Source organism: Mesorhizobium sp. M1217, assembly GCF_040318275.1.
GTDB lineage: Bacteria > Pseudomonadota > Alphaproteobacteria > Rhizobiales > Rhizobiaceae > Mesorhizobium.
This window is the reverse complement of record NZ_JAMYMA010000006.1, coordinates 280,065-333,903: the sequence shown is the minus strand read 5'-3', so window position 1 is coordinate 333,903 and position 53,839 is coordinate 280,065. Positions and strand designations below refer to the sequence as shown.

Sequence of the window (53,839 nt, the reverse complement as noted above, 5' to 3'; positions counted from 1 at the left end):
TGCCCGCCAGCGCTCGCCCCGGGCGAGCACGTGGCCCTCGCTGCCCTGCCAGTCGAGAATCTCCGCCGGCAGCCCCTGCATGGCCTGTGCGCCAACACGCGGAACGTTCTTGCGGGCCGCCCACAGATAGCTGCCGGTCAACAGCGCCAGGCCGAGCGTCAGGACGGCGGCGGTGCCGATAACGGCCCACGACATCTCGAAGCCGGGCCCCTCGATCTTGAGCAGCATGGCAGCGCCCAGCAGAAACGCAGCCACGCCTCCCAGCCCAAGGACCACTGTCGGGTTCAAGGCTTCGACGACGAGAAAGATGATGCCAAGCAGCATCAAGGCAAGGCCGGCATAGCTGATCGGCAGGAGATTGAGCGCATAGAGGCCGAGCAGAAGGCAAATCGTGCCGATCACGCCAGGCGCGACCGCGCCCGGGCTCGTGAATTCGAAGACGAGGCCATAGACGCCGACCAGCATCAGGATGACGGCGATGTTTGGGTCCGTGATGACGGCGAGAAGCCGGATGAGCCAGCCTGGTTCGAGCGTTTCAACCGGCAGCCCTTTCGTCGCCAATGCCTCTTTCTTGCCGGCGATCTCGACGGTCCGGCCGTCGGCCAGTTGAAGCAACTCGGTGGTGTCGCGGGCGACGAAGTCGATGACATGCTCCTGCAGCGCCGCGCCGGCCGACAGGCTGGCCGCCTCGCGCACGGCCTTTTCACCCCATTCGGCATTGCGCCCGCGCAATTCAGCCAGGCTGCGGATCAGGGCAACGGCGTCGTTCGTCGCCTTGGCGATCATCGCATCGCCCGCGGGTGCGTTCTTCTTGTCCTTGTCCGCCTCCGGGCCATCGTTCTTGCCGCCGGGAAACGATGGCAGCGGCCCGCCCATCTCGATCGGCGTTGCCGCGCCCAGATTGGTGCCGGGCGCCATCGCCGCTACATGGGTGGCGTAGAGGATGTAGGTTCCGGCGCTCGCCGCGTGCCCGCCGGCGGGCGCGACATAGCCGATGACGGGAACCGGCGAGGCGAGGATGGCGGCGATCATCTCGCGCATGCTGGTGACCAGCCCGCCGGGCGTGTCCATCTGCAGGATGAGAGCCTGGGCATTTCGGTCCGCGGCCACCGCCAGCGCTTCCTCGAGCTGCCTGGCACTCGCCGGACCGATGGCGCCGTCGATCTCGACGCGCAACACAATTTTCTCCCGGCCGTTCGCCTCTCCGGTTGCGGAAGGGGGACAAACGGCCGCAGCAGCCACGAAAGCCGCGGCAAGCAGGACCGCACGCGCGAGTTTCACGCTCAAAGCTCCATATCTAGGATATGGGCTGGATTTTGCCGAAATCCATGAGAACGCTCATCAAACCGGCCCGGGCAGGGGTGATGCTTCGCTCTGTCCTTCAGGCCTGAAGCAGTGCCAGCTCTTCGGCGGTCAGATGGCGGGCCTTGCCTTTGGCAAGCTCGCCGAGCTGCAATGGGCCGATCGCGATCCGTACCAGGCGCAGCACCTCGATCTCATGGGCGCCGAGCAGCCGGCGGATATGGCGGTTGCGGCCCTCGTCGAGCACGATTTCCAGCCAGGCGGTGCTGGTGCCGCCGCGCAACAGCTCGATCGAGCGGGCCGTCAGCAAGTCGCCGTCGACTGTCGCGCCGGCGCGCAACCGCGCCAGCATGGCCTCGTCGGGCAGGGCGCCGATCTGCACGTGATAGGTCTTGGCGACATGCGAGGCGGGGTCGAGCAGGCGCTGCGCGAAGCGCGTGTCGTTGGTCATCAACAGCAGGCCTTCGCTGGCCTTGTCGAGGCGGCCGACCGGCGAGACGAAGGGCAGGTCGAGGCCTGCCAGGCAATCATAGACGGTGCCGCGGTCCTGCGGGTCGTCGCGGGTGGTAACCAGGCCGCGCGGCTTGTTGAGCATCAGATAGACCTTGCGCTCGGCGGCGACGCGGCGGCCGTCGACCTCGATGCGGTCGCGGCCGGGATCGACGCGCATCGCGCCGTTGCGCACGATCTTGCCGGCGACCCGCACGCGCCCCTCGGCAACCAGAAGCTCGGCCTGCTTGCGCGAGCACAGGCCAAGCTTCGACAGGGCGCGGCACAGGCTGACGCCGGGAGGCTGGGTCCCGGGGGCAGGGCGTTGCCGGGCAATGTTCGGTCGCGGCGACATGGCGTTGCCTGTGGATTCTTGTATACGAGCATCCCACTATAGCCGGCCGCAGGCTATGTCCACGGAAGGGAACTGCATGTCTTTTGCATCGTGCGCAGCGGCTGCGAGGACTTGCATGAAAACAGCCATTCGCCTTTGCCTGCTGCTCGCCTCTCTGCCGGCATCGCCGGCGCATGCCGGCTGGCAGGCAGTCGAGAAGGTCGAGACCTATGCCGTCTCAGGGCAATCCGGGCCGGAGCTCTATGCCTCGATCGGCGGGCGCGGGCCGCTGCTCGGCGAGCGCCGCGTCATCGCGCATACCAATTTCAAGCTGACCTGGGTGAGGGACTACCAGCCGCAAGGCGACGCCTGCGTGCTGGTGTCGGCGCGGCCGAAGCTGATCATCACCTACACCTTGCCGAAGCCGGCCGCGCGGCTGCCGGGCGCCATCCAGAAGAACTGGGAGGTTTTCGCAACCGGCCTCGCCGCCCACGAGAAGGTGCACGGCGCCAGCATCATCGACATGGTGCACAAGATCGAGGCGGCCACCATCGGCCTGACCGTCCCCGACGACCGCGGCTGCAGCAAGATCAGGACCGAAGTGACGAGACGGCTCGCCGGAATTTCGCAGGCACAGCGGCAGGCGAGCCGCGATTTCGACCGGGTCGAATTCGGCCCGGGCGGCAAGCTGCGGCAGCTTGTGTTCACGCTGATGACCGGGGGATGATGCTGCGGGGCGGCGCAGGGCACCATATCTGTCGGCCAAGCTCATGCCTGCTCGGTCGGATAGAGCGTCAGGATGTTGACGTTGACCCGTGGCGGCTGCGTCACCGCATACTGGATGGCGGCGGCGATGTCCTCGCTTTCCAGCTGCTCCATGTCGCCAAGCCTTAGCTCGACCGCCTGGCGCACATCGGCGCGCATATTCTGGGTGAACTCGGTCTTGACGGCGCCAGGCTCGATGCAGGTCACGCGGATGCCGTCCTTGCCGATCTCGCGGCGAAGCGATTCCGCCATCGCGCTTACCGCGTGCTTGGTGCCGGAATAGACCACCGAAGGGTGGATATAACGGCCGGTGCCGGAAGAAACGACGACGATGTGGCCGGCGCCTTGCCGTTGCATCGACGGCAGCGCCGCATGGATCGGATAAAGCAGGCCCAGAATGTTGACGTCGACCATCCGGCGGTATTCTTCCGGCGTCGTATTGCGGAACGGCGCGGCGACGCCGACGCCGGCAACCGCAAGCAGAATGTCGAGCCGGCCGTACTCCTGCAGGACCCGTTCGACCATCGCCGTGGCTGCGCTTCGTCGGTGACGTCGACGGCAATCGGCAGCGCGGTGCTGCCGGTCTCACGGATCCGCCTCGCCAGATCGTCCAGGCGCTCGGCGCGCCGCGCGGCAATCGCCAGCGTGGCGCCCTCGGCCGCCAGCGCCAAGGCGGTGGCCTCGCCGATGCCGGAGGAGGCGCCCGTCACCAAGGCGATCTTGCCGCTCAGTTTTCCTGTCTGCATCGTTTTCTCCTGACGCTTTGAACACGCCCTGAAGCTAGGGCGCAGACATTCTGGGAACAATGCTGGGAGTTCTTGGGCATGATACGCCGCAGCGCCGCATCCCGCGGAGTACCTCAAGGCATGCGGGACAGCGCCCTCCAGCAAGCCCATGTCTGCGCAATTTTCCTTGAGCGAACGAGCGGGGCTTGACGCGACTGGAGGTGTTGCGTCTTGATATGGGGCTGCGGGGCTTCGCATGAAAACAGCTGATCGACTATGTCTGCGGGTGGCTTGTTTGCATGCGACGCGCTTGCATGCAGCACCGCGATCCTCTGGCGACCGACCGGGCTGAGCGCAAGATGAAGGTCCTCGTCGTCTATTGCCATCCCTGCACCGACAGCTTCAACGGCGCCGTGCGCGATACGGTGCTGGAGACGCTTGCCGAAAGGGGGCATCAGGTCCACCTGCTCGATCTCCATGCGACCGGCTTCGATCCAGTCATGCGCACGCAGGAATGGCGCGGTTACCACGACAAGGCGGCGAACCTGCAACCGGTCCACGAACATGCGCAGGAGCTGCTCTGGGCCGAGGCGGTCGTCTTCATTTACCCGACCTGGTGGTATGGCGTGCCGGCGATGCTGAAAGGCTGGCTGGAGCGTGTGCTGGTGCCGGGCTTCGCTTTCGAGATGCCGACCGCACGACGCGGTCCGCGGCCCAAATTGCGGCACATACGCCGGGTGATGGCGATGACCACATGCGGTGCCACGCCGCTGATGTCGTGGATCATGGGACAGCCCGGCCGGCGAACCCTGCTGCGCGGCTTCCGCTCCGTCTGCCATCCGCTGTGCCGGACCAAATTCCTGGCGCTCTACCGGATGGACAGCGTCTCGGCCGCCGGACGCCAGGCGCATCTGCAGCGGGTCAGGAAAGCGGTTGCCGGTCTTGGCCGCGCTGATGCCATTGCCGCCACGGTGCCTGGCTGATTTGGTCGAGCGAGCCGCCGAGGGCAGCGGGCATCGCTTCGATGTGTCGGATACGATCAGTTGTACAAGTCGGCGCCGCCCCTCATCGCCCTGCCGGGCACTTCTCCCCGTATAGTGACGGGAGAAGGGGCTGGCCGCAGCGTTGGCGTCGTTTCTGCACCGCCGATGTTTGGCGAAATCACCGATGACGAGGCCCCTCTCCCCGTCACTATACGGGGAGAGGATGCCGGCAGGCAGGTGAGGGGCAACGCAAACGCTTAGAGGGCGAATTCAAAACTGAGAGATTGCCTTGGGTCGCTGGCAGAGGCGCGTTGACTCTCTTCGCCATTTCTGGAATCCTGGAATTATGGACAAGACACTCGCCCTTTCGGCGCTTGCCGCGCTCGGCCAGGAAACCCGGCTGGACGTTTTTCGCCTTTTGGTGCGGGCTGGAGCCGACGGCGTGCCGGCGGGCGAGATCGCTTCGCGGCTCGCCGCGTTCCCGAATACGATGTCGGCCCATCTCAAGATCCTGTCGCATGCCGGCCTGGTGCGGACCGAACGGGAGGGCCGCAGCGTGCGCTATTTCGCCGATATGGCCGGCTTTCGCGATCTGCTGGCCTACCTGATGGAGGACTGCTGCAATGGCGCGCCGGAACTTTGCCAGCCTGTGATCCAGGCTGTGACCTGCAACTGCTAGAAGGGAGGTGCGCGATGAGCGAGCCATACAATGTTCTTTTTCTCTGCACCGGCAATTCGGCAAGGTCGATTCTCGCCGAGGCGATCCTGAACCGCGTCGGCGCAGGCAAGTTCAAGGCCTATTCGGCTGGATCGCATCCGAAGGGAGAGGTTCATCCTTACGCCCTTCAGCTTTTGAAAAGCCTCAACTACGACACGTCGTTCGCCCGTTCGAAAGACTGGCAAGAGTTTGCGGAGCGGGGTGCCCCAGAGATGAATTTCGTCTTCACGGTCTGCGACAATGCCGCCAACGAATCATGTCCGGTCTGGCCCGGGCAACCGATGACGGCGCATTGGGGCGTACCTGATCCTGCAGCCGTCGAAGGCACCGAGGCGGAAAAGCATCTCGCCTTCGCCGAAGCCTACCGCATGCTCAACAACCGAATTTCGATCTTTGTCAGCCTGCCGATCAATGCGGTCGACAGACTTGCGCTGCAGAAGCGCCTCGACGAGATCGGCCGCAATCTGCCGAAGGCCGGCTGAGGTGGTTCAGCTTTCCCGGCGCCTTGTTGCCGAGGCCCTCGGCACGGCTCTGCTGGTCGCCACCGTGGTCGGTTCCGGCATCATGGCTGACAGGCTGAGCAACGATGTCGCCGTCTCGCTGCTCGGCAACACCTTGCCGACCGGGGCGATCCTGGTCGTGCTCATCGCCATATTCGGGCCGATCTCCGGAGCGCACTTCAACCCGGCGGTGACGCTGGTGTTCGCGCTTCGGCGTGAAATCGAAACGAACGCAGCGCTGGCCTACGTCGCCGCCCAGATTGCCGGCGGCATCGCTGGAACGTTCCTGGCGCATGCAATGTTCGAATTGCCGATCCTGGAAGTGTCGGCGACGGTGCGGACCGGAGGCGGCCAATGGATTGCGGAGCTGGTCGCCGCCTTCGGGCTGGTCTTCACCATCCTTGCCGGCCTGCGTTCCCGCCCGGATTCTATCCCTTGGCTGGTTGGGCTCTATATCACCGCCGCCTATTGGTTCACCGCGTCGACATCCTTTGCCAATCCGGCCGTCGCCATCGCCCGAGCGTTCTCCAACACTTTTGCCGGCATCCGCCCCGCCGATCTGCCGGGCTTCATCGCCGCCGAACTTTTGGGCGCGTTGCTCGCCATGGGATTGGCAGGGTGGCTGCTCGCCCAACCGAAACCAGTCGGACAGATGAAAGCTGCGCAATGACCGTCACCATCTACCACAACCCCGATTGCGGCACCTCGCGCAACACGCTGGCCATCGTCAGGCAGTCCGGCGAGGAGCCGGAGGTGATCGAATATCTGAAAACCCCGCCGTCGCGCGAAAAGCTCGTCGAGCTGATCGCAGCGATGGGCATGACGCCGCGCCAATTGCTGCGCCAGAAGGGCACGCCCTATGCCGAGCTTGGCCTGGGCGACCCGAAGTGGAGCGACGACGAGATCCTCGATTTCATGCTGGCGCATCCGATCCTGATCAACCGGCCGATCGTGGTGACGCCGCTCGGCACCATGCTCGCCCGACCCTCCGAAGCGGTGCTCGATATCCTGCCCAATCCGGATATCGGCCCCTTCACCAAGGAGGACGGCGAGGTCGTCGTCGACGCCAGCGGCAAGCGCGTCGCCTAGAGTATTTCGACATTTCTCGAAATTTGCTTTGACGCCACGACGGATCGCGCCTACCTATTTCGATGAAACTCGAAATAAGAAAGTTTTGAAGCCATGAAACCAGTCGATCACGCAGGGTCCCTGCCAAACATAGATATGGAGCAACTCCCGGCAATCGATGCATCTGCGCTGTTCGATGTGGCCGCGTCGGTCCATAAGCCTCGGATCTTGATGCTCTACGGCTCCTTGCGGGAGCGTTCCTATTCCCGCATGGCCACTGAGGAAGCCGCACGTATCTTGACCTGGCTTGGCGCTGAAGTCCGCATCTTCAACCCTGCCGGTTTGCCGCTGCCGGATTCGACGCCCGCCGATCACCCCAAGGTGAAAGAGCTGCGTGAGCTGTCGCTTTGGTCCGAAGGCCAGGTCTGGTGTTCGCCCGAACGTCACGGTTCAATGACCGGTATCATGAAATCGCAGATCGACTGGCTGCCATTGTCGTTGGGCTCGGTGCGTCCCACCCAGGGCCGGACGCTTGCCGTCATGCAGGTTTCCGGCGGCTCACAAAGCTTCAATGCTATCAACCAACTGCGTATCCTGGGCCGCTGGATGCGCATGTTTACGATCCCCAACCAATCGTCGGTGGCAAAGGCATTCAACGAATTCGATGCGGCCGGGCGCATGAAGCCCTCGCCCTACTACAACCGCATCGTCGACGTGATGGAGGAGCTGATGAAATTCACGCTTCTTCTGCGCGACCGGTCGGCCTATCTCACCAACCGATATTCCGAACGCGTCGAAAGCGCGGAAGAGCTTGCCAGACGGGTAAATCAGCGGTCGATTTGAGGCGGGCGGTTGGCGCAAACGAGACGGCGATTGTCCGGTTATTCGAGAATGTTCGAAATAAGCTTTGACGTCGTGGGCTCTCGGAGCTAACGTGTTTCCATGAAACTCGAAAAAGCAGCCTCGCAACTGGAAGCCCTCGGCAGCCCGACGCGGTTGCAGCTCTATCGGACGCTTGTGCGGGCGGGCGATGAAGGCCTGCCGGTCGGGCGCATCCAGGACAGGCTCGGCATCGCTGCCTCGACGCTGTCGCATCACCTCAAGCGGCTGGTCGACACCGGCCTGGTGACACAGGAGCGGCAGGCGACGACGCTGATCTGCCGGGCCAACTATCCCGCCATGAACGGGCTCATCGGATACCTCGCGGACGAATGTTGCGCCGACGCAACCTGTGCGCCGGCTTCGGTGGAAGCGACGGCCAAGACGGCGGCGTAATTTTTTGGCATTTGTAATTCGAAACTACCGGAAGGATGGAAGATATGGAGATGATCGAAAGGCTTCCCGTCGCTGTGATCGGCGCTGGGCCGGTCGGCCTGGCGGCAGCGGTCCACCTCATCGCGCAAGGTATTCCTGTCAAAGTCTACGAAGCCGGCAATAGGGTTGCATCCAACCTCAGGGATTGGGGCCATGTCCGGGTGTTCACGCCTTGGCGCTATTGCGTCGATCAGGCGTCTAGAAGCCTGCTCGAGGCGCGTGGCTGGCGGATGCCGGAGCCTGAGGCATTCCCGACCGCGAACGACCTCGTCGCGGATTACCTCGAGCCGCTTGCAAAGCTTCCGCAATTGTCGCCGTCGATCGAAACCGGTGCCCGGGTCGTCGGCATCTCGCGCTGGGGCGCCGACAAGGTGCTGAGCAAGGAGCGCGAAAACCGGCCGTTCATGCTGGTGATCGAAACCGCCAGTGGCACGCGGCGCGACAGCGCCCGCGCCGTCATCGATGCTTCGGGAACCTGGCAGATGCCGAACCCGCTCGGCGCCGGCGGAATTCATGCCGTAGGCGAAGCGCAATTTGCCGATCGCATCGCCTACGGCATCCCCGACATCCTCGGCCGCGACCGCCGCCTTTATGCCGGCAAGACGACGCTGGTCGCCGGCTCCGGCCATTCAGCCGCTAATGCCTTGCTAGATCTCGCCAGGCTGGCGGATATGGAGCCCGGCACGGCCTTCATCTGGACAACGCGCGGCACCGACCTGGTGCGCATCTATGGCGGCGGCGATGCCGACCAATTGCCGGCACGCGGCGAACTCGGCGCCGAAGTGCGCGAACTCGCCGAGAGCGGCGGCGTCAGACTGGTGACGGGCTTTGCAGCCGTTTCGATCCGCGATGCCGACGGCCGGCTGGTCGTCGAAGGCCAGACCAAGGACGGCTTGCAGCGGATTGGCCCGGTCGACCGCATCATCGCCGCGACCGGACAGCGCCCCGATCTGTCGCTGACGCGCGAGCTTCGGCTCGAGCTCGATCCGTGGCTGGAAAGTGTCAGGGCACTGGGACCGCTGATCGATCCCAACGAACATTCCTGCGGCGACGTGCCGCCGCACGGTCACCGCGAGATCAGCCATCCCGAGCATGGGTTCTATACGGTCGGCATCAAGAGCTATGGCCGTGCGCCGACCTTCCTGCTGCTGACCGGGTATGAGCAGGTCCGCTCCGTCGCCGCGGCGATCGCCGGCGACATGGTGGCCGCCGACAATGTCCAGCTCGTGTTGCCGGAGACCGGCGTCTGCACCGTGCCGCGGATCGGCATTGCCGACACGGGCTGCTGCGGCGGTCCGGCGCCGGTAGCGGTGGATGCCTGCTGTGTCGCCGATGCCGAAGCAAAGGCGATCGGCAAAAGCGGCTGTGGCTGCGGCGTCGCGGCATGAGCCTTCTGGCGCCTTCGCCCACCATCCTGCGCAGCCGCGGCGCAATCATCACCGCGCTTGGCCTGACGCAGATCATGGCGTGGGGATCTTCCTACTATCTTCCAGCGGTCATTGCGCCGGCGGTGTCCTCCGATACCGGCTGGCCGCTGGCATGGGTTGTCGGCGGCCTGTCTCTCGGCTTGCTCACGGCAGGATTGATCTCGCCGCGCGTCGGGTCGTCGATCGAGCGGCATGGCGGCCGCAGCGTTCTGGCGTTCAGCGCCGCATGCATCGGGCTCGGCCAGATCGGGCTGGCTCTCGCCCCTAATCTTGCGGCCTATATCGCAGCCTGGCTGGGCATCGGACTGGGCATGGGGGCTGGGCTCTACGATGCCGCTTTCGCGACGCTTGGGCGCCACTACGGCCACGGCGCGCGCTCCGCCATTACCACGCTGACGCTGTTCGGCGGTTTTGCCAGTACGATCTGCTGGCCGATTTCGGCCTGGCTTCTTGGGGAGGTCGGCTGGCGCGGCACCTGCCTGGCCTACGCTGTCTTTCAGCTGGTGATTGCGCTTCCGCTCTATCTCGTGATCCTGCCTCGTGAGGCGCCGCAAACGGCAGCCGGGCCAGGATTGCCGGTCGGGCCAGGATTGAACCAGGCGACGCCGGCCGGCGAAGGCAATCCCGATCCGTCGATCATGATCGTGTTGGCCGCCACCCTTACGCTTGCGGCGGTGATCTCCTCGACGCTGTCGGTGCATCTGCTCACCATCCTGCAAGGCAGCGGCATGGCGCTGGCCGCGGCCGTCGGGCTCGGCGCGCTGGTCGGCCCGTCCCAGGTGGCGGCGCGCGCGATCGAGATGACCATCGCGCGCTACCACCATCCGATCCTGACCAAGTTCGCCTCGGTTACGTTTGTGGCGATCGGCGTTTCGGCGCTCTGGGCCGGCATGCCAATCATCCCGCTGGCGCTCGGCTTCTATGGCGCGGGCATCGGCCTGGAATCCATCGCGCGAGGGGCGTTGCCGCTCGCGTTGTTCGGCTCGAACGGCTACGCGAAGCTGATGGGCCGCCTCGCCATGCCGAGCCTGATCGCCCAGGCGGCGGCACCCTCGGCCGGCGCATTGCTGCTGGAGCGCTTCGGCCCGCATGGGACGTTGGCCGCGCTTTCTGGTCTGGCGCTGGCCAACGTCATCCTCGCATGCGGCCTCGGCTGGCGGATGCTCCGCTGGCGGCAATCGCAGGTAGTTCAAACCCGATAGGATTTCGACCCGCGTTCAGCGCCTCAACTGGAGAGCGGGAGATCTTCCAAGGGATCGACGAGGAAAGACGCGGCGATCAGATCGTCCGAGTCGAGGCGCAATGAGCCTTCGGCGCCGCCCATGATGGCGGCAACCTTTTGAAACGTCTTGATCTCGTGCTCGGTAATCTGGGCAGTTTGCATTCTGGATTTGAGGTCAGCAACGCGCAGCCCCAAACTGTGGGACATTCCGATTTTACGGTTCGACATGGTAAGATGCTCCTCCCCGGCCCATGTTTGTTTTGCCACCCGCCCTTGTTCGCATTTCCTCCGCCTGCCTAAATATGAGGCATCGCGAATACAGCGCCCGAACGCCCGATGCAAGGGAAGGTTCCGGCGCGCAGAGGTCACGAAATAATAATACGAAGGAAGCACGGCCGATGGTCCGGCCGGAGGTAGGACTTAGGTAGGACGCCCGCCGGACAGAGGGCTCCGGTGGCTTATCGGCTGGCGAGGACCATGCGGTTGCCTTCGCTGTCGCGAAACTCCGCCACCGTGCGCCCCGGCTGCCACGGCGCATCATGCGGTTCGGTGATGATTTCGACGCCGCCCGCCTTCAACGCCGCGCTCATTGCTCCGACATTTTCGTCGACCAGCACCAATACGGGCTCCGCGCCGGGGGCGTCGTCGGCGCGCCTGATGAAATGCAGGTTCGTCACGGCATGCGGAAATGCCAGCTCGATCCAGCGCCAGCCGCCGTCGCCCATCTTCTGGTCGGCCAGCACCTGACAGGCGAGATGCCTGGTGTAGAACGCCTTGGCGCGGTCCTGGTCGAATACCGGAAGCTCGGCAAACTGGATATGCATGATCGTCGCTCCTGCTTGATGGCTGCCGCGCAGCCGCCCACGCGGGAAAGACGATGCGGGCAACCGAAAAGATTCTTCAGCAATGAGAATCTTTTCAGCGCAGCCGGTCGTCCTTCGTTCATACCAACCAGTCAGGAGACGACGATGAACTACGCACTCATTCGATACGGTGTGAACCAAGCCGACCTGGAAGATAACCGCGCGCTGGTCGAAAAAGTGTTCGAAGCGCTGGGCGAGGCGGCACCGCCGACGGTGCGCTATCTCGTGCTCGAGCTGGACGACGGCTCGTTCGTCCACATCGTCGGCCAGAACGGCGTTTCGTCGGCGCTGACCGAGCTTGCCGCCTTCAAGGCATTTGCGGAAAACCACGCCGAACGCCGTTCGACCCCGGCAATGCGATCGCCTGTCAAAGTCATCGGCAATTACCGTATGCTGGCGGATCAGAAGGCGGGATAGCGCCTGCCATGCCGCTCGCGCAGAAACGGGATGCTATGCCGAAAATGAACAGGGCGACGTTGGAGGCGATGCTCGTCGGGTTGCGGCCAAGGCTGCATCGCTACTGCGCGCGCATGGCCGGCTCGGTGATCGACGGCGAGGACATCGTTCAGGAGGTGCTGATCAACGCGCTGCAGGCGATCGACGGCGGTGCGATGGTCGAACGGCCGGAGCAATGGCTGTTTCGCATCGCCCACAATGCCGCGCAGGATCATCTGCGGCGGCGCAATCGGGAAAGGTCGCGCATGACCGAGGCCGACATGAGCGTCATCGAGGATCCCTCCGGCAGCGCCGACAGCCGGCTCGCCGCCCAGACCGGCCTGCGCGCCTTCATGCAGCTTTCGGTGCCGCAGCGCAGCGCCGTGATCCTGGTCGACGTGCTCGGCCTCAGCCTGCATGAGACCTGCGAAGTGACCGGCGCGACGCTCGCCGCCACCAAGGCCGCGCTGCATCGCGGGCGGGCGCAGCTCAAGCTGCTGGCGCTGCAGCCCGAGCAGGCGCTCGCGCCGAAGCTCGACGCCGATGACGAGCGCCGGCTGCGGCGCTATGTCGACCTGTTCAACGCGCGCGACTTCGACGCGGTCAAGGCACTGATCGCAGAGGACGTCCGGCTCGAAGTCGTCAACCGCGTCCGCCTGCGCGGCAAGGCCCAGGCGTCGACCTATTTCGGCAATTACGACCGTATCAGCGACTGGGCATTGTCACTCGGCTTCGTCGACGGCAGGCCGGCGATCCTTATCCGCGACCCGCAGGCGGCCGACGGCACCGTGCGCGGCTTCGTGCTGGTTGAATGGGCGGGCGATGAAATCATCCAGATCCGCGACTTCCGCTATGCACCGTGGTGCCTGGTCGATGCGGAAATCAGGGCCGTGGAGAGGTGAGGCGAGCGCTGGAAATGGTGCGGAAATGGCGCGCGGAGGCGACAGGGCCAAGGTTGCGCCACCGGACAAGTCTGCCATCGCCTCGATCACTAAGCTGAAGGGCTCCGCCCCCGATTTCGGGGACCGGTATCGTCGCGAAGAGGATCTACGGCCTACACCCGTCATGCTCGATACAGAGCGGCGCCAGCTTTCGGATCAGGCAGCCTCCTCCTGGGTGACCCAAACGCAATGCCACATGGCAGCAAGTTCTTAGAGCGGTTCCGGTTCTCTTGGAACCGGTAACTCGCTCTAACTATCTGTTTTGCCGCATCTATTTGGCTGCAAAATTCGCTAGCCGATACGCACGCGGCGCGTCACCTGGCCATTGCTTTCCCAGTATGTGTGTTTCTTGGCAATCAAGGGATCGTCCATCGCCGGTTGAATTTGTCCCGTGGTGCTGACCGCGCGCGAGGTCACCGTGTGTTCTCCAGGAGAGGGATTTGCCCAATCCAGGGACCAAATTTTCCAGGCGTGTTCTGCCTCCTCACTGTGGTCAATGGTCGCTGGTGCCCAAGGCCCCTGATCGATTTGCACTTCGACCCGTTCGATCGGCGCCCCCCAGCCTGCTCCAATGATGGAGTAATCTGAATCTTTCCGGGTAACCTTCGCGGGCGCGGACTTTATCAGCGCTCGCCCGACCGAAGTCTCGGCCCATACGGTCTCGCCGTTGTGGTCCTCCTCCCGGATGGTGACATAGTCACGGGCCATCAGAAGGCTCATGAACCGCGTATCGCGAACCTCGATGCGCTTTAGCCACTTGACGTTGGCGATCCCGTACCAGCCTGGAGCAATGAGCCGTACCGGGAAGCCGTTGGCCGCCGGCAAGGCGGCTCCATTCATTTCATAGCAGAGGAGATTGTCGGGGTTCATCGCGTCGGCGAGCGACATGCTACGAGCGAAGTTCTGCTGCATCTTGACGTCGCGTATCGGGACCTCGCCTGTGTCGGTACCGAAAAAGACGACCTCGATGCCCTTCTCCAGAACACCGGCTTCCTCGAGGATCGGGGCGAGCGGCGTCCCTGCCCAACGGGCATTGCCGATGCCGCCGGTGAAAAAGGGAAATCCGTGGTTGCCCGAGCATTCCACTGTGAAAACGACCTCCTGCCGCGGTCGCGCCCTGATGTCGGCGAGCGTTAACTCCAAGGGCTTCTTGACCAAGCCTCCGATCTCCATCGACCATGTCTTCTCGTCGATCGTTGGTCGGTTGAAATGCGAGATGCTGAAGAACTTGTCGTTTGGCGTTATCCAGCTATCCAAATCCTCCCAGACAAGCTGCTTCTGGATACCCACCGGATCGGGATTTTTGGTCGGCTGATCCAGCCACGGAATAACTTCCTCGCTCGGCCGTGTTGGAAAAGCGTAAGCCCGACGCGAGGTATAGAGAGCAGCAATTGCGGCAAGAGCCGCGCTTCCTTGAACAAGAAGTTCTCTGCGCTGAAAATCAGGCATGTTGTTTACCTCCCAGTTGATCCGGAACGGGCTGCAACGTGCCTTAGGCCGTAGCCTGATCACGGATAGGCGACACAATGTGAGGTCTGCCCATCCGGAAGTATCCGGATAGGTCAGACAATCACCGACGCAAGTCAGGCATGTGAAGCGTTGGACGAAACTCTGGCTCGCGTTTCGCATGCCAAGAGTGCGCCTTTGAGAAGGAAGTGTCCACAACTTGGACGGGACATGATGATGATTGCGGCATTCCATGCCGATTTCCGGTCCTGCCAAATCCTTGCTGCTCGGATCGCTGCCGAACGCCCCTTCTGGGGTCATTTCCGGACCTTGGCGGGTTGCGCTCGGAAACGCTTGTTTCGACCCACGTCTGCCGTTCCGATATCGCCCCGCCATCTCCGGGGGGTATGTTCACCCAAATTCGACAAGAAACCGCATTGGCCTGCCGCCTCTTGTCGCGATCACTCTTGGCGCCACAGGATGGCGGCACGGCCGGCGCAGGTGTATGATGATGGTCTAATACTTCGCATCAGGGAGGACAGCATGACGTCTTGGGAAATCAAGGGACGGGAACTCGTCAATTGCACCTGCGAATATGGCTGCAACTGTCAATTCAATGCGCTGCCCGACAAAGGCCATTGCCATGCGGTGGCGGGCATCCAGATTGACGAAGGTCATCATGGCGAAACCGCTCTCGACGGCCTGCGGATCGCCGCGATCTTCAAATGGCCTGGCGCGATCCACGAAGGCAATGGCGAAGCCATCGCTTTCGTCGACGAGAATGCAACCGACCGGCAGCGTCAAGCGCTGCTGCGCATCATGACCGGCCAGGACACCGACCCGTTCGCGACGATGTTCGCCGTCTACGCCTCAACCGTGACAAAAATGAATGAGCCGGTTTTCACCAAGATCGATCTCGACCTCGATATCGACGGCCGCAGGGGCCGCATCTTCGTCAAGGACTACATCGAAACGGTCGGCGAACCAATTCGCAACAAGGTGACGGGCGCGGACTCGCGCGCTCAGATCGTGTTGCCGAACGGCTTCGAATATGCGGTCGCCGAGATCGGCAGCGCTTCAAGCACAACCAGCGGGCCGGTTCAGGTGAATATGAAGGACAGTTACGGCCAGTTCGCCCGGCTGCATCTCAACAATCACGGGGTGGTGCGGGCCTGACGCGCCGCATGGACGGTGGGTCGCCACTGGAACGGCTGCTCAGACGCGACCGCGTCATCACGATTGCGGGCGTGGCGGCGCTGTGCCTGCTGGGCTGGCTTTATATCGTCGCCGGTGCAGGGCTCGGCATGAATGCGTGGGAGATGACGAGGGTCGCGCTATTCCCCCACCAGCAAACCGCCGACATGACCTCCGATATGTCTGGCATGGATATGTCTGGCATGGACATGAGCGGGATGGACATGAGCGCGATGGCCATGGCGAACGAACCGCGGGTTTGGGGGGCCGCGATCTGGGCGCTGATGATTGCGATGTGGTGGGTCATGATGGTTGCGATGATGTCCCCGAGTGCGGCGCCGACTATCCTGCTCTATGCGCGCGTGCATCGCCATGCGCTCGCACAGGGCCAGATCCAGGACAAGCTCGCGCCCACCGGCGTATTCATGGCAGGCTATCTCCTGGTCTGGCTGGGGTTCTCCGTCGCGGCAGCTGCGTTGCATTGGCTGCTCGAACGCGAGGCGGTCGTTACCGCGGCGATGATGAGTTCGCAGAGCCGCTGGCTTTCAGGCATCGTCCTGATCGCCGCGGGCCTGTATCAGCTCTCGCCGCTCAAGAACGCCTGCCTGTCGCATTGCAGGAAGCCGACGGCGTTCCTTTCCCGCCACTGGCGTCCCCACACACTTGGCGCGCTGCGTTTGGGCGCGCTGCACGGGGCGTTCTGTGTCGGATGCTGCTGGATGCTGATGGCGTTATTGTTCGTGGGTGGCATCATGAACCTGGTGTGGGTTGCCGGGCTCGCCATTCTGGTGCTGGTTGAAAAGGCGTTTCCTGCCGGCCAGTGGGTCGGCCGGGCAGCCGGCATCGCCCTGATCGCCTGGGGCAGCGCAACGCTTTTGGTGTGACGGCCACGTAAAGTGCATCGCACCGCCCCAGCCAGGCCGGCTCACAACGCGTCGGGGCGGACCGGCGGTGACGTCAAGCTTACGCAGGCATTCAGGCGTCAAGGAACTTTGAATCCTGGCGTCCGTTTATCCGAATGTCGGGTATGAAGGGCTCCGCCATGAATGTCGGCGACGAAAGGACTGTATCCGTTTGGGCGAGAACCGAAGTCGCGCCTGATGCGGTTCCGCTCGAGCGGAGTGAACAGGTCGATGTCGTGGTCGTCGGATCTGGCATTGTCGGACTGTCGGTCGCCTACGAACTGGCCATCGCCGGGCAAAAGGTGGCGGTGCTCGATCGCGGCCGGATCGGAAGCGGCATGACGGCCCGCACCACCGCGCACCTGTCATCGATCTGCGATGACTATTTTTCGGAACTGATCAAATTGCGCGGCGAGGAACTGGCGCGGATTTACTATCAAAGCCAGTCGGCCGCTATTGACCGTATCCAATCGATCCTGGAGGCGGAGGGTATGGCGTGTGATTTCCGCCGCCTCGACGGTTTTCTGTTTCCGGCGTCGGGCAGGAAGGAATCCGTCATCGAGCGCGAACTGGACGCCGCTCTGAAGATCGGGGTCGACGTCGAGAAAACCGCAGGCGTGCCGTTTGCAGGCTTTTCGGATGCACCGATCCTTCGCTACGCCAATCAGGCGACATTCCACCCGCTCAAATATCTCCGCGGGCTGGCTGCCGGCATCCGCGCGCACGGCGGCGCGCTTTATGCGGAGACCATCGTCGATAAGGTCGAGGAGACCGACGGCGGCGTGCGCGTAAGCACGGTCTCGGGCTTTGCCGTGTCTGCCAGGTCGGCCGTTGTCGCCACCAACTCGCCGATCAACGATCGGGTCGCGCTCCATACCAAGCAGGCGCCGTATCGGACCTACGCCATGTCGTTCGAGATCGCGCGCGACGTTTTGCCGGATGCACTCTATTGGGACACGCTGGACCCCTATCACTACGTCCGTCTGCAGCCTGGCGAAGGCAAGACCGACTTTCTGATCGTCGGTGGTGAAGACCATAAGACAGGGCAGGCCGACGACGCCGACCACCGCTTCACGGCCCTGGCGGCCTGGATCAAAAAATTGGTGCCCGATGTCGGCGCGGAAGCCAATCGATGGTCCGGGCAGGTGATGGAGACGGTCGACTATGCCGGGTTCATCGGCCGCAATCCCGGTGATCGGCGAGTCTTCGTTGCTACCGGCGATTCCGGCCAGGGCATCACCCATGGGGTCGTGGCAGGCCTGTTGATTTCGGACCTGATTCTGAAGGGGGAAAGCCCCTGGCGGGAACTTTACGAACCCTCTCGCAAGACGGTACGGGCGATCGCCGATTATCTAGCGGAGAATGCGACAGCGATCAGGAGTTTTGCCGAGTATGTCGCGCCTGGTGAAATCGATTCCGCCGACAAGCTGCGGCCGGGACAGGGCGCCATCGTCCGCGAAGGTCTTACCAAAGTCGCGGCCTTTCGCGACGAGGACGGCACGCTCTACAAACGCTCGGCCGCATGTACCCATGTCGGCTGCCATGTCCATTGGAACTCGCTGGAACGCTGCTGGGACTGCCCCTGCCACGGCTCGCATTTTGCCGTCGATGGCACGGCTTTGAACGGGCCGGCCGTATCGCCCCTGGCTCCTGCCGGATAATCTTTTTTCGCCCCGGCCGCGCAGCTCACAATTCCTTTTCGGCGAGCTCGCGAAACGCGTCGGGAACGGACCGCGACAGTCCGAGCGCGACCGAGGCGTAGCCGACCGCCTCCCAGCCGAAGCGGTCGCGGATCTTGTCGACGGCGCGATCTGCGGTCCAGCGCGCCGCGCCCTTCCTGGTGCCGGGGCGGCGGCGGTCGTCGGCGAGCCCGAGCGGCAGTTCCAGTTGCAGGCCGGCATGCTGCTCCAGATGCGAGACAGCGATCGCCAGCAGCGAGATTGTCTTTTCGTGCGGATGGTCGATGAGCACCTTGCGCACCAGCGCCTCGGCGATCTCGGCCAGCATGGCGGTTGCCGATATCGGCTGGTCGAGCGTGATCGAGCGCGTCACCGAGCGCAGGTCGGCAAAGCGGACGCGAACCGTCACCGTGCGGCCGGGGCGGGATTTCGCCCGCAATCTTGTGGCGACCCTATCGGCCAGATGCAGCAGCGCAGGCACGAAGACCTGCTCCTCGGCCGGTTTTCGGCCGAGCGCCGATTGCGCGCCGGCCGAGCGCGCCCGGCGCTGCGTCTCCAGCTTGCGCGGATCGCGGTTCCACGCCAGCGCGTTGAGTTTTTCTCCCGCCGCCGGCCCGAGCAGGCGCTCCAGCGCGCCATCGTTGGTCTTCGCCAGCTCGCCGATGGTGTTGACGCCGATGCCGGCCAGCCGCTCCCTGGTGACCGGGCCGACACCCCACATCAGCTCGACCGGCAGGTGGTGCAGGAACTCCAGCTCGTGGCGCGGATCGACCACCACCAGCCCGTCGGGTTTTGCGACCTGTGAGGCGATCTTGGCCAGATGCTTGGTGCGGGCTACGCCGACCGAGATCGGCAGGCCGAGCTCTGCCCGCACGCGGTGGCGGATCTTGCCGGCGATCTCGGCCGGCGAGCCGAACAGGTGGGTGCAGCCGGCGACGTCGGCAAAGGCCTCGTCGATGGAAATTCGCTCGACCACCGGCGTGAAATCGCCCAGCACCTTGATTGCCGCATCGCCCAGCCGCTGATAGTCCTTGAAATGGCCGCCGACGAAAATGAGTTGCGGGCAGAGTTCCCGCGCCCGCCGTCCCGGCATGCCGCCGCGCACGCCGAACGCCTTGGCTTCATAGGATGCGGCGAGCACTACCCCGCCGCCGACGGCAATCGGCTTGCCGCGCAAGGCCGGGTCGAGCAGTTGTTCGACCGAGGCATAGAAGGCATCCAGATCCGCGTGGAGGATGTTGGCTTCCATCCGGCCCGTTCGCCCGCGGCGGTTCAAACGCCGCCTTGTCTAGAGTTTTGATGAGAACATAAAGAGAACATTGTGGGCGGATTGTCAAGCGGCGCGGAGGGCAGGTGGAGGGCAATTGTTTCAGTTTGGCGCCCTCTGTCTGCCTGCGTTCCAGCGTTGGTGGTTGGCGAAAGTCGAAGCAACATCCAATCTCCCCCCTTGCGGGGGAGATGTCCGGCAGGACAGAGGGGGGTGGGACGGATCGCCAACTTCGACTTCAGTTGTTGCCAACTCGAATCAGCCTGAGGGTTTGGCTCCGATTGGTTGACAGGTCGGAGGGACAGCACCCCCCTCTGCCCTGCCGGGCATCTCCCCCGCAAGGGGGGAGATCGGCAGCTTCGCCGACGGCGCCTGCTGCAGCGACCTACAGCGCCATCTTGTAGCCGAGATGGCTGGCGGTGAAACCGAGGCGCTCGTAGAAGGTGTGCGCTTCCCGTCGACTGTTGTCCGTGGTGAGCTGAATGAGGCTGCAGCCGCGCGAACGGCACGCTTCAATCGCCCATTCGATCATCAGCTTGCCGACGCCGCGAGAGCGCCATTGCCGGGCGACGCGAACGCCTTCGATCTGGCCGCGCCAGGCGCCTTTCCTCGAAATGCCTGGAAGGAAGCTGAGTTGCAGCGTTCCGACCAATTGCCCGGCCTCGACGGCCACGGCCAGCAACTGGTTGGGATAGGCATCGATCGCGCTGAAGGCATCGAGATAGGATGGCGCGAGCGGCGTGGACGGGTCTTCCCGGTCTGCGCCGAGCGCATCGTCGGCAAGCATTGCAACGATCGCCGGCAGGTCGGGCGCCTGGGCACGACGGAATTCGATCTCGCTCATCGCGCGGAGACATACGGCGCAGTGTTGGCGATCGCAATATCCGTTTTGACTGCAAGGGGGGCGCGCGTCTTCAGGCGGCCTCCAACGCCCAGAGGCGATAGCCGTAGCGGCGGAAGAAGCGGGCGAAGAGGCGCTGCTGCCTGGCGCGGGCGAGGTCGGCGCTGCGCCTTTCCTGTCGCCAGTGCGGCATGTTGCGGAACATCGACAGGAAGCGGGCGGCGTCCTCGATCGCCTCCTCGGCCGACTGCGCCGGGCGGATCGCCGCCAGGAACAAAGCGCGGCTCGGCTTCATCCGGTCGATCGCCGCCTTGCGCTGGCGATGGCCCTGGCGCGCCGTGCGGATGCCGTCCTGGCGGATGGCCGCGAAGGCGGCAAGCATGGCCGGGCTGTCGCCGGCATAACCGCAGGCCTGGGCGAACTGGGCGAGGTCCATCGTCACTCCCTTACATTCGGTGGACGGAGCGGCCGCGGCTGCGCCGATTCCAGCTTGCATGGTATAGAAGCATAACTCAAATAAATGAACAAGTGAAACTTTCACGTTGGTGTAAGCGGAACCGACTCGACTCCGCCTCGAAAACCGATAATGTGAACAAAGCAGGAACAACGATGGGGATGGCCATGGCATTAGCGGGCAAGGAAGCGACGATCGCCGATGTCGTCTCGATTGCCGTCGAGTGCATCGATTGCGGCCGCAACAGGTGGTGGAAGCCGGCCGAGCTCAAGCGGCATGGGGTGAGGCCGGAGACACCGCTATCAGCACTTTCCGGGCGCCTGATCTGCAAGGCCTGCCGGGCCGACGGCCTGCCGGGCGCCGCCGTTTCGATCCAGGCTGCCTTCATCGACGACCGGCAGCGAGCCCGCGCCGAGGCGCGCCTGCTCAACGGTCGAGAGCTGGAGCAATCGAGGCGGGCTTGAGGGGGAGGGCGTGCTGCTCTTCCCTTCTCCCCTTGTGGGAGAAGGTGGCCGAGCGAAGATCGGTCGGATGAGGGGTGTTGGACGGATCGCTACCTTGATGGCGTAAGTGCTTAAAATCGCGTCTACATTTCCTCCGCCGCGTTCCTTCCAGCACCCTCATCCGGCTCGGCGCTGTGCGCCGATCCACCTTCTCCCACAAGGGGAGAAGGCAACAAGCGCCCGTCAATACCCCAGCAGTTCCTTGAGCGGGATGACGCGGAAGACGTTCTTGATGGCGTAGCGGTTGAAGGTCAGCGTCTTGGGCGGATTGTATTGCTCGACGATCAGCTCGGCGGCGGTGCGCTTGACCAGCTTCTTGATGAAGGCCTTGCCGTTTTGCTCGTTCTCCTCGGGCAGCGTCTCGATCACCACATGGTCGCCGGGCACGGCCTCGCGGCCGCCGCAATAGATCATCTCGCCGGGCTCGTAGCGCGGCACCATCGAATCGCTCAGCACGTGCAGCGCAAACACGTTGCGCAGATGCCGGATCCCCGGCGGCCGCTGGACATAGCCGGCCGGCTGGCCGTTGAAGGTGAAGTCGCCATCGTCGCCGCCGACGGCGGTGCCGAGAAGCTGGATGTCCATCGGCCCGGCGGGCAGGGGGCCGGGATCGGTGACGATCTCGGCATCGGCGACCGGCCCGGCATCTTCGAGGAAGACGACCTCGCCCTTGCCGAGCGCCACCGGGTCGACGCGCAGGAAGGCGGCGGTCTTCAAAAGGTTCTCGGTCTTGGGCAGGTTGCGCCCGGTTTCCCAATTGCCGACGGCAGCGACGTCGGTGTCGTTGTGCTCGGCAATGTGGCGCATCACCAGGCCGCGCTGCTTGCGCGCCCGGCGGATCGCCGCCCCGACCTTGATCGACAGTGCAGTTTTCACCATGGCTCCATCTGAGGCACAAGATTCGGTTTCGTCTATGCAAGAATCGCTTGCATTATTTCTTAAGTTATGCTCTTATGTGGCCATGCACAAGTCGCTCCGCCAGCTTTCGGTCCTCGAATCCGCCCCCCAGCGCCAAGGAGGCGGCCGCGGTAGTCATGTGCCAACCTTTTCCCCTTCGTCCTGGCTGTCCTCCTCCCCGGCCGGGACGATGCCCGAGGCTCGCGCCTCGGATCCGGCAGCGCAAGCGGCCGGAACGGCCGGAGCCGTTCCCCTCACGGCTCCGGCCACGAATTGCCTGCCGGCCGGCAATGCGGATGCCGCGGTTTCCTGCATCCGCACCGAAGACGGCACGGTCATCGCCTTCGACAAGCGGACGGGCAAGGCAGTCTCCGGCGCAACAAGGCAGGCGGCCGGGATGAAGCTCGATCGCAGCAAGCCATGCGAGGGCTGACCGCCTTTCGAGCCTGAGGCCGGCGAAGCCGGCGCCGCACACAACCACCTTTGCAGGGAATAAAACGTCATGGCCGCCCGCTATTCCCCCTCCGAATTGGAACAAATCGAGAACTGGCTGATGAGTGGGCTGTCGGCCGCGAAGATCGCCGCCCGGCTGAGTGCGCAGCGCGGCCGCCCGGCCTCGCGCGCGGCGATCATCGGCATCGTCCACCGCACCGCCCGTCTGCACGCCATCGGCCTTGCCAGATCCAAGGGCTGGCGTAGCGGACGGTCGGGCGGCCGGCATGGAAAATCGGCGCCAGAGCCGTCGAACCCTGCCGGCCAGGCAGGGGCAGTACCGGCCGAGCATCACTGCCGCCCGGCAAGGCTGTCGGCCAGGCTGGCGCCGCCGGCCTGGCAGCCGGGTCCGGTTCGGATCACGGGGTCCGATGGCGAGCCGCTCGAAATGCCGGCGCCGCGCCCGATCGCCGCCGGCGGCCGCCAGCCGCACTTCGTCGCCATGCGCTTCATCGATTGCCTGTTCGACCGCTGCCGCGCGCCGCTCGACACGACGCCGCAGGAGGATGCGGGAAACGACGCCCCCGGCAGCCGCCCCGGTTTGGACATGCTGTGCTGCGGGCTGCGCACAAGGCCTTCGAAAAGCTACTGCGCCTATCACGCGGCGCGCTTCCTGCGCACGCTGCCGGCCAAAGCTATTTGAGCCCCGCTGGATACGGAAATTCGCCAGAGCCCGACGACAGACCAGGAGGACAGAGCCGATGAGCAACAAAACCGCCCAAAAGACCAAAGCCAGGCTACCGCGATTGCCGAAGGGCGAGGCCGAGCAGGTGCGCATCCGCAAGGAGATCGGCCATGATTTCGCGCTGCAGGACGACCGGTTCGGCCGCAAGCGGCTGGCCAAGGGAACGCAGGAGGCGGCGCGCCTCTATGAGGTTTCCAATGACGGCCACACCGCGACCGGCGGCATCGTGCGGGTGCGCAATGTCGACCCGCTGACCGGCCTCACCTCGTTGTCGCGCCAGCAACGCGAGGCAGGCATGCGCTACCGCCAGGATTTCCGCAACTCGTCGGAGGCAAGCGCCAAGCCGATGGCCTGGGCCGAGCGCGTCGACGGCGGCCGCACTGGCAGCGGTGTCGCCGATCACATCCTGTCCGCCGGCCGCGACCATGCCGAGGCCACGAGGGCGCTTGCCCATTGGGAGATCGCCGGCATCGTGCAAAAGGTCTGCTGTGCCGACGCAACGGTGAAGAGCCTGGCCGAACAGGCCGGCGAGCCGCGCGACGTGGTGGTGAAACTACTCAAGATCGGGCTCGACATTTTGGCCGTGCACTACGGCATGATGCTGATGCGCAAGCCGCGGTGAGGAGCTCCACCGATCCGGCCGGCACTGCCGGCCGGATCGATCCGTCAACGACGGCAGACACGGATTCTTTCGATAACCCGGTGGTGATGACGCCAGTGCTTGACGACTTCCGTGTGGCAGCGCCGGTGATACCGGTAGCGTGGCCTGTAGTCCTCGTCATAGACGTCATAGCGGTAACGGGGGACGTACTCATCGTCGTAATCGGAATACCGATGATGGCGATAATAATAGTCGTCGTCATAGCCGTTGCCGATGCCGATCGTGACACTACCGCCGGCATTGGCCGGGCCGATCACGGAAGCCGCCGAGGCGATGGCGATCACCGAGGCAAGCAGGAGCTTCTTCATAGCTACCTCCTTCTTTAACGTCCCTCTAATAGAAAACCCCCGAGGGGCAGGCTCGTTCCACAAATTTGCAAGATGCCACGAACCGAGAGCCCCAAATTAGCGCCGGCGGGGGCGAAAACGCGTCTGGCTGTGCGCCAGGGTGGGGCCGCCGACGCAAGCCCCGAGCGGGTTGTGGTCCGCGCCCTATGTATCCCGTCAAACAGCGACAAATTGGCCAGCGCCAGTCCCGTCACCTTGCCGATCTACAGAACATGGCCCAGTTCCAGCAAAACGAAGGCGGTCGCACCCAGCACAGCGAGGGCGTAGGCCGCATAAAGAACAAGCAGCATCACCTCAAAGTCCCGGACGAAACTTGCGGCAATCCTGGTCTCCTGAGGTTCCGCTTTCTCGATGCTGTCGGTTTCCAGCTGCTCCGTTGCCACGACGAGGCAGACGATCCTGTCGTTTCCGGCCGCCTGTAATATTCGTTCGGTCAAATCGACGGCAATCACTGGATCATCGGCCAACTGATCTCGCGATAGCCAGCTTTCAGTGACAGTCTGGATTTCACGCTTTTTCACGCATGCATAATTGCGCCAACTAAATTAGGTTCCACTAAAATACATGGAATGCGTCGACCCGATCGCGATGTGATGAGGCGTGGCCCTCCTGGGCGGCGAACTGCCGCCTGAGGCCCGCATTTGCCGACCGTCGAGGCGAATCTCGATCCGCATCCTCCGATCAAAGGGCGCCGGCTTCTTCATAGGCTGCTACGGTGCGCCATTGCTGGTAGGTCGCAATGCCAAAGCAGCCAAACTCTCATATCGCGAACGCAGCGCCGACGTCTTCAGTGCCGACCGGCTATGACGAGGATCGCATGCTTACTTATATCCGGCTGCTCGACGCGTCGGCTGAAGGGACCGATTGGCGTGAGGTCGCCCGCATCGTTCTGCACATTGATCCGGAGCAGGAGCCAGACAGGGCTTTCCGGGCGTGGGCGACACACCTGGCGCGTGCACGATGGATGACCAGGAAGCGGAGCGAGTTGCGTCAATTGCATGATGAGTGGTGGGGATGAGCACCATCTAAGCGGAACTGCCGTCCCGGTCTGGCCGTTGAGGGAGGAGGCCAACATGGAAAAGCGCCCAATGACTTCTTGGCGAGCCAATACTTTCGAGCTGTGCTGCCTTCTTGCAGTTCCGCTGTCGCTTATCCTTACCGTTTTCCTCGCGGGTCTCATCCTTAGCTGACCCCGGGATGGTTGCCGTGTCGGACAACGTGGCACCAAAGCCCACCTGAAGGATTCGGCGGGAAAGGCTGCCGGCACCGTTACTTCACAGCCGCCGCCATCACATCCGAAAACAGCGCCCGCTCCACCGCCGGCTCGAGCGTCTCGGCGAAGGGCGTTGCCAGATGGTGGCGGTCGCGGAAGGCGAGTTTGCCGTCGATGAAGACGTGGCAGGTGGTCTGGTCGCAGAAGCGGTCGGTCATGTCGATATAGCTGGCGTTGGGTGTCGAGCGCACGATGTCGCGCTCGATCGTGGCGATGTCGTCATTTGCCGCCATGATCCTCGGCGTATCGCATGTCGCGGGCGTCTGTCCCCGCCACAGCGCCCGCGCCACGCATTTGTCGGCGTAGCTTGCATTGTAGGGCACGTCCCTGATGACCGCGACCTTGATGCCGGCCTGGCTGAATGCTTGAAGCGTCCAGGTCAGGCCCGTCCGCCACTGCTCTTGCCAATCGGCGTGCTTTAACTCCTCGGGCGATTCCTTGATCACATTGCCGATCGAGAATTCCGAGATCACCACCAGTTGCGGATTGAGCGCGATGATGTCCTTGACCGACTGCTGGCGCCATTGGTCGCACTCGGTGTAGTCGCGCTTCAGCCGCCAATTCCAGGTCGTCACCCGCGAAGCCCGGCAGGAGGATTTGAGAAAGGTGACGACGCGAAAGTTGTTCTTCTCGGCCGCCTTGATCAGCGGCGTCGACCAATGGTCGGCATGCGAGTCGCCGAACAGCACGACCGAGCGCTGGGCGTCCTTGCGGCCGAACATGCAGGGTTTCGGCTTGACGGTCTCGAAATCGAGCACGCAGCCGCCGTCGCTCGCGCGCACGGTGGAGAGCTGCGCGGCGCTGTCGGCGATGACGTGCTGTTCGGGGCTGAGATTGTGCTCGGCAAAGCGCGCATTGCCATAGGCCGCGACCACGCCGGCGCCGGTCAGCGCGACGGCGGGCACCAGCGCCCGCGCCGCTCCGGCCATCAGCCAGCCGTTGCGGCGGATCGGGTTCTCGATGAAATGATAGGTGAACATCGACAGAAGCAGCGTCAGCGCCGCGCAGGCAAGCCGGTCAAGCGTGGACAGGTTGGGAACCATCATCGCCGCATAGACGATGACCGGCCAATGCCAGAGGTAGAGCGAATAGGAAAGCCGGCCCAGCCATTGCAGGGGCGCCAGCGCCAGCACGGCGCTTGGCAGGTTGCGGCCGCTGCCGCTGAGCAGCAGCAGCACGGTGCCGGCGACAGGCGCCAGCGCATTCACCCCGGGAAAGGGCGAGTCTTCGTCCAGCATCAGATAGGCCCACGCGATCAGCGCCAGCCCGAGGCATGCCTGGAGGGTGGCCAGCAGCGGCCGGTCGCGCCAGATCCTTGCTGGCGCCATGGTGGCGAGGCCGCCGGCGGCGAATTCCCAGGCCCTGAGCGGCGAGAAGTAAAAGGCCCAAGGCTGCGACACTTCGGTCAGCCAGGCGCAGGCGGCGAAGGAGGCTAGGCCTGCGACGCCGATGACGATTATAGCGGTGCGCTTGCCTGGGCGCAGCCATGCGGCGGCAAGAAGCAGCGCCGGCCATGCCAGGTAGAACTGTTCCTCGACCGAGAGCGACCAGAAGTGGATGAAAGGGTTGTTGGTGGCGTCGGCGGCGAAATAGTCAAACGACCAGCGGATCAGCCAGAGGTTGATCATGTAGGCGGAGGCGAACATGGCGCCTTTCGAATAGAGCGCCTGTTCCTCCGGCGACAGGATGAAATAACCCGCGAACAGCGTGGCGAGGATGACGAACAGTGCCGCCGGCAACAGGCGCCGGGCGCGCCGGGCGTAGAAGCGCCAGAGATTCAGCCGCCCGGTTTCGGTGATTTCCGTAACCAGGTGTTTTGTAATCAGGTAGCCGGAGATGACGAAGAAGATGTCGACGCCGGCAAAGCCGCCGGGCAGACCGGAGAGACCAAAATGAAAGGCAATGACACCCGCCACCGCCAGCGCGCGCAGCCCTTCGATGTCAGGCCGAAATGATGCCGACACAGTCACCTCGTGCAAGGAATACCCACCTCGCAGAGGCTCGACCCGATGCGCTGATATTGCAATGCAACAAATCTAACGCAGTGCAACATAGGGGGAGGGCGCGGCTCCTCCAACTCCTGGCGTGGGCGATTCACTCACATGAGCGGTTCAGTCATGAGAGCGATTGATATTGAAGCGAAGCGAAGGGTGCCGAGGCAATCACGCCTTTTTCAAAAACTCGGTCTTCAGCACCAGGCCCTTTACCTGCCTGGTGCTGCATTCGATCTCGCCGGGATTGCCGGTGAGGCGAATGTTCTTCACCAGCATGCCGCGCTTGATCGTCTCCGAGGTGCCTTTGACCTTGAGATCCTTGATCAGGGTCACGGAGTCGCCCTCGTGCAGCGCCGTGCCATTGCTGTCTCTTACGATCGTGTCCGTCATGGCAGGTCTTTCGCGGGGCTCCGGTGCGGAGGTGGTTGGGCCAGTCCCCGGCCTATCCCACGGTTGGCGGGGAGGTCAAGCGGCCGGGTCAAGCCGCGTTGCCGGGGTCAGGTGCATCAGCTATTGACCGGCAGCCATCCCGGCACAATTCAAGACGGAGCCGACCATGACAGACAAGACCATCCTCAAATTCGGCGCCGTCGAGAACGCCGAGACCGGCGATCTCGCGGGATGGGTCGTGGTCGAAGGTGAGCCGACCATGAAGACCGCCGTCCAGCACATTACCGAGGACGGCAAGGTCATGTCGGGGACCTGGCAGGCGAGCCCGGGCACCTATCACGCGACCTACAGCGACTATGAGTTCGTGCACATGATAGCCGGCCGTATCGTCATCACGCCCGACGGCGGCGCGCCTGTCGAAGTCGGCCCCGGCGATGCCTTCGTGGTGGAAGGGGACGTGGAAGATCATCGAGCCGGTGACCAAGCACTTCGTCGTCAGGATCGGCTGACGCCGAATAGTGCGATTGACGTTTGCGCCCGACTGAACCGAAGGTCCCAAAACGAAGATGGCGGGCATCTGCCCGCCACTGCGATTGTGCTGAACCGACCTGCCTAGTTGGCGCCGCCGAGTTGCTTGGTCATCTTGCAGAAATCGTCATGCTCCTTGGCAATGGCCTCGTCGCCGCATTCCTTCATCATCATCGCCTGGTCCTCTTTGGACATGGCCATCCATGCGGTCTTGAATTCGGCTGCCGGCTTCATGGTCTTCATGCCGGCATCGGTGAAGAAGGGCGACATTTTCTGCGGATCGTCGAGCGCCGAAGTGCCAGTGGCACCGGCGGCAAGCGCTGCGCCGGTCATCATTGAAAGCGCCATCGCGCCCATGCAAAGCATCTTGATGTTCATGATCATTCCTCCTGAGCTGCTGCCTTGAGGTTGTCCACTAGCGATCTACGAAGGAACGGCGTTTTGACCCAAAAGTTCCACGTTCTGGCGCAAGCATGGAACAGGATTGCTGGTGCCGCCATTTATGCAAAAAATTCTACCGTGACGGAATTGCCGCGCTGCCGGCAGCAAGCCAAACGACGGCAAATCAAAGCTTCGCTGTAGGAGAGGCTGCGAAGTTGCACGCCGGCTCAATATGCCCGATCATGGCGATGGCGGGGCGGAGGTATCAAGTGGCGGCAAATAGTCGAAACGGCGCGCACCTGTCGGAGACCCGGCGGGCGAGCATTGTTTCCGCGGCCAGGGCGCTTCCGCGCACATCGTTGCCCAGCGTAGCGTCGGTCGTGACGGCCGTCGCGGCGCTCTATTTCGGGCGCGAGGTCTTTCTGCCGATCGCAATCGCCCTGCTGCTTACCTTTGCGCTTGTGCCGATGGTGTCGGCACTCAAGCGAGCCGGCATTCCGCGTCTTCCTGCCGTGATCGCCAGCGTGCTCGGCGCATTCACGGTGCTGGCGCTGTTCTCCTTCATAGTCGCCACACAGGTCAGTGAACTGGCGCAGAACATCCCGCTTTACCAGGCGAATATCCTGACCAAGGTCCGGTCGCTCAAGGAAACCGGCGTCGGCGGAGGCATCGTTTCCAGATTGAGCCGGGTGATCGAACGCGTCGGCCAGGAACTCGACAGACCGGAACCCGCGCAACCCGCCGCCGATCAGCCTCCGCGGGAGCCGATCCCGGTCGAAATCGTCGCGCGCGAACGACCGCTCGAGGTTCTCCAGAATCTGATCGGCCCGCTGCTGAGCCCGCTGGCATCGGCCGGACTGATCGTCGTGGTGGTCATATTCATGCTGCTCGAGCGGGAGGACCTGCGCGATCGCTTCATACGCCTCGTCGGCTACGGCGATCTGCATCGAACCACCGAGGCGCTGCAGGATGCCGGCAAGCGCGTCGGCCGCTATCTGCTCATGCAATTGGTCGTGAACATCGTCTATGCCGTTCCGATTGCAATCGGACTTTGGCTGCTGGGCATACCCAATCCATTGCTGTGGGGTTTGCTGGCGCTGGCGCTGCGCTTCGTTCCCTATATCGGCCCGGTTATCGCGACGCTGCTGCCTCTGTTCCTGGCGCTAGCCGTGGCGCCCGGCTGGTCGCTCGTGCTATGGACCGCCGGGCTTTTCGTGGTGGTGGAACTGATCACCGGCAACGTGATCGAACCCTGGCTCTATGGCTCGCGCACCGGGCTGTCGCCATTGGCTATTATCGTTGCGGCGATCTTCTGGACCTGGCTCTGGGGGCCATTGGGCCTCGTTCTGTCGACGCCGCTCACGGTCTGCCTCGTCGTGCTCGGCCGACATGTGCCGCAGTTCGAATTCCTCGACGTTCTGTTCGGCAACGAACCCGTGCTCGAACCGCACGCCCGGCTTTACCAGCGGCTGCTGGCCGGCGATCCCGAGGAAGCGACGGACCATGCCGAGGAGATGCTGGAGGAAGAATATCTGGTCGAGTTCTACGACAAGGTCGCGATTCCCGCACTTCTGCTCGGCGAGCAGGACCGTGTGCGTGGTGTGTTGAGCGATGAGCAACGACAGCAGGTCGCGGGCAGCGCGCTGACGATGGTGGCGAACCTCGACGACAGCGCGCAGGAGGAGGCGGAAGCGGGCGACACTGCCGCGGCCGAGGACAACGGCTCACGCGAGGACAAGCAGGTTCAGGGGGAGGTTCAGGGCGGGGACGACACCGAACTACCGGATGGCACGGGCATGTCGGTGCTGTGCGCCGGAGGGCGCGGCGAACTCGACGACGCGGCTGCCGCCATGCTGGCACAGGTGCTCGAAGTCCAGGGCGCCACGGTGTTGAGAGCGAGCTTCGCCGATATGGAACCGGGGAGCATTCGCCGCCTTGAGCTCGACGCTATCGATACCGCCGTCGTCGGATTTTTGAACCGGAATTCCGTCAAGCACGGCCGGTTCCTGGTCCGTCGGCTGAAACGCGCCAAACCAAGGTTGCGGGTGGGTATCGTGTTGTGGTCGGAACCCGACAGTGACAACCAGGAGGCAGCCGCCAAATTGGCCAATGAGATCAACGCTGATTTCGTCGCACACGGAATGGTCGGTGCGGTGCTCGGTGCGTTGTCCAGCAATCCGCCGGTGGCGCTGAAGACCACCGCCAAACGCCGCATGCGCCGCCTGGTGCCGGCGCGCAAGAAAGAGCCGCTCGCCGCGGCAAAATAAGCGCGGCGAACGACGGCGGCAGGTGGGGTTATTACCGTTTTCGCGAAAACGGTAATAACGAAACGGATCAGGTTATCTTCGCAAAGTCGCGCTGAACCGTCCGGACGGTGCCGCGGCAAACGGCGCCAACCCTCATACTGTCCAGAAATAGCGCACCGTATGAAAGAACACCGGGGCGGCGAAGACCAGGCTGTCGGCACGGTCCATCATGCCGCCATGGCCTTCGATCAGGTGGCCCCAGTCCTTGACGCCCTGATCGCGCTTGATGGCGGAGGCGACCAGCCCGCCGAAGAATCCCATCAGGCAGGCGACCAGAGCGACGCCGGCCGCCTGCAGCGGCGAAAACGGCGTCAGGAACGACAGCAGCGCGCCGAGCAGGCTCGATGCCGCCAGCCCGCCGACCAGTCCCTCCCAAGTCTTCGACGGCGAGACCGTCGGCGCCAGGAGATGCCGGCCGAACAGTTTGCCGAAGATATATTGCAGCACGTCGCTGCCTTGCACGGTGATGATCAGGAAGGCGATCAGCAACAGGTTGCGGCCTTCGAAACCGGGTACTTCGAATGTTAGCAGCGCCGGCACGTGGCTGACGCAGTAGACCGAGATCATGACCGCCCATTGCTGCGCCGAGACGCGCTCGAGAAAGCGCTCGGTGTCGCCGTGCAGCGCGGTGATCGCCGGCATCAGCAGGAAGCAGTAGACCGGGATGAAGATGGTGAAGAGCCCGTACCAGGCGGTCCACACCAACCAGTACTGGAACGGGATGACGATGCCGAACATGCCGAGCAGCACCCAGTGGTCGCTGCGGCGGCTGTGTGTCAGCGTCACGAATTCGCGCAGAGCGGCGAAGGAAATCAGCGCGAACAGGATGGTCATGCCGGGGCGGCCGAAGAAGAAGGCAACGGTGATCGCCACCACCATCACCCACCAGGCATTGATGCGCTGGGTGAGGTTGACCAGCGTCGGCGACAACGGTTTTGGCGCGCGCCATGACAAGACGCCGGCGACGACGCTGGCGCTGATCAGCACCGCCAGTAGGCCGACAATCAGAATGAGGGTTTCGTGCATCATCGGCAGCATTTTGCCTTGGTCCTCAATCGTCTCGTTGCGGCCGGGGGTTCAGCGCCAGCAGCGTTTCGCGGGCACGGTCGAGAAAGGCGCGGCGTTCCTCACCCGGTTGAATAGCGATCGGCGCGCCGAAGACGACACGGCAAAGCAGCGGCACCGGCACGAATTGCCCCTTGGGCAGCACCCGCGACATGTTCTCAATCCAGCACGGGATGAGTTCGACATCGGGCCGCGCCATCGACAGATTGTAGAGGCCGGAGCGGAACGGCAGCAGCGGTTCGTCGGTCATGTTGCGCGTGCCTTCGGGAAACAGGATCAGCGAATGGCCCTGATCGAGCACTGACAGCATGATCGAGATCGGGTGCTGTGTTTCATCCGTCCACTGCCGGTGGATCAGCACGGAAGACAGCATGTCCTCGGCAATGAAACGGCGCAGCCGCGTCTTGCCCCAATAATCGGCGGCGGCCACCGCATGGGTACTGGCGCGTTCCTTCTCGCTGAGGCAGGCCGACAGCAGGATGAAATCGCCGTGGCTGGCATGGTTGGCGAAGTAGATGCGCTGCCGGTCCGATGGCTGGCTGCCGTTCCAGATCGGCCGCACGCCGGTGACCGCCCAGGCCAGCGCCGACAGGCCGACCGAGGTCACCGTCTGCAGCAAGGTATAGGTGCTGACACGAAGCTTTGTCATGTAGGGGCTCAAAAGAATGCCGCGACGACCGAGGCCGCCGCGAACAGGCCGAACGTGATACGCTGCTTGGCAAGCAGGCGGCGCGTGCCGGCTATCCGCTGGTCGAGCGAGCGGCCGCCGGCCGCCGTGGGTTTCAGCCGCATGCGCGCCAGCACATCGTCGACCGCGGCACCGCCGCCTGCCTCGCTGGCGTGGCTGGCCATCAGCCGGAACAGCAGCGCGTCGAACAAAAGCAGGGCCGAGAGAATGATTGTGGCTATGGCACCCGCTGCGGCGATCAGCCAGGCTACCGCCGACAGCGACGATGTTTGCGGCACTGCCGCCAGGCCGACGACCGGCGCCGCCAGCAAGGCAGCGGCAACCAGCAGCAGCGGCCATGCCACCTGCACCATCAGCCCGGCGGCGAACGTCTCGGCCCTATCTCGAAAGGCGGTCATGCCGGTGCGTCCACGCCAAGATGCACCGGCCGGCCCGCGGCGGCGAGCTTGCCTCGCGCCTGAGCCGGCGTGTCGGCCCGGCCGCTGGCGACCAGCCATTCGGCGACGACGGCGGCGCTGCGCTGGAAGCCAAGCGCACAGCAGACCAGCACCGTGCCTTGGCCCCGCGCCGTCTCGATCGCCGCCACCGCTTGCGCACGCGCCTCGCGAGACGGCGGCAAAAGGTCGACCATGGGCAGGCTCACCCAGCGGATCGAGGCGCCACGCGGCCTTTCCAATTCGCCGGCAAGATCGACCACCGTGCCGAAGGCGTCGGCCTCGGCGGCGGTCGGAAAACGGCCGAGGCAAACACCGTCGGCGATGACGATCTGCGCTGGAAGCTTTCGCGTCCACGCCCACACATTGACCCTGGCAACAAGGCGGTAGGGCCAAAGCAGGAGACGGCTGGCCAGCGACACGCGGCCATCAGCTGTTTTCTGGAACACTTTGGCGCCGGCGCCGGCATAGGCGAAAGCGACGATGGCCAGCGCCAGTGCCGGCCACAACAGGATGAGCCACAGCGCCGAGACCAACGCGCCGGCAGCGGCACTGGCCAGCGCAAGGCTTGCGCCGAGCGCATAGAACAGCGCCAGCCGCCGCGCTTTCGGGTCAACGCTCAGGCGGAAGCCGTCGAATGGCAGCTCGCCGTCGCGCGGAAACAGCCACAGAGCGAAAAGGCCGAGCAGCGCGCCGGTCGGAATGTCGATGAAATGGTGCTGCCACGTCGTCAGCACCGACGCGCCGATCAGGAAACACCAGACATGCCAGGCGGCGCCGGCGATGCCGGTCAACCTGTGACGCCAATGGTCCCAGATGATGACCAGTAGTGCGATGTGCAGCGACGGCGCCTGGTTGAAGGGCTTGTCGAAGCCGCCGAGCACGGCGAACATGAAACCGGGCAGGCCGCTTGTCTGCGGACGCACGAAGGTCGCCGTCAGCGGGAACAGGATAAAGCAGGCGACGGCGATGATCTGCGCCGTCAGATAGCGGCCGGCGAGGCGGTCGACGCCGTTCTTCGAATTGTTCAACAGCAGCGACAGGCCGTAGAGTAGATTGATCGACCAGTAGGGCACGATCGTCCAGGCAAGGAACGGGATGCCATGCTCCCAGCCGAAGACGATGCTGCCGACATCGTCGCGCCGCGACGCCAGCCAGTTGGCGAAGCCGTAGGTGGAGTAGAAGAACGGCGCCAGAAATGCCAGCCACAGCGCGGCGCGCAGGACTATCCCGGGATACGGCTCGCGCGGCAAGGCCGGAAGGGCAGGGGCATCGCGAGGCAAGGCAGAGGCAGGCAAGTCCATGCTCAGACGCGCCGGGCGATCGAAACGGTGAAGATGCCCCACTGGTCGATGCGCTGGTCGAGCTTCTCGAATCCGGCGCCCGCCACCAACTGGTCCATCTCGGCCTGCGTGCGCCGGCGCATCACCCAGGCCTGGCCGCCGCGATGCGAGGTCAGGCTGCGCGCGATCATCTCGAGCTGCGGATGCCAGGGCTGGTTGGTGTAGACGAGCAGGCTTCCGGGCTGCATGGCGCCGGCCAGTCCACCGAGCGAGCGGGCGATCATGGCATTGTCGGAAAACAATTCGTAGAGCCCCGAGACGATGGCGAGATCCGGCGCCGGGTCGAGGCCGGCCAGCATCGTGGCGTCGAAGGCGTCACCTTGATGGAACGAGACGCTCGCCGGCAGCTTGCGCTCGGCGATCAGCTTGCGGCCGAGCGAGATGTTGAGCTCGGAGAAATCCTGCAGCCGCACGCTGGCCGGCGGCTCGGCGCATTTCTGCACAGCATCGAGCACGTAGCGGCCATGGCCGGCGGCGATATCGACGATATGGACCGGCCGGCCGGCGGCCTTCAGCGTCTCAGCGGCACTGCCGATCAGCTCTTCCAGATGCAGCTTGCGCTGGCGGATGCCGCGCCAGCCAATAGCATCGAGAAAGGTGCGGTCGATCATGCGGCCGCCGGGGCCGATGCCCCGCGCATCGTTCTCGTAGACATAGTCGAGCGTCGAGCCGGAATCGAAGCCGGTGGCAATCCCGGTCTTCATGCCGGACGACAGCCATGCGCCCATGCGGATCGAGGCGCGGCTCATTGCCCAGTAGAGACCTTTGGGTGACAGTAGCGGCAGCGGCGAGGCCAGCCGGTCGGCCTCTTCGCGTGTGTAGCCGGCGCGGTCGGCCCCGGTCAGGTCGAGCGGCTTTTCCGGCGCCGCGAACTGCTTTTCGAGGAAAGGCCTGATCAGGTCGAGTGCCTTGTGGCGGTCGCGCTCGCCCAAAGTGTCGTGGAAGAAGCCGGGCAGCACATGCCGCTCCTTGGCCGGGCTCGCCAGATTGACGAAAAACTCGTGCTGCGGTCCATGCCGCACCACCCAGTCGCTGCCGGAGATCAGAAGCTGTGTCGGCACGGTGATGGCGCGGGCATCGGCGACGATGCGCGCTGCGTGGTCGTAGAGTTCGACCAGGATGTTGGAGGCGATCGGCCGGGTGATCAGTGGGTCGGCGTCGAAGGAGGCGATGCGCTCGGGATCATGCGTCAGGAATTTCGCCTTGACGTAGGAATTGACGAAGAAACGGCCCTTCAGCTTCTGCCACAACGCAATGCCTTGCTTGGCGAAGGGCACGTAGAGCTTGACCGAGAAGGCCGGCGAGGCCAGCACCAGGGCGCGAATGTCAGGCGCATAGTCGTGCACCCAGGCGGCGGCAAGCACGGCGCCGAAGGATTGCGCGATCAACGCTATATCGCGCCGGGCAAAGCCGTCACTGCCGATCTCGCGCACGAAGCAATCGATGTCGCGCACCAGCGCGGCAAACGACGGCGCATAGCCGCGCTCGCCGGCGGAGCGGCCATTGCCACGCGCGTCCCAGGCATAGAAGGCGTGGTCGGGCATCTGGAGCTCGTCGATCAGATGCGCCATGCGGCCGCCATGCTCGTGGCCGCGATGGAACAGCAGGATGGCACCCTTGCGATGTTCCGACAGCGCCGGCCAATAGCGATAAAAGATCTCGGTGCCGTCATGGCTCTTGAAGCTGCGCTCCTGCGCCACCCGCTCGACGTTGGCTGGAGCCACGGCGGCAACCGTCTGTTGGTGAAGCATGTTGTTCTCCCTGGCGAGACCGGAATTCAGCTGCCGTTCCCGTTAAGGCCGCCGCGTATCCGGTTGATGGCGGTCACCAGCGAGAGTGTAGCCATGGCCGGAAACACGAGCGGCGTGAGCGCCGGGACCCACAGGCCGGACGCGCTAAGCACCGCGAGGATGCCAAGCGCCAGCGCCCGATCGCTTTTGCCGAAGGGGCCGGCATAGTTGCGCCCCGCTCCGGCCGCGATGCCGAGCACGCCGGCGAATTCCGCAATCACCGCCGCGATAGCGAATGCAACGACGCCCCAGGCAGGAAAAATGACGGCAAAGGCCAGGATCAAAGCGAGATCGGAGACAACATCGCAGAGCTCGTTGAGATACATGCCGAGCTTCGAGGCCTGGCCATGTTCCCTTGCCAGCATGCCGTCGATCGCGTTCAGCGCCATTCGCGTAAACAGCACGAGCGGCATCAGCAGAAAGACCATGCGGTGGCCGGCAAGGGCTGCCACCACAAGGCCGGTGACGAGCGAGAGGGCAGCGGCCAGCAGCGTGATCTGGTTGGCCGTGACGCCGGCCCTGGCCAGTCCGTCGGCAAGCGGCCGCAACCTGGCCTGGAAGGCCGGTTTCAGCGCATAAAGCGTCGGCATGTGCGAACCCCCCGGCCGCGGTGCAAAGTGATGTTGGCGAGGATGGTCAATTGGCGCGCAAGACGCAAGGGCGGCGCCCACCACTTTCCGGCAAACTTGCCGGACGGCTATGTCCTCTCTTTGATCGTGTCGCCCGGGAACAGTGCGGGCAAGCTTTGTTCGGCCGCCGCCCAGGCGCGACTATGATAACGCCGCAGGACGAGAATGCATGCGGCGAAGACCGTCAGCCCGCAAATCACGCCGGGCGTCATGCCCCCGCCAAACGCGGACTTTACAACGATGCCGGTGAAGACGCCGGCGATGGCGCCATTGATCGTGCCCACCATCCCCGCGGTGGTCATGAAATATTGCAGCGGTGAGGGCCTGAGGCCCTTGTCGACCAGCACCGCCGAGGGATCGTCATGTGTGGAATTGACAAGGTATTTTTGCAGGACGGGCGTCAGCTCGACGAAATAGTGGCGGATCCTGGCCATGCCGCGGGCGTGCACCATGTCCTCGATGGCAACCTGCACGGCGCGCACGAAGGTGACCAGGCCGATGAAGAAAAGGCAAGGCAGCAAGATCAGGCTGAACAGCACGAACGGCCTGCCCATCTCCGTGACCTGCGCGACGAAGGACAAGGCAATGGTTGCGCTCGAGACCGAGGTCAGGAACAGATCGGCTCGCTGGTTCGCTTCCTGAATGGTCGCGGCGCGAGCATTTTGCAGCACGAAATGCTCGGTCGTCAGGCACTGCAGGGCTTGCTGCGCCTGGTCAGGCGGAACCGGAGCGTCGGGAGAACGGGTCATCGACAGTTGCCCCCTCTGCCCGCCGGAACCGGCAGGGCAGAAGGGAGGGTCGTCGTCCTGATGCGAGCCATCAGGACTTGCCGTTGCCGTCGTTGATGGCGATACGCTTGGCCTTGCCCTGGGCGCGCTCCGTCTTCGGCAGCGGCACGCTGAGCACTCCGTTCCGGAACGCGGCGTTCACCTTGCCTTCGTCGACTTCGTAGCCGAGCGGGATACGCCGCTCGAAACGGCCATAGAAGCGTTCGGAGAACTGCCTGTCCTTGTCCTCGGTCTCTTCACGCTTCTCGCCGCGCAGCGTCAGTACGCCGTCATCGAGCAGCAGCTCGATGTCCTTCTCGTCCATGCCGGGGATCTCGGCGGTGACGCGGATCTCCTTTTCGCCATCGGAGATTTCGACACTGGGCCAGCTGGCGCGGGCAGCGGAGAAGCCACCGAGCGACGGCAGCCGCGTGTCGAAGCCGCGGAACGCCTCGTCGAACAAGCGGTTCATCTCGCGATGCAGCGTCAGGAAGGGATCGCGATCGCCGTCGCGGAACAGGCTGGGGGCCTGATTGTTCTCCCGGCCCCAGGGAATGAGATCACGAATAGCCATTGCATAGTCTCCTTTCTCGACTGGTGCATTCAGGCAGCCTGCTTGTTTGCTTCGTCTTGCGCGACCTTCGGCCCGGTCTTCGGCGAGGCGACATCGGTCGCGATGGCGATGCGCCGAGGCTTCATCTCCTCGGGCACCTCACGTACCAGATCGATGCTGAGCAGGCCGTTGTCGAGCGTGGCGCCCGCGACCTTGACGTGATCAGCAAGCTCGAAACGGCGGGTAAAGGGCCGTGCGGCGAGGCCATGATGCAGATACTCCGCGTTATCCGGCTCCTTGTGCTGGCCGGAGACAATCAGGAGGTTGGGTTCATGGGTGATTTCGAGGTCGTCCTCGGAAAAGCCAGCGACGGCGATGGTGACGCGGTAGTTGTTCTCGCCGCTGCGCGCGATGTCATAGGGCGGCCACGCGTCGAAAGCCTGCGGGGCATTTTCCAGCAGGTTGAAGACGCGGTCGAAGCCGATGCTCGACCGATAGAGCGGGGAAAAGTCGAATGCGGTTCTCATAGCTACATCCTCCATCGAGCAACATAGATACGAGGAGCGCCAAAGAGCTGGCGCTCCCTGGTTTCGCCGGCCCCATTTCGGCGACCGGTGCCATCGATCTGGTTATTGTCCGCCGCAAGTCAAGACCCGGCGGCTTTCGCGTTGCCGGTTTTTCGGTCGGTTCGGCGAGGCTGCCAATCTCCCTATTTGCGGCGAGATGTCCGGCAGGAGATTGCCTGTTTGCCAGCTGGCTTCAATCGCCAACGCCGAGTTCCCCGGCGGGTTATTGTCTGCCGCAGGTCAAGACCCAGATTCCTCTGTTGCCGGGGCTCCGTTCCCGGCAATCGCAGATGGAGCTGACCATGACACGCGACGAGATCATTTCTGTGGTGGGCCCGGTCGACGACGCCGTTATCGCCGACATTGCGGCGACAGACGGGACGGTCCAAGAATTGCGTGAGGCCCTGGCCTGGATCGCCGCCGACGAGGCGCTGGTGAACGAGGGCCGACCGCTGCCGACGGCAAGAGTAGCGATGCTGATCGAACTGCTGCAAGGGCCGGACGAGGAGGAATAACCGGCCATTTCCGCGATGCTCTTGAACCGCGCAGAGAGACGAACCATGTCCTTCAGCGGCGCCGGCCGGCCGCCGGTGCCCGCCAGCATGACGTTGCTGCTCAAACAAGAAGACGATCACAAGACACGGAGGAAGTGATGGACGACGTCCGCTTTGCCGAGCCGATCACGTTGAAATTCCAATCCAGCGAGCGCAAGGTCGCCAGCAGTTGGGAAGCCATCGAATGCATGCGCCAGCAGTGGCCGGACCGTGCACGCGGCCGGAGTTGGCGCGCTGCCTATCGGACCTGCCGGGACGCGCTCGACGGTTGGCACACCGCGCGTGATGCGCGCAAGGCCTTCGCCAGGGCGGCGCGCAAGGCCGGGTTGCTCGCATCGGCCCGCAAGCCTGTCGACCACGCCGGCTAGTCCGGACCCCTCCGATATTGTGAGATCCAAAACAAGTGGGGAGAGGCAGCTGCCTTTCCCCCACTCCGGAGACTTTGTCCGCTGTCTAGCGGTACCCACCTGACTTGTACCCACTGACATAAGAGTCCGGCTCGGGATTTCCCTTGGCTACACGCGAAGGAGCGGGATTTTGCTTGGGCCAACTCAGTTAGTCACCGTCGTGAAAAGTGCGAGTACCAATTCCATTCCCACGTTCTGCCTGCATCAGCGGAGAACGCACGGCTGTAAATCGGGGTTTGCGGGTTGCGCTTATCCCAGTGGAATTTTACGATAACGTCCTTGCCGGCCACAACCTCACGGCCGAAGAATTCGCCTTCGTCGCCATTGAACGAGCCCACCTTTCCGTCGTCGAGTTTGCCCGCGTTGCTGTCGGCCCAGTAGATCGTCCAGAGACGCGTCTTTGGATCGAACAATCGCACGGTGAGGCCCTCGAACGGCTTTCCTCCCAACTCCGTACGAAAAATGTCGAAGTTGCCCAAACCCACCAGGATTTGGCGGAACTCTTGGGTCGCGTCGAATTCCTCCCACTCGTCGCTGCCGGCCAGCGGTTCCTTCAACGTACGGTTCCTGATGTTCCAGTTGCCCACCAAATAGTCGAAGTCATTTTTGGACGACGTCTGGCTCGCCGTTATCGCAAGTTTCCCGTCCGATGAAAGAGAGAACGCACTCATCTACTTTCCTTTGGATCGACGTGGTGCCAGCACTGCCATCGCCGCGGACATGACGAATGTATGGGCGTTTCTGCGATGACTTCGGCGCGCTTCGCATGTCCAATCGCGGCAACAAGTGGATGGGACGCAACCGCGCGTCGTGAGGCACGCCCGCCGTCGCCTCCATGTTGCAACGCGTAAGCCGAAGACCCGTTCCGGACACGATCCGCTTCGGTTAGCTCCGCCACTCCGTCGCGAAGTCGCGTTGCTCCGCGCTCCACACAGGATTTGCTAACCGCCTTGAATCCCTGAACCGACCGCCCAACCGGATACCAAGTGTCAGATTCTGACCACTAGCGGCTGATCGGCTTGCTCTTCAGTGGACGGTGATGATGCCGTTTACGGCCCGCCATTCGGAGGGCTGGATCAGGTGATGATGGGCGACGCGCACCGAATGCAACGGGCCTTCGATCTCGCGCTCCCAGAAATCAAGGAAATGCTTCAGCGTCGGGAAATCAGGGGCGATATCGTATTCCTGCCAGATATAGAGCTGCAGCAGGCTTCGATGATCGGGTAGGCGGTAATGGATCTCCGCCGTGGTGAGGCCAAACCCTTGCATCTGGAGCTGAAAGTCCCTGCTGGTCATGCAATCTTCCTTCCGTTGAAATCTCCGTCCGCGAAAACGCCTCTTGTTCCACATAGGTTCCAGTCGCGTCGGGAGAGCGACGAATGTGCAAGCAATTACAGTACATTGGCACTCTCATTGGTCGAGTGCTAAAATTTTTGCGTGACCCTCTTGAAAGCAGAAAAAAGCGCGACTAGTTCGTATGCGCGCGATGCCTGATGAAGGGGTCGCGCACCCCGTGCCGGGCCGATATTGCCGGTCCGGTCAGGAGGATCTTCGAAAATCTGTTTGTCCCGAGAGGAGAACGACATGACGTTCCGTCCATTGCACGACCGTATCCTGGTCCGCCGTATCGAGGTCGACGAGAAGACCGCCGGCGGCATCATCATCCCCGACACTGCCAAGGAGAAGCCGCAGGAGGGCGAGGTCATTGCCGCCGGCCCCGGTGCGCGCGACGACAGCGGCCAATTGCAGCCGCTCGATGTCAAGGTCGGCGACCGCATCCTGTTTGGCAAATGGTCCGGCACCGAGATCAAGCTCAATGGCGAGGATCTGCTCATCATGAAAGAGAGCGACGTGCTGGGCGTTATCGAGGGCGCCGGCGAGATGAAGAGGGCTGCCTGAGGGGGGCCTGAACAAGCATTCCAGTCAACGAAAAGCTGCCTATTCGAAGGAGTGATCCAATGGCTGCCAAAGATGTGAAATTTCATACCGAAGCCCGCGAGAAAATGCTGCGCGGCGTCGATATTCTCGCCAATGCGGTGAAGGTAACGCTCGGTCCAAAGGGCCGCAATGTCGTCTTCGATAAGTCGTTCGGCGCGCCGCGCATCACCAAGGACGGCGTGACTGTCGCCAAAGAAATCGAGCTCGAGGACAAGTTCGAGAACATGGGCGCGCAGATGGTGCGCGAGGTCGCCTCGAAGACCAGCGACACCGCAGGCGATGGCACCACGACCGCGACGATTCTTGCTCAGGCCATCGTCAGGGAAGGGGCCAAGGCGGTCGCTGCCGGCATGAACCCGATGGATTTGAAGCGCGGCATCGACAAGGCGGTCGACGCCGTCGTCGCCGACCTGAAATCCAATGCCCGCAAGGTGACCAGGAACGACGAGATCGCCCAGGTCGCCGCCATCTCTGCCAATGGCGATGCCGAGATCGGCCGCTTCCTCGCAGAGGCGATGGAAAGGGTTGGCAATGAGGGTGTCATCACTGTCGAGGAAGCCAAGACCGCTGAGACTGAGTTGGAAGTGGTCGAAGGCATGCAGTTCGACCGTGGCTACCTCTCGCCCTATTTCATCACCAACCAGGATAAGATGCGCGTCGAACTCGAAGAACCCTATGTGCTGATCCACGAGAAGAAGCTGTCCAACCTGCAGGCCATGCTTCCTGTGCTCGAAGCCGCCGTGCAATCCGGCAAGCCGCTGTTGATCATCGCCGAGGACGTCGAAGGCGAGGCGCTGGCGACGCTGGTCGTCAACAAATTGCGCGGCGGCCTGAAGGTTGCGGCCGTCAAGGCGCCGGGCTTCGGTGACCGCCGTAAGGCCATGCTCGAAGACATCGCCATCCTGACCGGCGGCACGGCGATCTCGGAAGACCTCGGCATCAAGCTCGAGAGCGTCACGCTGGAGATGCTCGGCCGCGCCAAGAAGGTGCTGATCGAGAAGGAGAACACCACCATCGTCGACGGTGCCGGCCGCAAGGATGAAATCCAGGCGCGCATCAGCCAAATCAAGGCGCAGATCGAGGAAACCACCTCCGACTACGACCGCGAGAAGCTGCAGGAGCGGTTAGCCAAGCTCGCTGGCGGTGTCGCCGTCATCCGCGTCGGAGGCTCGACCGAGATCGAGGTCAAGGAGCGCAAGGATCGCGTCGACGACGCCATGCATGCCACACGCGCGGCGGTCGAGGAGGGTATCCTGCCCGGCGGCGGCGTGGCGCTGCTGAGGGCGGCGAAGGCGCTCGATAACGTTGTCGTCGACAATCCCGATCAGAAGACCGGTGTCGACATCGTGCGTCGCGCCATCGAAGCGCCGGTGCGCCAGATCGCCGAGAACGCCGGTGCGGAAGGTTCGATCATCGTCGGCAAGCTGCGCGAGACGACCGACTTCGGCTATGGCTGGAACGCCCAGACCAACGAGTTCGGCGACCTGTACGGGCAGGGCGTCATCGATCCGGCCAAGGTCGTTCGCACTGCGCTGCAGGGTGCCGCCTCTGTTGCCGGCCTGCTGGTGACGACCGAGGCGATGGTGGCCGAGAAGCCGAAGAAGGAAACGCCCATGCCTCCGATGCCCGGCGGTGGCGGCATGGACTTCTAAGATCAGGCTTTCAAAGCGAGATTTCGAAACGGCAGATGGGCCGTGTCCGCCAACGCGGGCACGGGCTTGCCGGTTCGGGTCGAATGCTGAGCAGGTGTTGCCATGGATATGACGGACAGTTTTGGGAAGATCGCGGCGCCGACCCGCCCGAAGAACGATTTCAACTATGAAACCGATTGCAGGGCGGCGCTGGCGCCTTTGGTCGACGGCCTGCTGGATATGGCCGAGTCGGCCGGCTGGGACCGCCGCAAGGCTGCCTACACGCTGATGTTTTTGTCGGCTCAACGCGTGGGAGCCGGCAAGGAAGGAGCGTAAATGATCGCGGCGCGGATGCGCGATTGCCTGCTCTAGTGGGGAAATTGGCAGCTTCGCCGACAGCGCTCTAAGCCATCGGTAGTAACCGGCGCATAATCAGCGAGGCGTGGCCGCCCACCCCGTGTGCAGCCGGCCGGCGCTCGACCACTTCGAAACCGTGCTTGCGATAAAAGGCGATTGCCCGGTCGTTGCCCTCGATCACCTCCAGCGCGATGCTGGGAATCCCCGCATGCGCTGCAAGAACCGCGTGCAAAAGATCGGCCGCCAGCCCGGTGCCGTACTCGCTTTTGTCGATATGGAGCCGCTCGAGCATGACATCGCCCTTGTTGCCCATCGCGGCCATCGCGTAGCCGGCGAGCGAGCCGTCCGCCCGCTCGGCCACGAACCACATCTTGCTGTCGTCCCCGAGCTCGGTCACCAGCCGCTCCGGCGCGTGCTTCTCATCCGACAGCCGTGCCGTGGTCTCGGCACCCAGGATTGGCGAATAGGTGTGGCGCCAGGATTGGCCCAGCAGCCGCGATACCGAGGGCACGTCCTGTTCGGTCATGGTTCTTATTTGGGTCATTGGCACCTCGCCTCAGAAACCTGCCCCTTTTGAGCGGAGATGATCGGCAGGACAGAGAGGTGCTGTCCCGCCGATCCTGCACGGCCGAGTTCAGCGCACATCCGCGCCGGCCGTCATGACTATGTGCTGGCAGACATTGTCGATATCGCGAATGACGTCGTCGTTCCAGAAGCGCAGGATAGTCCAGCCGCTGCTCTCCAAATAGGCGCTGCGTATCCTATCCCGCTCGGTGTGCTCAACGTCGGCGTGCTGGCTGCCATCGACCTCGACGATGAGGCCGTGCGTCGGGCAGGCAAAATCCACAATGTAGGGTCCAATCGGCACCTGCTGGCGAAAGCTCAAATCCATGAGCCGATGCGCGCGAAGCTCATTCCACAGTTTCAGCTCGGCGTCGGTCATCGCGCGACGCATGGATTTTGCATTCTTGCGCTGGCGTGACGGAACGAGATCGTGCCCCACTAGGCGCTCCTGTCTTCGTGATTGGCGAAGTCATGGGTGACGGCCGATCTCCCCCCTTGCGGGGGAGATGCCCGGCAGGGCAGAGGGGGTGCTGTCCCGCCAGCTTGTCAGCCATTTGCAGTCTAATCCTCCTGCTGGAATGGGCTTGGAAGCGGCTTACATTGAGACGTTGGCGATCCTTCCCACCCCCCTCTGTCCTGCCGGACATCTCCCCCGCAAGGGGGGAGATTGGCTGTTGCCAGCGCTTTCGCCAACCTCTTGCTGCCTTGCAGCGAAAATCGTCGCCCCCGCCATCACCGCCTTACCCGCGATTTCAGCCAGCGGTCGAAGGCGACGGCGAGGATGAGGATCAGGCCGATGACGATGCTTTGCGTGTATGACGAGACGTTGTTGAATTGCAGCCCGTTCTGCAGGACGCCGATCAGCCCTGCACCGACCACCGTGCCGCCGACGCTGCCGATGCCGCCGAACAGCGAGGTGCCGCCGATGACGACCGCCGAGATCACCGTCAGCTCGTAGCCGATGCCGGCGACGGCTTCGGAGGAGTTGAGCCGCGCCGACAAAACGAAGGCGGCAAGGCCGGCGAAGAAGCCGACGATGATGTAGACCGAGATCAGGATGCGGTCGACGCGCAGGCCGGAGAGCCGCGCGGCCTCGGCATTGCCGCCGACGGCGTAGACGGCGCGACCGTAGCGCGTGTAGCGCAGCACGATGTGGCACAGGATTGCGGCAATCGCGAAGATGATCGCCGGCACCGGCACCGGGCCGATCAGGCCGGTACCGAACCAGCGCATCGAGGCGTCGAAGCCGGAGATCGGGCCGCCATTGGAGATCGTCAGCGTTAGGCCGCGAAACACGGTGAGGCCGCCGAGCGTGACGACGAAGGGCGGTACTTTCAGCCTGGTGATGGCAAAGCCCTGGACACCGCCGGCCACGGCGCCGACGACGACGGCGGCGAGAAGGGCGGCGAACCAGCCATAGCCCAGCGTGCCCGTTGTCGACAGCGACAGCGTGTTGGCGGTGCCGCCCTTGGCCACCACCGCCGCGACCATGCCGCAGAAGGCGAGCAGCGAGCCGACCGACAGGTCGATGCCGGCGGTGAGGATAACGAAGGTCATGCCTAGCGCGATCAGGCCGGTGATCGAGATCTGGCGCATGATGTTGAACAGGTTGATCGGGTCGATGAAGCTCGGCTTCAGCACGGTGAAGACGACGATCAGCACCGCCAGGAACATCAGCGGGCCGAAGCTCATCAGCAGGCGCGCAAGATTGACGCCGCCGCGCTGGCTCCGTTCGGTCGTGCTGGTCATTGCGTTGCTTCCTGATTCTGGGCTTCCTGCTTCTGGTCGAGCGCCATCAGTTCCATCAGTTTCTCCTCGGTCGCCTCGATGCCAGGCATCTCGCCGGTGATGCGCCCGCGCCGCATGGTGACGATCCTGTCCGACACGGCAAGCACTTCGGGCAGCTCGGACGAGATCATCATGATGGCGATGCCGCGCGCGGCGAGCTCTACCAGGATCTGATGAACCTCCGCCTTGGCGCCGACGTCGACGCCGCGCGTCGGTTCATCGACGATCAGCACCTTGGGATCGCGTGCCAGCCAGCGGGCAAGGATGACCTTCTGCTGATTGCCACCGGACAGTCCCTCGATCGCCTGCTCGGGCGAGGCCATGCGGATCGACAGCATCTTCCTGTAGTTCGCCAGCGCTTCTCGCTCGCGCCGCTCGGCCATGAAACCGACATTGGAGTAGCGGTCGAGCGCGGCGATCGAGAAATTGGTGAGGATGGCGAGTGCGGCGAAGATCGCCTGGTGCTTGCGGTCTTCCGGCACCAGGCCGATGCCGAGCTCGATGGCATCGGCGGGTGAGGCCGGCGCGATCGGCCTGCCATCGAGCCTGATGGTGCCGGCGGCAATGCGGTCGGCGCCGAAGATGGCGCGGGCGAGCTCGGTGCGGCCGGAACCGACGAGCCCGGCGACGCCGAGGATTTCGCCCGCCTTGAGGTCGAGATCGACGCCTTCGAGCACGATGGCGTGCGGCGCCTGCGGATCGCGCACCGTGCGCAGGCCGCGCACCGAGAGCCGGACGTCGCCGGCGACATCGCGCTGCGTCGGCCTCGCATAGAGCTCGGAAGCGGCGCGGCCGACCATCTTCTCGATGATCTTCGGCAGTTTGATCGGCCCACCTTCGCGGTCGAGATGGCCGGCCAGCCTGCCGTCGCGCAGCACCGTCATACGGTCGCAGATTGCCGATGCCTCCTCCAGCCGGTGGGTGACGAACATGATGGCGACGCCGTCTTTGCGCAGCCGGCCCATAATCGCCATCAGCTTGTGCACTTCGGTTTCGGTCAGCGCCGAGGTCGGCTCGTCCATGATGATCAAGCGGCTCTTCAGCGATAGCGCGCGGGCGATCTCGACCAGCTGCTGTTCGGCCACCGACAGTGCGGAAACCGGCGTCGCCGGGTCGAGATCGAGGCCGACACGAGCGATGATCGCGCGGGAATCTTCCTCCATTCGCCGCCAACTGACCAGCCCGAACCGGCCGAGCGGTGCGCGGCCGATGAAAATATTCTCCGCCACGGTCAGCGTCGGGATCAGGCTCAGTTCCTGGTAGATGGTAACGATGCCGTGGCGTTTCGCATCCTGCGGATTGTGCGGATTGAATTCGACGCCGTCGAAGACGATGCGACCGCTGGACGGCGGCATCACGCCGGACAGGATCTTGAGCAGCGTCGATTTGCCGGCGCCGTTCTCGCCGAGCAGGCCGAGTATCTCGCCGGGGCGGACTTCGAGCGAAACGTCGTTCAGCGCGGTGACGCCGGCAAAGCGCTTGGTCACGCCCTCGACGGTGAGCAGGGCGGGGGAGGGCACAATAGCGGCTGCCTTGGGCAAAGTTTGCTCCTCGATCATTCGGTTGTACGCAAGGCTGGCGGGACAGCACCCCCCTCTGTCCTGCCGGCCATCTCCCCCTCAAGTGGGGAGATTGGCAGCCTCGTTGGCCTCGCTTCTTCTGCAAGATCGAAAATTAGCGAAAGCCCGGGTAACATCCAATCTCCCCCTTGAAGGGGGAGATGGCCGGCAGGCCAGAGGGGGGTGCTGTCCCGCCGGCTTCGCCTACTTCGTCTCGCCCAGCCTCTCCGCCTTGTCGAGATTGTCCTTGCCGATGACGATCGGCGTCAAAAGCACCAGCTTTTCCTTCGGCTCGGTCTTGTCCCTGGCGTAGGCGACCGCGATCTGCACGGCGGTGCGCGACTGCTCGCCGGGGAATTGCTCGACCGTGCCGGCCAGCTTGCCGTCGCGCACAGCGACCAACGCTTCGGGAAGCGCGTCGAAGCCGTAGATCTTGACGTCGGTGAAGTTGCGCGCCGCGCAGGCTTCAACCGCGCCAAGCGCCATGTCGTCATTGGCGCAGATGATCGCGTCGGGCTTGCCGTTGGCGGCAAGGCCGGCCTCGGTGACGGACAGCGCCTCGGCGCGGGCGAAGTTGGCGGTCTGCTCGAAGATGATCTGGTACTTGTCCTTCATGGGATCAAGGACGTTGTGCACACCCTTGTTGCGGTCGATCGCCGGGCCGGCACCGGGCTGGCCCTGCAGATGGAAGATCTTGGCGCCGTTCGGGAACGCCGCCACCATGGCCTGTGCTTCGGCCTCGCCGCCCTTGACATTGTCGGCGCCGACATGGGCGAGGATGCCTTCGACGCCCTCGACGCGGCGGTCGATAGTGACGACGGGAACGCCGGCCTTCACCGCTTCCTCGATGGCTGGGGCCAGCGCGTTGACGTCGAGCGGCGAGATGACGATGGCGTTGACCTTTTGCACCAGTGCCGCCTCGATGTCGGCGGTCTGCTTGGGCGCCGAATTCTGGCCGTCGCTCTCGACCAGGTTGACGCCTTGCGCCTGCGCCTCAGCCTTGATCTGGTTCAGCATGTGCACGAAGAACGGAAAGCCGAGGCTCGGCACCGAACCGAGGATGGTCAGCTTGTCCTGGGCGAAAGCCAATTGCGGAGCGGCCAGCGCCAAGGCGCCCATCGCCGCGGTCGACAGCAGGAATTCACGTCTGTTGATCAATTTAGTCTCCTCCCAGATGAGCGCACGACCCCGAAACCGGAATGGGTTTTCCGGAAGGTTCCTTGCGTCGATTCAAAAATGGAGTGTCCTTCGAGCGCCCAACTCGTGTTTGAAGGGACGCAACGGCGCTCCAGCCGGTCCACCGCGACGTTCTCCTCCGCTCGGTGCCTGCCGGCGGATGCTAGCCAAGGCCGGAGCTTTGCGCAAGAACGGGAGAAGGCAAGACCTACCGATCGATCATCACCATGGTGCGCTCGCCGTAGCGCGGACCGGCGACCTTGCCCGGCGCCAGCGCGTCGTCGAGCACCTGCATCTCGGCGGCGTCGAGCCTGATCGAAGCCGCGGCGACGTTCTCCTCGAGATATTTTCTGCGCTTGGTGCCGGGGATCGGCACGATGTCGATGCCGAAGTCGCTCCCCTTGTGGAGCAGCCAGGCCAGCGCGATCTGGCCTGGCTTGACGCGCTTGGCCGCGGCGATGTCGAGTACCGTGGCTGCCGCCTGCATGTTGGCGTCATAGTTGGCGCCCTGGTAGCGCGGATCGCCGCGCCGGTAATCGCCCTCTGGATAGTCTTCGGCGCGCCTGACATCGCCGGTGAGAAAACCGCGGCCGAGCGGCGAGAACGGCACCAGGCCGATGCCGAGCTCCTTCAGCAGGGGAATGATTTCCGGCTCGAGATTGCGCTCCCACAGCGAGTATTCGCTCTGCACTGCCGACACCGGATGCACGGCATGCGCCCGGCGGATATTGGCGGCGCCGGCCTCCGAGAGGCCGAAGAAGCGGACCTTGCCCTGAGCAATCAGCTCGCCGACAGCACCCGCCACCTCCTCGATCGGTACCGCCGGATCGATGCGGTGCTGATAGAGGAGGTCGACGTGGTCGCTGGCTAGCCTCCTCAGCGAACCTTCGACAGCCTCGCGGATATGCTCCGGCCGGCTGTCGCGCTCGGTGCCGACTTGCTTGCCGTTTTCGATGCGAAAGCCGAATTTCGTCGCGATCGTCACCTCATCGCGCCGGCCCTGCAGCGCGCGGCCGAGCAGTTCCTCGTTAGCGTGCGGCCCATAGACTTCCGCAGTGTCGAGGAAGGTGCAGCCGAGTTCGATGGCGCGGTGCAGCGTGGCGGTCGATTCCGTCTCGTCGGCCGGGCCGTAGGACTGGCTCATGCCCATGCAGCCGAGGCCGATCATGGAAACCTGCAGCCCCTGGCCGCCGAGTTTGCGTGTCGTCAACGTCATGTGAAGTTCTCCAGGTCAGCATCGCGTTCCAAGCCGCCACGTTCAATATAGCGCGCCGGCTCGGTTTCCACAGAGCGAGAGACGCCACCGCGCGAGGGCTCGCAGCGGCCGCCAAATTGACAGCCGACCCGCTCTCGGCCATCCTTAGGCATGCCGCCTTGCGGCTTTGTGCGTGAGTAACCAGCATGGCCAGTTCCGTCACCAGCCAGAAATCCAAGCGCGCCGCGGTGCGCAAGGCGCTCGACCGCCACAAGGTCTACATCACCGCGCAGCGTTTTTCCGCCGGCGGCTACAGTGCGCGGGTGCTGGTCGACGGCGAGGCCTATTGGGTCGACGAATTCCGGCTCAGCCAGCTGCAGCAGGGCCTGTCGCCGGCCGAGCTCGAATTGACGCCGGCCACCGACGATTGAGCGGCGTGACCTCCCATCCTTCGTCATCCCAGGGCGGAGCAGGAGCGAAGCGACGTCGCGGAGACCCTGGGATCCATGCCGTGACATTGGAGCGCCGCTGCGATGGGATTTTGATGCTGCGCTCGTTGCTTTTGCCCACCACCTACGCCTAGTCCATGCCAGCTCCTTCGAAGCTCAAGGCCTATCGCGCCAAGCGCGAGTTCACGAGGACGCCGGAACCGGCCGGTGGCCTGGCTGCCGGTGAAGGCAACCGCTTCGTCGTCCACAAGCACCACGCCACCGCCGATCACTATGATTTGCGCCTGCAGGTCGGCGACGTGCTGAAGAGCTGGGCGGTGCCGCGCGGCCCGTCGCTCAACCCGGCCGACAAAAGGCTGGCGGTCGAGACCGAAGACCATCCGCTCGAATATATCGATTTCGAGGGCGTCATTCCCGAAGGCGAATATGGCGGCGGACCGATGATCGTCTGGGACACCGGCGTGTGGGCGCCGATGGACGATGTCGAAAAGAGCCTGCGCACCGGCTCCTTCAAGTTCCGGCTCGCCGGCGAGAAGCTCAATGGCGGCTGGATGCTGACGCGGCTGAAACCGAAGCCCGGCGAGGATGAGGGCAAGAAGAACTGGCTGCTGTTCAAGGAGCGCGATCTCGCCGCCGATGCCACGCTCGACATACTGGAAGCCCGGCCGGAAAGCGTCAAATCCGGCCGTCGCATCGAGGAACTGGTGGCACCGCCGAAGCCGGCCGCCAAACCTGTCAGGCCGGTGGTGCTGAAACCCGGCGCTTTGCCGGGCGCCGTCAAGGCGCCGCCGCCTTCCCGGATCGAGCCGCAGCTGGCGACCTCCGTGGCCAAGCCGCCGGGCGGTGAGGATACTGGAGAGGAATGGCTGCACGAGATCAAGTTCGACGGCTACCGCACCATGGCGCACCTGGCCGACGGTGCGGTCAGGCTGATCACCCGCGCCGGCCTCGACTGGACGAAGCGCTATGGCGACCTGCCGCTTGCCTTCGCCAGGCTGCCGTGCCGGGAGGCGATCATCGACGGCGAGGTCGTCGCGCTCGACGCCAAGGGCATCAGCCGCTTTGCGCTTTTGCAGGACGCGCTGGCCGAAGGCGCCGGCAACAAGCTTCACTTCTACGCTTTCGACCTCGTCTATCTCGACGGCTGGGACCTGACAAAAGCGCCGCTTCGGCGGCGCAAGGCGCTGCTTTCGCAACTTCTGTCCGGTCTCGGCGCCAACTCCGCCATCCAGCTCAGCGATCATGTCGAAGGCGACGGCCAGGCGCTCTATGACCAGGCATCCGAGATGGGGCTGGAGGGTGTGGTGTCGAAACGCGCCACGGCGGTCTACCAGAGCGGCCGCACCAAAACCTGGACCAAGACCAAGGCGCTCCAGACCGGCGACTTTGTCATCGCTGGCTACACCGTCTCCGACGCGGCCGAGGGACTCGCTGCACTTGGCCTCGGCGAATTCGAAGACGGCGAGCTGCACTATCGCGGCAAGGTCGGCACCGGCTTCGATGCCGCGACCGCAGGCGAATTGCTGGCGCGGCTGGAGCCGTTGCGGGCCGGTGCATCCGCGCCCGAGGGCGTTCCGCGCGAGATCATGCGCGAGATGAACTGGGTGCGGCCGCTGCTTTCGGCGCATATCCATTACGCCAACCGGACCACCGACAATGCGCTGCGCCATGCCGTGTTCCGCGGCCTGCGTGACGTCGGCCTGTCGACGCCGGTTTCGGCCAAGCGCAAGCGGCTGATCGCCGAGGCCGACCTCGCCACAATCTGGGTGACCAACCCGACGCGGCGGCTGTTCGGCAAGACCGGCCCGACCAAGCTCGACATCGCCGTCTATTACGCGCTGGTCGGCGATTTCATGCTGCCGCACATTCTCGGCCGGCCGGTCTCGCTGGTGCGCTGCCCGACCGGCAAGCCGCAGGACTGTTTCTTCCAGCGCCACGCCTTCACCGGCATGCCTTCCTCGGTGGCGACCTTCGAGGCGACGAATTCGGAGGGCGAGACCAAATCCTATCTCTCGGTGGAAGACGCCAAGGGCTATCTGGCTCTGGCGCAGTTCGGCGTCGTCGAGTTCCACACTTGGGGCACCCATCGCACGCGGCTCGACAAGCCGGACCTGATCGTTTTCGACCTCGACCCGGGCGAAGGGATCGCCTGGCGCGAGGTGGTTGAGGCGGCGGTGCACATTAAGGGCGAGCTGGAAGCGCTAGGGCTGGTGCCGTTCGCCAAGACCTCCGGGGGGCACGGCATCCACATCACCGTGCCGGTGACGCAAAAGCAGAACTGGAAGAAACTGCACCAGGCGACCAGCGCCATCTCCACGCATCTTGCCGCCACCGCGCCCGACACTTTCACCACCACCATGGGCAAGGACAACCGCAAGCGGCGCATCTTCATCGATTTTCACCGCAATGCGCGCGGCCACACCTCGGCGGCTCCCTATTCACTGCGCGCCCGCACCAATTTGCCGGCCTCGACGCCGGTCAGCTGGAGCGATCTGGAATCCATCGATGCTCCGCAGGATCTGAATTATTCCTCGCTGCCGGGCCTTCTGGCGACGTCAGGCGACCCTTGGGCCGACATGGAAGATTTCGCCAGGGATTTGCCGGCGATAGGCACCGCGACGTAGTTCTGCGAGCGCGGCCCAGACTCCATCGACGCTCCGGAAAATTTGAATTATTCTTCGCCACGGACCTCTTGCCTGCAGGCGGCTCCCAGCGGAGGAAGATTTCGCTAGGGATTTGCCGGTATTGTAAGGGGCAATGTAGGATTTCGGCAGCCGCATTCGTCCTCCGGACGAAACAGCGCTGCGAACAGTTCGACAGCACAAGGCCGCGTAGGAGTATTTCATGGCGCCCAGGGCAAGTTGGAAAGGTTACCTCAAGCTCAGTCTGGTCAGCTGTCCGGTCCGGCTCTATCCGGCGACCAGTGCCAGCGAGCGCATCAGCTTCAACCAGCTGCACAAGAAGACGCACAACCGCATCAACATGAAGCCGGTCGACCCTGAACTCGGGTTGGTCGAGCGTTCGGACCTGGTCAAGGGCTACGAATACGAGGACAAGCAA

60 protein-coding genes and 2 pseudogenes (2 of these 62 only partly in view) are annotated in these 53,839 nt (G+C 63.9%); 30 read left to right on the top strand and 32 right to left on the bottom strand.

All coding sequences use genetic code 11. The annotated features are described in order from the left end of the window. Together NKH37_RS13320 and NKH37_RS13315 are read right to left on the bottom strand one after the other, a co-directional pair. A protein-coding gene (locus NKH37_RS13320) for an NfeD family protein (RefSeq protein WP_352856348.1) crosses the window boundary here: on the bottom strand, positions 1–1,281 show its 5' portion. The gene continues 111 nt to the left of window position 1, outside the view; only the first 1,281 of its 1,392 coding nucleotides appear in the window; it begins with the start codon at positions 1,279–1,281; its stop codon lies off the left edge, out of view. A 100-nt stretch (positions 1,282–1,381) separates the two neighbouring features. Then, a complete protein-coding gene (locus tag NKH37_RS13315) occupies positions 1,382–2,146 on the bottom strand; it encodes a pseudouridine synthase (RefSeq protein WP_352592719.1) in 765 nt (254 codons plus the stop codon). A 115-nt stretch (positions 2,147–2,261) separates the two neighbouring features. On the opposite strand from NKH37_RS13315, the gene NKH37_RS13310 reads away from it, so the two are divergent. Then, complete coding sequence (locus tag NKH37_RS13310) at positions 2,262–2,852, top strand: DUF922 domain-containing Zn-dependent protease (RefSeq protein ID WP_023722916.1); 591 nt, start codon at positions 2,262–2,264, stop codon at positions 2,850–2,852. 41 nt (positions 2,853–2,893) lie between these two features. On the opposite strand, the pseudogene NKH37_RS13305 reads toward NKH37_RS13310, so the two are convergent. After that, positions 2,894–3,636 (bottom strand): annotated as a pseudogene (locus NKH37_RS13305) (SDR family oxidoreductase). Between the two features lie 338 nt (positions 3,637–3,974). On the opposite strand from NKH37_RS13305, the gene NKH37_RS13300 reads away from it, so the two are divergent. The 9 genes from NKH37_RS13300 (at position 3,975) to NKH37_RS13260 (ending at position 10,827) form a co-directional block, all read left to right on the top strand. Beyond that, positions 3,975–4,598, top strand: coding sequence for an NAD(P)H-dependent oxidoreductase (locus tag NKH37_RS13300; protein WP_502895819.1), 624 nt, complete (start codon positions 3,975–3,977; stop codon positions 4,596–4,598). A 346-nt stretch (positions 4,599–4,944) separates the two neighbouring features. Beyond that, positions 4,945–5,277, top strand: a complete 333-nt coding sequence (locus tag NKH37_RS13295; RefSeq protein ID WP_023722919.1) for an ArsR/SmtB family transcription factor — start codon at positions 4,945–4,947, stop codon at positions 5,275–5,277. Positions 5,278–5,291: 14 nt separating this feature from the next. Next, positions 5,292–5,798 (top strand): arsenate reductase ArsC, encoded by a 507-nt coding sequence (locus NKH37_RS13290; protein ID WP_023722920.1) that lies wholly within the window; start codon positions 5,292–5,294, stop codon positions 5,796–5,798. A gap of 1 nt (position 5,799) precedes the next feature. After that, positions 5,800–6,486 carry an aquaporin gene (locus NKH37_RS13285; RefSeq protein WP_023722921.1) on the top strand — a complete coding sequence of 229 codons (687 nt, stop codon included), beginning with the start codon at positions 5,800–5,802 and terminating at the stop codon, positions 6,484–6,486. Beyond that, positions 6,483–6,905: an arsenate reductase (glutaredoxin) gene (arsC, locus tag NKH37_RS13280; RefSeq protein ID WP_353003559.1), complete on the top strand. Its 423-nt coding sequence runs from the start codon at positions 6,483–6,485 to the stop codon at positions 6,903–6,905. Before NKH37_RS13285 ends, arsC begins: the two co-directional genes overlap by 4 nt. Before the next feature lie 93 nt (positions 6,906–6,998). Next, positions 6,999–7,727, top strand: coding sequence for an arsenical resistance protein ArsH (gene arsH, locus NKH37_RS13275; protein ID WP_502895813.1), 729 nt, complete (start codon positions 6,999–7,001; stop codon positions 7,725–7,727). Positions 7,728–7,826: 99 nt separating this feature from the next. Continuing rightward, positions 7,827–8,159 carry an ArsR/SmtB family transcription factor gene (locus NKH37_RS13270; RefSeq protein ID WP_352788199.1) on the top strand — a complete coding sequence of 111 codons (333 nt, stop codon included), beginning with the start codon at positions 7,827–7,829 and terminating at the stop codon, positions 8,157–8,159. Positions 8,160–8,209: 50 nt separating this feature from the next. Next, on the top strand, positions 8,210–9,586 hold the full coding sequence (locus NKH37_RS13265; protein WP_353003743.1) for an FAD-dependent oxidoreductase: 1,377 nt from the start codon (positions 8,210–8,212) through the stop codon (positions 9,584–9,586). Further along, complete coding sequence (locus NKH37_RS13260) at positions 9,583–10,827, top strand: MFS transporter (RefSeq protein WP_353003557.1); 1,245 nt, start codon at positions 9,583–9,585, stop codon at positions 10,825–10,827. The genes NKH37_RS13265 and NKH37_RS13260 overlap by 4 nt, the downstream gene beginning before the upstream one ends. 23 nt (positions 10,828–10,850) lie before the next feature. On the opposite strand, the gene NKH37_RS13255 is transcribed toward NKH37_RS13260, so the two are convergent. Together NKH37_RS13255 and NKH37_RS13250 are read right to left on the bottom strand one after the other, a co-directional pair. Continuing rightward, complete coding sequence (locus tag NKH37_RS13255) at positions 10,851–11,075, bottom strand: hypothetical protein (protein WP_352640959.1); 225 nt, start codon at positions 11,073–11,075, stop codon at positions 10,851–10,853. Between the two features lie 230 nt (positions 11,076–11,305). Further along, a complete protein-coding gene (locus NKH37_RS13250) occupies positions 11,306–11,671 on the bottom strand; it encodes a VOC family protein (RefSeq protein ID WP_352481659.1) in 366 nt (121 codons plus the stop codon). Between the two features lie 144 nt (positions 11,672–11,815). Between NKH37_RS13250 and NKH37_RS13245 the strand changes: the two genes are divergently transcribed. Both NKH37_RS13245 and NKH37_RS13240 read left to right on the top strand, forming a co-directional pair. Continuing rightward, positions 11,816–12,127, top strand: coding sequence for a hypothetical protein (locus NKH37_RS13245; RefSeq protein WP_353003555.1), 312 nt, complete (start codon positions 11,816–11,818; stop codon positions 12,125–12,127). A 44-nt stretch (positions 12,128–12,171) separates the two neighbouring features. Next, on the top strand, positions 12,172–13,047 hold the full coding sequence (locus NKH37_RS13240; RefSeq protein WP_352481657.1) for a sigma-70 family RNA polymerase sigma factor: 876 nt from the start codon (positions 12,172–12,174) through the stop codon (positions 13,045–13,047). Positions 13,048–13,377: 330 nt separating this feature from the next. On the opposite strand, the gene NKH37_RS13235 is transcribed toward NKH37_RS13240, so the two are convergent. After that, positions 13,378–14,535, bottom strand: coding sequence for a sulfite oxidase (locus NKH37_RS13235; protein WP_352592728.1), 1,158 nt, complete (start codon positions 14,533–14,535; stop codon positions 13,378–13,380). A 540-nt stretch (positions 14,536–15,075) separates the two neighbouring features. Between NKH37_RS13235 and NKH37_RS13230 the strand changes: the two genes are divergently transcribed. The 3 genes from NKH37_RS13230 to NKH37_RS13220 all read left to right on the top strand — a co-directional run bounded on the left by NKH37_RS13230 (position 15,076) and on the right by NKH37_RS13220 (position 18,289). Next, complete coding sequence (locus NKH37_RS13230; protein ID WP_029351172.1) at positions 15,076–15,708, top strand: DUF1326 domain-containing protein; 633 nt, start codon at positions 15,076–15,078, stop codon at positions 15,706–15,708. An 8-nt stretch (positions 15,709–15,716) separates the two neighbouring features. After that, positions 15,717–16,610 (top strand): DUF2182 domain-containing protein, encoded by an 894-nt coding sequence (locus NKH37_RS13225; RefSeq protein WP_352592731.1) that lies wholly within the window; start codon positions 15,717–15,719, stop codon positions 16,608–16,610. A 158-nt stretch (positions 16,611–16,768) separates the two neighbouring features. Further along, the gene (locus tag NKH37_RS13220; RefSeq protein ID WP_352592761.1) at positions 16,769–18,289 is read left to right on the top strand and encodes an FAD-dependent oxidoreductase; all 1,521 of its coding nucleotides are present in this window, start codon (positions 16,769–16,771) and stop codon (positions 18,287–18,289) included. A 25-nt stretch (positions 18,290–18,314) separates the two neighbouring features. On the opposite strand, the gene dinB is transcribed toward NKH37_RS13220, so the two are convergent. The 3 genes from dinB to NKH37_RS13205 all read right to left on the bottom strand — a co-directional run bounded on the left by dinB (position 18,315) and on the right by NKH37_RS13205 (position 20,851). Further along, on the bottom strand, positions 18,315–19,556 hold the full coding sequence (dinB, locus tag NKH37_RS13215; RefSeq protein WP_352494403.1) for a DNA polymerase IV: 1,242 nt from the start codon (positions 19,554–19,556) through the stop codon (positions 18,315–18,317). A gap of 403 nt (positions 19,557–19,959) precedes the next feature. Further along, entirely contained in the window at positions 19,960–20,418 is a 459-nt protein-coding gene (locus NKH37_RS13210; protein ID WP_352592737.1) for a GNAT family N-acetyltransferase, read from the bottom strand. Positions 20,419–20,488: 70 nt separating this feature from the next. Beyond that, positions 20,489–20,851, bottom strand: coding sequence for a hypothetical protein (locus NKH37_RS13205; RefSeq protein ID WP_031195368.1), 363 nt, complete (start codon positions 20,849–20,851; stop codon positions 20,489–20,491). Between the two features lie 185 nt (positions 20,852–21,036). Here NKH37_RS13205 and NKH37_RS13200 point away from each other — a divergent pair, with 185 nt between their 5' ends. Further along, positions 21,037–21,333, top strand: coding sequence for a hypothetical protein (locus tag NKH37_RS13200; RefSeq protein ID WP_031195369.1), 297 nt, complete (start codon positions 21,037–21,039; stop codon positions 21,331–21,333). 222 nt (positions 21,334–21,555) lie between these two features. Here the strand turns inward: NKH37_RS13200 and NKH37_RS13195 are convergent, their stop codons facing one another. Next, the gene (locus NKH37_RS13195; RefSeq protein ID WP_023722940.1) at positions 21,556–22,251 is read right to left on the bottom strand and encodes an XRE family transcriptional regulator; all 696 of its coding nucleotides are present in this window, start codon (positions 22,249–22,251) and stop codon (positions 21,556–21,558) included. 208 nt (positions 22,252–22,459) lie between these two features. Here NKH37_RS13195 and NKH37_RS13190 point away from each other — a divergent pair, with 208 nt between their 5' ends. The 3 genes from NKH37_RS13190 (at position 22,460) to NKH37_RS13180 (ending at position 24,068) form a co-directional block, all read left to right on the top strand. Further along, positions 22,460–22,702, top strand: coding sequence for a hypothetical protein (locus NKH37_RS13190; RefSeq protein WP_352592740.1), 243 nt, complete (start codon positions 22,460–22,462; stop codon positions 22,700–22,702). A 69-nt stretch (positions 22,703–22,771) separates the two neighbouring features. Continuing rightward, entirely contained in the window at positions 22,772–23,404 is a 633-nt protein-coding gene (locus tag NKH37_RS13185; RefSeq protein WP_352592743.1) for a GcrA cell cycle regulator, read from the top strand. A gap of 58 nt (positions 23,405–23,462) precedes the next feature. After that, on the top strand, positions 23,463–24,068 hold the full coding sequence (locus NKH37_RS13180; protein ID WP_352592746.1) for a DUF6456 domain-containing protein: 606 nt from the start codon (positions 23,463–23,465) through the stop codon (positions 24,066–24,068). A gap of 44 nt (positions 24,069–24,112) precedes the next feature. Here NKH37_RS13180 and NKH37_RS13175 read toward each other — a convergent pair whose 3' ends face one another. Both NKH37_RS13175 and NKH37_RS13170 read right to left on the bottom strand, forming a co-directional pair. Continuing rightward, the gene (locus NKH37_RS13175; protein ID WP_352457316.1) at positions 24,113–24,415 is read right to left on the bottom strand and encodes a hypothetical protein; all 303 of its coding nucleotides are present in this window, start codon (positions 24,413–24,415) and stop codon (positions 24,113–24,115) included. A 242-nt stretch (positions 24,416–24,657) separates the two neighbouring features. Next, positions 24,658–24,975, bottom strand: a complete 318-nt coding sequence (locus NKH37_RS13170) for a hypothetical protein (protein ID WP_353041074.1) — start codon at positions 24,973–24,975, stop codon at positions 24,658–24,660. 218 nt (positions 24,976–25,193) lie between these two features. On the opposite strand from NKH37_RS13170, the gene NKH37_RS13165 reads away from it, so the two are divergent. Beyond that, positions 25,194–25,472 carry a DUF2285 domain-containing protein gene (locus tag NKH37_RS13165; RefSeq protein WP_352592749.1) on the top strand — a complete coding sequence of 93 codons (279 nt, stop codon included), beginning with the start codon at positions 25,194–25,196 and terminating at the stop codon, positions 25,470–25,472. A 251-nt stretch (positions 25,473–25,723) separates the two neighbouring features. Here the strand turns inward: NKH37_RS13165 and NKH37_RS13160 are convergent, their stop codons facing one another. After that, positions 25,724–27,691: an acyltransferase family protein gene (locus NKH37_RS13160; protein WP_031195376.1), complete on the bottom strand. Its 1,968-nt coding sequence runs from the start codon at positions 27,689–27,691 to the stop codon at positions 25,724–25,726. Positions 27,692–27,889: 198 nt separating this feature from the next. Continuing rightward, positions 27,890–28,111: an alkylphosphonate utilization protein gene (locus NKH37_RS13155; protein ID WP_023722948.1), complete on the bottom strand. Its 222-nt coding sequence runs from the start codon at positions 28,109–28,111 to the stop codon at positions 27,890–27,892. 166 nt (positions 28,112–28,277) lie between these two features. Between NKH37_RS13155 and NKH37_RS13150 the strand changes: the two are divergent. Beyond that, positions 28,278–28,620, top strand: a pseudogene (locus NKH37_RS13150) (cupin domain-containing protein). Between the two features lie 103 nt (positions 28,621–28,723). Here the strand turns inward: NKH37_RS13150 and NKH37_RS13145 are convergent. Next, positions 28,724–29,017, bottom strand: coding sequence for a hypothetical protein (locus tag NKH37_RS13145; RefSeq protein ID WP_352481646.1), 294 nt, complete (start codon positions 29,015–29,017; stop codon positions 28,724–28,726). Positions 29,018–29,289: 272 nt separating this feature from the next. On the opposite strand from NKH37_RS13145, the gene NKH37_RS13140 reads away from it, so the two are divergent. Then, positions 29,290–31,287 carry an AI-2E family transporter gene (locus NKH37_RS13140; protein WP_502895811.1) on the top strand — a complete coding sequence of 666 codons (1,998 nt, stop codon included), beginning with the start codon at positions 29,290–29,292 and terminating at the stop codon, positions 31,285–31,287. 132 nt (positions 31,288–31,419) lie between these two features. On the opposite strand, the gene NKH37_RS13135 is transcribed toward NKH37_RS13140, so the two are convergent. From NKH37_RS13135 to NKH37_RS13095, 9 genes are all read right to left on the bottom strand, one after another. Further along, a complete protein-coding gene (locus NKH37_RS13135) occupies positions 31,420–32,355 on the bottom strand; it encodes a phosphatidate cytidylyltransferase (RefSeq protein ID WP_353003739.1) in 936 nt (311 codons plus the stop codon). 22 nt (positions 32,356–32,377) lie between these two features. Further along, a complete protein-coding gene (locus tag NKH37_RS13130) occupies positions 32,378–33,040 on the bottom strand; it encodes a lysophospholipid acyltransferase family protein (protein WP_352481645.1) in 663 nt (220 codons plus the stop codon). 8 nt (positions 33,041–33,048) lie between these two features. Then, a complete protein-coding gene (locus NKH37_RS13125; RefSeq protein WP_031195380.1) occupies positions 33,049–33,477 on the bottom strand; it encodes a hypothetical protein in 429 nt (142 codons plus the stop codon). Next, on the bottom strand, positions 33,474–34,817 hold the full coding sequence (locus tag NKH37_RS13120) for a phosphatase PAP2/dual specificity phosphatase family protein (protein WP_353003548.1): 1,344 nt from the start codon (positions 34,815–34,817) through the stop codon (positions 33,474–33,476). Before NKH37_RS13120 ends, NKH37_RS13125 begins: the two co-directional genes overlap by 4 nt. Before the next feature lie 2 nt (positions 34,818–34,819). After that, positions 34,820–36,607, bottom strand: coding sequence for a bifunctional alpha/beta hydrolase/class I SAM-dependent methyltransferase (locus NKH37_RS13115; RefSeq protein WP_353003546.1), 1,788 nt, complete (start codon positions 36,605–36,607; stop codon positions 34,820–34,822). A gap of 26 nt (positions 36,608–36,633) precedes the next feature. Continuing rightward, entirely contained in the window at positions 36,634–37,236 is a 603-nt protein-coding gene (locus NKH37_RS13110) for a CDP-alcohol phosphatidyltransferase family protein (RefSeq protein ID WP_353003544.1), read from the bottom strand. A 107-nt stretch (positions 37,237–37,343) separates the two neighbouring features. Next, positions 37,344–38,024, bottom strand: coding sequence for a hypothetical protein (locus tag NKH37_RS13105; RefSeq protein ID WP_353003542.1), 681 nt, complete (start codon positions 38,022–38,024; stop codon positions 37,344–37,346). Between the two features lie 70 nt (positions 38,025–38,094). Then, positions 38,095–38,616, bottom strand: a complete 522-nt coding sequence (locus tag NKH37_RS13100; RefSeq protein ID WP_353041072.1) for an Hsp20/alpha crystallin family protein — start codon at positions 38,614–38,616, stop codon at positions 38,095–38,097. A 29-nt stretch (positions 38,617–38,645) separates the two neighbouring features. After that, positions 38,646–39,122, bottom strand: coding sequence for an Hsp20 family protein (locus tag NKH37_RS13095; protein ID WP_023718098.1), 477 nt, complete (start codon positions 39,120–39,122; stop codon positions 38,646–38,648). Positions 39,123–39,463: 341 nt separating this feature from the next. Between NKH37_RS13095 and NKH37_RS13090 the strand changes: the two genes are divergently transcribed. Both NKH37_RS13090 and NKH37_RS13085 read left to right on the top strand, forming a co-directional pair. Continuing rightward, positions 39,464–39,676 (top strand): hypothetical protein, encoded by a 213-nt coding sequence (locus NKH37_RS13090; RefSeq protein ID WP_245278542.1) that lies wholly within the window; start codon positions 39,464–39,466, stop codon positions 39,674–39,676. Positions 39,677–39,813: 137 nt separating this feature from the next. Further along, the gene (locus tag NKH37_RS13085; protein WP_023718100.1) at positions 39,814–40,083 is read left to right on the top strand and encodes a DUF982 domain-containing protein; all 270 of its coding nucleotides are present in this window, start codon (positions 39,814–39,816) and stop codon (positions 40,081–40,083) included. Between the two features lie 191 nt (positions 40,084–40,274). Here the strand turns inward: NKH37_RS13085 and NKH37_RS13080 are convergent, their stop codons facing one another. Next, positions 40,275–40,793 carry a hypothetical protein gene (locus tag NKH37_RS13080; RefSeq protein ID WP_353003538.1) on the bottom strand — a complete coding sequence of 173 codons (519 nt, stop codon included), beginning with the start codon at positions 40,791–40,793 and terminating at the stop codon, positions 40,275–40,277. A 355-nt stretch (positions 40,794–41,148) separates the two neighbouring features. Next, positions 41,149–41,418, bottom strand: a complete 270-nt coding sequence (locus tag NKH37_RS13075; protein ID WP_023718102.1) for an usg protein — start codon at positions 41,416–41,418, stop codon at positions 41,149–41,151. A gap of 288 nt (positions 41,419–41,706) precedes the next feature. Here NKH37_RS13075 and NKH37_RS13070 point away from each other — a divergent pair, with 288 nt between their 5' ends. The 3 genes from NKH37_RS13070 (at position 41,707) to NKH37_RS13060 (ending at position 44,027) form a co-directional block, all read left to right on the top strand. Beyond that, positions 41,707–42,021 carry a co-chaperone GroES gene (locus NKH37_RS13070; protein ID WP_023718103.1) on the top strand — a complete coding sequence of 105 codons (315 nt, stop codon included), beginning with the start codon at positions 41,707–41,709 and terminating at the stop codon, positions 42,019–42,021. A 59-nt stretch (positions 42,022–42,080) separates the two neighbouring features. Next, a complete protein-coding gene (gene groL, locus NKH37_RS13065) occupies positions 42,081–43,712 on the top strand; it encodes a chaperonin GroEL (RefSeq protein WP_353041070.1) in 1,632 nt (543 codons plus the stop codon). A 102-nt stretch (positions 43,713–43,814) separates the two neighbouring features. After that, on the top strand, positions 43,815–44,027 hold the full coding sequence (locus tag NKH37_RS13060; RefSeq protein ID WP_023718105.1) for a hypothetical protein: 213 nt from the start codon (positions 43,815–43,817) through the stop codon (positions 44,025–44,027). Positions 44,028–44,094: 67 nt separating this feature from the next. Here the strand turns inward: NKH37_RS13060 and NKH37_RS13055 are convergent, their stop codons facing one another. The 6 genes from NKH37_RS13055 to NKH37_RS13030 form a co-directional block, all read right to left on the bottom strand. Then, complete coding sequence (locus NKH37_RS13055) at positions 44,095–44,574, bottom strand: GNAT family N-acetyltransferase (RefSeq protein WP_023718106.1); 480 nt, start codon at positions 44,572–44,574, stop codon at positions 44,095–44,097. A 108-nt stretch (positions 44,575–44,682) separates the two neighbouring features. Next, positions 44,683–45,051: an endonuclease domain-containing protein gene (locus NKH37_RS13050; RefSeq protein WP_353003534.1), complete on the bottom strand. Its 369-nt coding sequence runs from the start codon at positions 45,049–45,051 to the stop codon at positions 44,683–44,685. A 293-nt stretch (positions 45,052–45,344) separates the two neighbouring features. Continuing rightward, complete coding sequence (locus NKH37_RS13045; RefSeq protein WP_023718108.1) at positions 45,345–46,361, bottom strand: ABC transporter permease; 1,017 nt, start codon at positions 46,359–46,361, stop codon at positions 45,345–45,347. Further along, positions 46,358–47,941 carry a sugar ABC transporter ATP-binding protein gene (locus NKH37_RS13040; protein ID WP_353003532.1) on the bottom strand — a complete coding sequence of 528 codons (1,584 nt, stop codon included), beginning with the start codon at positions 47,939–47,941 and terminating at the stop codon, positions 46,358–46,360. Before NKH37_RS13040 ends, NKH37_RS13045 begins: the two co-directional genes overlap by 4 nt. Positions 47,942–48,163: 222 nt before the next feature. Then, positions 48,164–49,114, bottom strand: a complete 951-nt coding sequence (locus tag NKH37_RS13035; RefSeq protein ID WP_023718110.1) for a substrate-binding domain-containing protein — start codon at positions 49,112–49,114, stop codon at positions 48,164–48,166. Positions 49,115–49,343: 229 nt separating this feature from the next. Beyond that, positions 49,344–50,351 (bottom strand): aldo/keto reductase, encoded by a 1,008-nt coding sequence (locus NKH37_RS13030; protein WP_353041068.1) that lies wholly within the window; start codon positions 50,349–50,351, stop codon positions 49,344–49,346. Between the two features lie 185 nt (positions 50,352–50,536). Between NKH37_RS13030 and NKH37_RS13025 the strand changes: the two genes are divergently transcribed. The 3 genes from NKH37_RS13025 to ku all read left to right on the top strand — a co-directional run. Next, a complete protein-coding gene (locus NKH37_RS13025; RefSeq protein WP_023718112.1) occupies positions 50,537–50,761 on the top strand; it encodes a hypothetical protein in 225 nt (74 codons plus the stop codon). A 155-nt stretch (positions 50,762–50,916) separates the two neighbouring features. Further along, positions 50,917–53,403, top strand: coding sequence for a DNA ligase D (ligD, locus tag NKH37_RS13020; protein ID WP_352589671.1), 2,487 nt, complete (start codon positions 50,917–50,919; stop codon positions 53,401–53,403). A gap of 220 nt (positions 53,404–53,623) precedes the next feature. Then, positions 53,624–53,839, top strand: partial view of a non-homologous end joining protein Ku gene (gene ku / locus NKH37_RS13015; RefSeq protein WP_023718114.1) — the 5' end (the start) only. The gene runs 699 nt beyond the window's last position; the window shows 216 of its 915 coding nt (coding positions 1–216); the start codon lies at positions 53,624–53,626; the stop codon falls past the right edge of the window.

What these genes read in the sequence shown, in the direction of transcription:
- NKH37_RS13315 (WP_352592719.1), bottom strand. Translation starts at nt 2,146, where the DNA reads ATGTCGCCGCGACCGAACATTGCCCGGCAACGCCCTGCCCCCGGGACC.
- NKH37_RS13310 (WP_023722916.1), top strand. Translation starts at nt 2,262, where the DNA reads ATGAAAACAGCCATTCGCCTTTGCCTGCTGCTCGCCTCTCTGCCGGCA.
- NKH37_RS13300 (WP_502895819.1), top strand. Translation starts at nt 3,975, where the DNA reads ATGAAGGTCCTCGTCGTCTATTGCCATCCCTGCACCGACAGCTTCAAC.
- NKH37_RS13295 (WP_023722919.1), top strand. Translation starts at nt 4,945, where the DNA reads ATGGACAAGACACTCGCCCTTTCGGCGCTTGCCGCGCTCGGCCAGGAA.
- NKH37_RS13290 (WP_023722920.1), top strand. Translation starts at nt 5,292, where the DNA reads ATGAGCGAGCCATACAATGTTCTTTTTCTCTGCACCGGCAATTCGGCA.
- arsC (WP_353003559.1), top strand. Translation starts at nt 6,483, where the DNA reads ATGACCGTCACCATCTACCACAACCCCGATTGCGGCACCTCGCGCAAC.
- arsH (WP_502895813.1), top strand. Translation starts at nt 6,999, where the DNA reads ATGAAACCAGTCGATCACGCAGGGTCCCTGCCAAACATAGATATGGAG.
- NKH37_RS13270 (WP_352788199.1), top strand. Translation starts at nt 7,827, where the DNA reads ATGAAACTCGAAAAAGCAGCCTCGCAACTGGAAGCCCTCGGCAGCCCG.
- NKH37_RS13265 (WP_353003743.1), top strand. Translation starts at nt 8,210, where the DNA reads ATGATCGAAAGGCTTCCCGTCGCTGTGATCGGCGCTGGGCCGGTCGGC.
- NKH37_RS13260 (WP_353003557.1), top strand. Translation starts at nt 9,583, where the DNA reads ATGAGCCTTCTGGCGCCTTCGCCCACCATCCTGCGCAGCCGCGGCGCA.
- NKH37_RS13255 (WP_352640959.1), bottom strand. Translation starts at nt 11,075, where the DNA reads ATGTCGAACCGTAAAATCGGAATGTCCCACAGTTTGGGGCTGCGCGTT.
- NKH37_RS13250 (WP_352481659.1), bottom strand. Translation starts at nt 11,671, where the DNA reads ATGCATATCCAGTTTGCCGAGCTTCCGGTATTCGACCAGGACCGCGCC.
- NKH37_RS13245 (WP_353003555.1), top strand. Translation starts at nt 11,816, where the DNA reads ATGAACTACGCACTCATTCGATACGGTGTGAACCAAGCCGACCTGGAA.
- NKH37_RS13240 (WP_352481657.1), top strand. Translation starts at nt 12,172, where the DNA reads ATGAACAGGGCGACGTTGGAGGCGATGCTCGTCGGGTTGCGGCCAAGG.
- NKH37_RS13235 (WP_352592728.1), bottom strand. Translation starts at nt 14,535, where the DNA reads ATGCCTGATTTTCAGCGCAGAGAACTTCTTGTTCAAGGAAGCGCGGCT.
- NKH37_RS13230 (WP_029351172.1), top strand. Translation starts at nt 15,076, where the DNA reads ATGACGTCTTGGGAAATCAAGGGACGGGAACTCGTCAATTGCACCTGC.
- NKH37_RS13225 (WP_352592731.1), top strand. Translation starts at nt 15,717, where the DNA reads ATGGACGGTGGGTCGCCACTGGAACGGCTGCTCAGACGCGACCGCGTC.
- NKH37_RS13220 (WP_352592761.1), top strand. Translation starts at nt 16,769, where the DNA reads ATGAATGTCGGCGACGAAAGGACTGTATCCGTTTGGGCGAGAACCGAA.
- dinB (WP_352494403.1), bottom strand. Translation starts at nt 19,556, where the DNA reads ATGGAAGCCAACATCCTCCACGCGGATCTGGATGCCTTCTATGCCTCG.
- NKH37_RS13210 (WP_352592737.1), bottom strand. Translation starts at nt 20,418, where the DNA reads ATGAGCGAGATCGAATTCCGTCGTGCCCAGGCGCCCGACCTGCCGGCG.
- NKH37_RS13205 (WP_031195368.1), bottom strand. Translation starts at nt 20,851, where the DNA reads ATGGACCTCGCCCAGTTCGCCCAGGCCTGCGGTTATGCCGGCGACAGC.
- NKH37_RS13200 (WP_031195369.1), top strand. Translation starts at nt 21,037, where the DNA reads ATGGCATTAGCGGGCAAGGAAGCGACGATCGCCGATGTCGTCTCGATT.
- NKH37_RS13195 (WP_023722940.1), bottom strand. Translation starts at nt 22,251, where the DNA reads ATGGTGAAAACTGCACTGTCGATCAAGGTCGGGGCGGCGATCCGCCGG.
- NKH37_RS13190 (WP_352592740.1), top strand. Translation starts at nt 22,460, where the DNA reads ATGCCCGAGGCTCGCGCCTCGGATCCGGCAGCGCAAGCGGCCGGAACG.
- NKH37_RS13185 (WP_352592743.1), top strand. Translation starts at nt 22,772, where the DNA reads ATGGCCGCCCGCTATTCCCCCTCCGAATTGGAACAAATCGAGAACTGG.
- NKH37_RS13180 (WP_352592746.1), top strand. Translation starts at nt 23,463, where the DNA reads ATGAGCAACAAAACCGCCCAAAAGACCAAAGCCAGGCTACCGCGATTG.
- NKH37_RS13175 (WP_352457316.1), bottom strand. Translation starts at nt 24,415, where the DNA reads ATGAAGAAGCTCCTGCTTGCCTCGGTGATCGCCATCGCCTCGGCGGCT.
- NKH37_RS13165 (WP_352592749.1), top strand. Translation starts at nt 25,194, where the DNA reads ATGCCAAAGCAGCCAAACTCTCATATCGCGAACGCAGCGCCGACGTCT.
- NKH37_RS13155 (WP_023722948.1), bottom strand. Translation starts at nt 28,111, where the DNA reads ATGACGGACACGATCGTAAGAGACAGCAATGGCACGGCGCTGCACGAG.
- NKH37_RS13145 (WP_352481646.1), bottom strand. Translation starts at nt 29,017, where the DNA reads ATGAACATCAAGATGCTTTGCATGGGCGCGATGGCGCTTTCAATGATG.
- NKH37_RS13135 (WP_353003739.1), bottom strand. Translation starts at nt 32,355, where the DNA reads ATGATGCACGAAACCCTCATTCTGATTGTCGGCCTACTGGCGGTGCTG.
- NKH37_RS13130 (WP_352481645.1), bottom strand. Translation starts at nt 33,040, where the DNA reads ATGACAAAGCTTCGTGTCAGCACCTATACCTTGCTGCAGACGGTGACC.
- NKH37_RS13125 (WP_031195380.1), bottom strand. Translation starts at nt 33,477, where the DNA reads ATGACCGCCTTTCGAGATAGGGCCGAGACGTTCGCCGCCGGGCTGATG.
- NKH37_RS13120 (WP_353003548.1), bottom strand. Translation starts at nt 34,817, where the DNA reads ATGGACTTGCCTGCCTCTGCCTTGCCTCGCGATGCCCCTGCCCTTCCG.
- NKH37_RS13115 (WP_353003546.1), bottom strand. Translation starts at nt 36,607, where the DNA reads ATGCTTCACCAACAGACGGTTGCCGCCGTGGCTCCAGCCAACGTCGAG.
- NKH37_RS13110 (WP_353003544.1), bottom strand. Translation starts at nt 37,236, where the DNA reads ATGCCGACGCTTTATGCGCTGAAACCGGCCTTCCAGGCCAGGTTGCGG.
- NKH37_RS13105 (WP_353003542.1), bottom strand. Translation starts at nt 38,024, where the DNA reads ATGACCCGTTCTCCCGACGCTCCGGTTCCGCCTGACCAGGCGCAGCAA.
- NKH37_RS13100 (WP_353041072.1), bottom strand. Translation starts at nt 38,616, where the DNA reads ATGGCTATTCGTGATCTCATTCCCTGGGGCCGGGAGAACAATCAGGCC.
- NKH37_RS13095 (WP_023718098.1), bottom strand. Translation starts at nt 39,122, where the DNA reads ATGAGAACCGCATTCGACTTTTCCCCGCTCTATCGGTCGAGCATCGGC.
- NKH37_RS13090 (WP_245278542.1), top strand. Translation starts at nt 39,464, where the DNA reads ATGACACGCGACGAGATCATTTCTGTGGTGGGCCCGGTCGACGACGCC.
- NKH37_RS13085 (WP_023718100.1), top strand. Translation starts at nt 39,814, where the DNA reads ATGGACGACGTCCGCTTTGCCGAGCCGATCACGTTGAAATTCCAATCC.
- NKH37_RS13080 (WP_353003538.1), bottom strand. Translation starts at nt 40,793, where the DNA reads ATGAGTGCGTTCTCTCTTTCATCGGACGGGAAACTTGCGATAACGGCG.
- NKH37_RS13075 (WP_023718102.1), bottom strand. Translation starts at nt 41,418, where the DNA reads ATGACCAGCAGGGACTTTCAGCTCCAGATGCAAGGGTTTGGCCTCACC.
- NKH37_RS13070 (WP_023718103.1), top strand. Translation starts at nt 41,707, where the DNA reads ATGACGTTCCGTCCATTGCACGACCGTATCCTGGTCCGCCGTATCGAG.
- groL (WP_353041070.1), top strand. Translation starts at nt 42,081, where the DNA reads ATGGCTGCCAAAGATGTGAAATTTCATACCGAAGCCCGCGAGAAAATG.
- NKH37_RS13060 (WP_023718105.1), top strand. Translation starts at nt 43,815, where the DNA reads ATGGATATGACGGACAGTTTTGGGAAGATCGCGGCGCCGACCCGCCCG.
- NKH37_RS13055 (WP_023718106.1), bottom strand. Translation starts at nt 44,574, where the DNA reads ATGACCGAACAGGACGTGCCCTCGGTATCGCGGCTGCTGGGCCAATCC.
- NKH37_RS13045 (WP_023718108.1), bottom strand. Translation starts at nt 46,361, where the DNA reads ATGACCAGCACGACCGAACGGAGCCAGCGCGGCGGCGTCAATCTTGCG.
- NKH37_RS13030 (WP_353041068.1), bottom strand. Translation starts at nt 50,351, where the DNA reads ATGACGTTGACGACACGCAAACTCGGCGGCCAGGGGCTGCAGGTTTCC.
- NKH37_RS13025 (WP_023718112.1), top strand. Translation starts at nt 50,537, where the DNA reads ATGGCCAGTTCCGTCACCAGCCAGAAATCCAAGCGCGCCGCGGTGCGC.
- ligD (WP_352589671.1), top strand. Translation starts at nt 50,917, where the DNA reads ATGCCAGCTCCTTCGAAGCTCAAGGCCTATCGCGCCAAGCGCGAGTTC.